Raw genomic sequence first — 57671 nt, forward strand, 5'->3', positions numbered from 1 at the left:
GTCCGCGACGCCTTCCCCTGGGACCCCGCGCGACAGCGGGCCCTGGACGCCCTGCTCCAGGAGACCACCGACGGGGTGATCGAGCCCCTGGCGCCCGACGCCCACGACCGGGACCAGTGGGAGAACTGGGCCCGCGAGTACCTCGGCGCGTCCTGGTTCGACGTCCCGTTCCTGTGGGCCGAGAGCTACTTCTACCGCAAGCTCCTCGCCGCCCTCGGCCACTTCGATCCCGGGCCCTGGCAGGGCGTCGACCCCTTCGCCCCCTTCAAGCGGGCCGAGCTGCGCAGCGCCGCGGTCGACGACGAACTCGCCGCCCTGGACGAGCTCCCGGGCAGGCCCGCGGAGGAGTCGGCTCAGGCGCTCCTGCACGCCTCGCTCTGGGGCAACCGCGCCGACCTGGGCTTCCGTATCTCCGCCGGTACGGCACACACCGCCGCCACCGGCTCGCCGCCCCTCGTCGCCGACGACAGCGCCCTGCTGTGGTCGCTCCTGCCCACGGGCGCGGCGGCCACCGTGCACCTGATCGCGGACAACGCGGGACGGGAACTCATCCCCGACCTGGTCCTGCTCGACCACCTCCTGCACACCGGACGCGCGGCCGAGGCGGTCCTCCACATCAAGCCGTACCCGTACTACGTGTCCGACGCGACCATGCCGGACGTGCTCGACGGCCTGCGTCGGCTGTGCGATGCCCCCGGATACGCGGCCGGCGTCGGCGGGCGCCTCTGGTCGGCGATGACCGCCGGCAGGCTCGCGGTCCGCGTCCACGGCTTCTTCTGCGCGCCGCTGCCGTACAGCGCGATGCCGGACGACCTGCGCCAGGATCTGGCCGGCGCCACCGTGACGCTGGTGAAGGGCGACCTGAACTACCGGCGCCTGGTGGGGGACCGGCTGTGGCCGGCGACGACCCCGTTCGCCGACCGCACGCGCGACTTCCCGAGCCCCGTGGCCGCCCTGCGCACCCTGAAGTCGGACGTGATCGTCGGCCTCGACCCGTCCACCCTGACCGCCCTCCAGGCCGGCGAGGACGGCTGGCGGACCAACGGCACGCACGCCCTGATCCAGGTCAGGCCCTGAGACCTGCCCTACCCGACTGCCACGGCCGCCCTCGTCGGCCTCGGCCTCGACCGAGGACGCTCGCGGTCACGACGTCCCGACCGCCGCCACGAACCGCCGCCAGGCAGCACCCGATACCGCGACGACGGGCCCCGCATCCAGCTTGGAGTCCCGCACCAGCAGGTCGTCGTCGACACGCGCGCACTCGACGCACTCGGTGGTATTGGCACCGCTGTACGACGACTTGAACCAGCGGGTGGTCGGAAGGGGGACGGAACGGGCTTCGCTCATCGCCTGCATCCCTTCGGGCGGTCCGGTCACTCAGGGGGCTCGTCGAGGCCCCGCTCCATGAACCCATGGATCTTGTCCAAGCGCCGAGGGAAGTTCGCGGGAGAACCGATACTTGAGCAACACTTGAACTTATTGCTCCTTCGATCCGACAACTCGTCCAAGAGGACTCCCTGAACGGGCAGATGATCGAAGAATCCCGTCACGCCAAAAGCGCTCGGTCGTAGAGTGGACGCCACGTGAGGGGCAACCCTCAACTGTTTTCTAGGACTTCAGTTCTAGGGGAGAGAAGGGCAACCACACATGGCCAGGCGAGTTCACGTTCCCCCGGAGGCCGTGGGAAACCTCATCCGTCAGGCGTACGAAGCAGGCGGTCGATATCAGTGGGCCCGAGAAGCGTGGCGGAACTCCGAGGAGAGTGGCGCTTCCGTCATCGAGTTCGGCATCGAGGAGCAGGCCGCTCGCACCCAAGGTGTCCTGCGCCGAACGATCATGGACAACGGTTCGGGGATGGCTCCGGACGATCTGCTTGTCTTCCTGTCGTCCTTCGGTGGTGGTGGTAAGCCGATCGGCGTGGACGGGAACTTCGGGCAGGGCTTCAAGTCCTCGGTGCTCCCGTGGAACCCGTACGGCGTGGTTGTCATCAGCTACACCGAGGAGGAGCCCGACGGGTACATGGTCTGGATCCATCGCGAAGGAGACAGCTACACGTTCCGCGAGTGGGATGTGTACGACGAGGAGGACGAGACCTACCTGGGGCGGCAGGATGTGATTCCTCCCTACCTGGACGAGGAGCACGGCTGCGACTGGCGGCGGGTACGCCCCGACTGGATGAAGACGGGGACCGTCATGGTTCTTCTCGGAGCGTCGGCTGCCAGCGACACGTGGAAGGGGGATCCTGACCCCGCTCGGAGCGAGAGCGTGGACGGGCTGGTCCGCTACCTCAACGGGCGGTTGATGGACGTCCCCGAGCGGGACGGGAGTCGGGTCCGGACAACAGTGGTGGACCTCTACCGCAAGGGTCGCAGCGAACGTCGTGACAACAAGGACCGGACCGTGGAGTTGCCGGACGGCAGTTCCATGGTGTGGCGCCCGAGGCGGGTGTACGGCATGCGGCACTACATCCCATCCACACCTTTGCGAGGCGAAGTCGTCGTGGACGAGCACGGGACCGTCGCCGAGTGGTTCTACGTTGCCGAACCGGACGCCCCGGTCGGTGGCGGCGTCGACTACATCGACCAACATCCCGTGGTGGTCGTGGACTACCAGGGCGAGGCGTACCACGCCGACCACACCAAGAGTCGCTACAGGCAGTTCGGCATAACGGACGAGATCAAAGGTCGCACGTGGTTGATCGTTCGCCCCCCGGTCTTCAGCGACAGCAGGCCGACCGAGTGGGGCGTTCTGACCCAGGCGTCCAGGCATATCCTCATGGCCAAGGGCGGTGCCGAACTTCCCTGGGACGAGTGGGGGGACGCGTTCTTCGAAGCCTTTCCCGAGCCGCTGAAGAAGGCGTTGGACTCGGCGCGTGCTTCGAGCGGTTCACGTGCGGACGGCACCATGGGAAAGAACCTGACCCGCATTCTTGATCGGCTGAACCCACGTTTCAAGGCGTCCCGGACGACGGCTTCCTCCGGGGGCCGGGTTCCAGGAATCCTTGCCGGTGCGGCTGTGGCCGGCACCCGCTCCCGTAACAGCGCGGACGCGAAGGAGAAGCCGGCCCTGGGACGCAGGAGCGGCCCTGAAAGCCGCATCCTGGTGCCGACTCGTGGCGGCGGCGCCCAAGGTGCTGCTGCCAGGATGCGAGGCGGATATCCGGCCTTCCGCTGGGAAACGTTCGACGCCAAGGAAGCGAAGTTCCTGGCCAGGTATGCGCAGAACGAAACGATGGACGTAGAAGGGTTCGAGCACCGGGGAGTCGTCCATCTCAACTCTGCGCATCCTGTGTTCCAGCAGGAGTTCAACCACTGGACCCGAAACGTGTGGCCCAAGGCGACCTCCGACAACGTGCAGCAGCTGGTGCAGCGCGTCTACGGAGAAGAGGCCGTGGCACATGTGGTGCACGCCCAGAGCCTCAACGGCACCCTCGTCGCGAGGACGGAGGACGGCGAGGCAGTGGCGATCGGCCGGGAGGACGTCAGCGAGCTTCTCACGCCACAGGCCCTGTCCGCAGCGTTGCTGGGCCTGATCAACGTCGAGCAGCGCATCCTGACCCAGGGCGGCGGCTTGTTCGGCAGCAGGTCGAACGCCTGATCGGGCATGTGTTCGCTCCGCGTCGACAGCGGCGCGGAGCGACACGCCTGTCCCGACGCTCAGACCGAGGCCAGATGTTGATGGATGTGCCTGGCCAACGCCTCTGAGAGACCGACCGGAACGGCATTTCCGATCTGGCGGGCGATTTGAATCTTCGAGCCGCACCATCGGAATTCCTCGGGAAAGCCCTGGATCAACGCCGCTTCGTAGTGGGTGATAGGGCGGTTTGCCGTGGGGTGGAGATAGCGTCCCTTTTCCGGCTTGAAGAATTCGGTGCGAATGGTCACAGCGGGAGAGTCGATCCGGAGGCGTCCCATCACATCCCCGGAGCCGCTGTCATGTCGGTCCCAACTGGCGGTCGAGAGCTCCACGACCTTGCCATCGATCACCGCGGTCCGTCCCCGGAGGGCATTCCTGTTCTGGCCGGGTCCGATTGCTCGGTACCTTGCCCGTGAGAGGGGAGTGGGGTTTCTGCCGATATGAAGATCTCTGGTGGTATATATTCCTGGCATGCTTGCACCCAGGATCTCGACTCTTGCGTCGGGAAGTTCTGTAGTGGCGGGCTCCACCGGAGTCTTCTTGAAGATATACTCGACCGTCTCCCACGGATGGCGTCCAGATGGGTCGAACAGTCCCTCCGGGGATTTCTTCTTCTCATGGGTAGGGCTCGGATGCTTCAGGGCGGGAAGATCCTTGTGGGTTGCGATTACGATCGCCCTGCGCCTCGCTTGGGGCACTCCGTAGTCGGCCGCATTGAGGACCTTCTGCTCCGTCAGAGTGTAATTTCGGAGGAGGCCCTTCATGTTCGAACCGAGTAGTGCCCTGTACTCGGCAGACTTGTAGAATCTGTCGACGTTCTCGATCACGAAAATCTTGGGTTCGAGGGCGGCGACAACCTTGACGTACTCCCGCCACAACTTGTTCCGTGGATCCAGGGGGTTCTCCGCGCCCAGCCCCGAGAATCCCTGGCAGGGAGGTCCGCCGAGGATGACATCGACCTTGCCCTTGTAGGGGGTCGGGTCCCACTCCTTGATATCGCCCGCAAAAACGTCGCAGCCGGTTTCTGCGTCGCCACCGAAGTTCGCCGCATAGGTCGCAGCCGCTGCTTGGTCGAATTCGACGGCAGCGATGGAGCGAAACGGTGAGCTTTGACCGGGTTCCGGCTTGTATGCGTGGAACCCTTGAGTGAAGCCGCCACAGCCGGCGAAGAGGTCTACGACGTTGATCGTGGCGTTGGTGCGGGCGGTCATGGGCGACAGACTACAGACATGTGAGCCGTACCCCGGGACCGGTTGCCGACCAACCTGCCTCCTTACCGGCCGTCTTGGCGCCTGTGCGGTTCATCACGTTCATCCGGCGGTCGAGGCGGCATGCAGGGCTGCGGCGATGGAGGTGCCGACCGTGCGGGCGACGGGAGGGGGGAAGGCGTTGCCGATCTGCTTGTAGCGTGCGGTCTTACCACCTGCGAACTGCCAATCGGGGGGAAATCCCTGTATCAGGGCGGCTTGGTGAGCCGTGAGCCTCGGGTAGCCGGTTCGCCCACCTCGTCCGACGCCGTGTTGCAGAACGAAGTCGGGGTCGGGAACGTCATCGCTCAGTGAGTTGCCGTTGACGGCGAGTTTCGCCCAGCTGTTCTTTGCCCGGTCCGGGCCCAGATCTCCACCGCCATGCTTCATCGATCCCCCGACGAGAGTCGGTGCGATGTCGTTCGCGAGCCGGGCCCATTCCTTCGCGCCCGTCCACCCTTTTGATCCCATGGAGTCTTCGAGTACCTCTCCTACCGTCGGAGGGAGCTCCCAATTCCCGAGCGGCAGGTTGAAGTGCTGGAAAGCATCCGGGCGCATTGCGACCACCACGGCTCGAACTCTCCGTTGGGGAACGCCGAAATTCTGGGCGTCAACAAGGTCCATGCGTACTGAATATCCCAAGTCCTGGAGGTCGGCGCTCAATTTCTCGCGGGTGTACTTGAATTTAGAGCTCTTGACGAGTTCGGAGACGTTTTCCAGCATTATCGCGCGAGGGTGAAGAGTCCGGGCCAGTCGTAGAGCTTCGGGCAGAAGATCCCGCTCGTCCGTGGAGCCGAGTTGTTTGCCGGCTATGGAGTAGGGCGTACAAGGGATGCCGCCGGATAGGAGATCTATCTGGCGTTGACCGATATGAGGGCCCGGCAGGAAGTCGCGGACATCGCCTTCGATGACCTTCCAACCGGGGCGATTCAGTCGGAGTGTGGCGCATGCATGAGGGTTCTGCTCCACCAGCCCGACGTGCTCGAAGCCGGCCTGTTCGAGTCCGATTGCCTGCCCCCCGCCGCCGGCGCAGATCTCCAACGTCGTGAGCCCATGGCCATCGAGCATGACTATCCCCCCACCTTGAGAATGCCTTGGGGGATTCTAGGTGATTGGCCCGTGGTTCCGATGGGTATTTGCGTCGGCCGAGGATCGCACGCGTGGCGGTCTGGCCCGTCTCTCGGCCTCCACCGCGTCGGCGACGGCCTGTGGGTCCTCGTGCTCCCAGTACCGGAGTACCAGCCATCCCGCGCTTTCGAGATGTGCAGTGGTCTCCCGGTCCCGCGCCATGTTCTTGTCGAGTTTGGTTCCCCACCATGCCGCATTGGACTTCGGTCGAGTGGCATGCTGCGGGCAGCCGTGCCAGAAGCACCCGTCCAGGAAGACGGCGATCTTCGCTCCGGGGAAGGCGACGTCGATCGTTCGTCGAGGCATGCCGGGAACGCGCACGTGGAGTCGGTAGCGGAGCCCCGCCGCGTGCAGCAGCTTCCGGACGGCCAACTCCGGGTTCGTGTTCCTTGCGGTCTGGCGACTCATACGGGCGGACACCGCAGGGGAGGAAGGCTCGACAGGATTCATGAGTGCTCCCTCCTCCCCGCCGTGGTGACCTACCGACCGACGGGTCGATCGATGATCGCCGACTCCTTCTGCCTCGAATCGATCGTACGGAAGCGTGCGAGGCCCTGGTGCCGGTCGGTGGCCGATGCCGGGGCCACCATCGCGAACGCCATGACGACCTTGCTCGGGTCCGCTATGCCGCCCGTGATCGGCTGGGTGCCGGATTCGATCACGGGGTACAGGACGAGGACACCGCGTCGCTCCCGTACCAGCGATTCGAGGAACGGGTCATCGGACGGTGGCCGAGCTCCCGCGATCCGCAAGGCGGCAGGACGATGCTTGGGCTCGCTGATGGCACCGAACAGTGGGCCTCGTCGCCGCGCGCGTGTCGCAAAGGTGAGCGGCCGCGAGCCCAGCAGCGAAGCCTCGACGCGGTCGGTGGCCGTCTGCTGTGGAACCACCACGAGCCAGTCGTCGATCTGCCCGGGAGTCCGTCCGAGCGAGTCGAGGTACTCCATATGCGGCGCGAAGTGGTCCGGTACCGACCAGCGAAGGCCTCGCAGGACCCCGAGAAGCTGCCCGTGGGACACCTCGGTCAGGAGAGCTTCGTACCTGCCATGGGGGCCCACCCCGGTGGAGGGGTATGTAAGTGTGGCCGGGGGGCCGCTCAGCGTGGACAGCAGGGGTTCCCAGAGCTCCACGTTGCGGCGGAGCTCCGGACCGGTCTCCGGATAGGCCGGCGGTTCCACCCATTCACCGGGAGTGCGGAGCTCCACCAGCTCCGCGTTGAACATCTTGTTCCTGGCCGACGGCTTGATCCAGGGCAGGTGCTGGGAGACGAGCGGCGGGACCTGGGCCGGGGTGAGCTGAGGGCGGCCGTCGACCAGTTCGGCGTACTGGGCGAGCTGCTCGCGGAACAGCTCCTCGTCGCGGCAGATGGCCTCGAACGCCTCGTACAGGTCCACCGTCTTCGTCTTCGTCAGCTGTTCCTCGCGGCCGATGAAGAGGCGCACCAGATCGCGGTAGCCCGGGCGGAAGCCGAACCAGCGGCCCATCTGCATGAGGGTGTCCGCCTGCTGCGTCGTGCGCCGGTAGTACGTGACCGTCAGGCCCTCCACCGTGAACCCGCGGGACAGTTTGGTGCCGCCGACCAGGATCTTCCAGACGTGCGGGGTGCGGTCGAAGTCCAGGTCGATCTGTTCGAAGTAGCGGTCCGTGTCACCGTTGACCACGACGACCGGGCTTCCGCCGGAGTTGATGAGCCGGCGGGCCTCGAAGACGTACGGCTTCAGTTCGGCGTACGAGGCCGGCATGGGCAGGTCCTCGGCGGCGTACCGCTGGAAGTCGCGCGTGAGCAGGTGCTCCAGACGGGCGTGGCCGTCGTGGCCCGTGTAGGCCGCGTTGTGCCACATGGTGTTGATGCGCAGGGCGAGGCCCGCGTGGTCGTCCATCCGGACGGACTCGTGGACGAGCATCGTGTGGTGGCGGAACGGGCCCTCGGGCACCCCGTGGCCGGCCCGGTAGAGCTTCAGGGCACCCGTGAGGAGGAAGGAGTCCATCGCCTCCTGGAGGCGGTCACCGGTGTCGTCGTAGATTCCCCGTACGTGGGTCTCCTCCGCCCTTCCGGTCGGGTCGTCGAGGTCGTGGAAGTCCTGAACCCCCATGTAGCCGGTCGGCCGGGGCAGGGAGATGAGGAAGTCCCGGGGGAAGATGTCCTCGCCGTCACCCGGATCGACGAAGACGTTGGCGAACGGGGTCGCCGTATAGCCGACGTACTGGGCGCGGGGGAGCAGTGACAGCAGCTCCGATATGAGTGCGTTGATGGCCGTGCGCGAGACCTTGCCGGCCTCCCACTTCTTCGGGTCCGTCGTGTTGACCGAAGCCTGGTCCGACTCGTCGTCGATGATCAGGGCCGGGATCTCGCCGAGCAGCGGGCCGATCCTCTTGAGGTCCTTGACGAGCTTCGTCAGTACGGCCTTGTTCTTCTTGACGACCATCACACGGGCCGCCGCGCGGTGCAGGTTCTCCGGGGCGTAGAGCGGAAGGGCGTGGGACTGCTTGTCGATCTCCAGCGCCCGGATGCCGCTGAGCAGTGACTTGTAGTCGTCGTCACGGGTCGTGAGGCGTTCGATGTCGAAGGCGCCCAGCGAGGAGGGGCGGCCGCCGTGGGAGACGAACTTCGCCGGCCAGTCCTCGTCGTCCTGATAGTCCACGTCGACCAGGGCGTCGAGGTCCTGCGGGTCGGCGCCGCGCAGGATGTTCTCCTGGCCCGTCAGCTCCATGTCGATACGGCGCTGCGTCTGGCCGCGAAGGAGGTTGAGCGTGCCGCCGAGGACGATCACCAGGCGGTACCCGGCGTCGATGGCCTTCGCCGTGACACCCGTGAAGTTGGCGGTCTTGCCCGACTGCACGTACCCGACGACCAGGCCGCGGGCGCTGTACGCCTCGGCGCGCGTGGGGTCCGCGAGGCGTTCCACGACCGCGTGCGACGCCTCGTCCAGCGAGGAGACGGCCGCGTCGCTCCAGCCCTTGCGACGCAGCAGCTTCTCGTACGACGGCCAGTAGAAGGAGCGGTTGGCGGCCGATTCGCGGGTGTACCACGGGTGGAAGTCGCGGCTGATGACGACGGCACCGGGCTCCTTGAAGACCGGGACCGCGGCGTCCAGTGCCTTGCGCAGGTCGGCGCCGAAGCCGAGGCGGTTGTACGTGTCGGTGCGCCGTTCGTCCGTACGCGGCCGGGCGTCGGACCAGGTGGCGTGCTCGTCGAGGTCCCAGGCGGTCAGCGAGCGGTGCCACAGTGCGGTGAGCTCGTCACCGGCGCCGGCGGTCATCAGACGGTCGCGGAAGTGCGTCAGGGCGGTGTCCGCCGGTTCCTCGGCCTCGGAGAGCGTGAAGGCCAGCTTCGCGAACGGCTTCGGCCCGCGCCGCATCGCGGCCAGCACGTCGCCGTGGAGGTTGAGCAGGTGATCGGTCATTGCGCGTTCCTTCAGCGGCCGGTTTCGAAGCGGGCGATCTCACACTGGGCGGCCGACAGCAGGACGCTGTTCCACAGGGCCATCTCGTCGTCGCGCTGGGCACTGGAGCGGCCCATGCGGAAGTTCTTCTCCAGCATCAGGTAGAGCAGGCCCTTGAGTACGGGGGCGTCGTTCGAACCGGCGCGCCGGTCACCGTTGAACGCCTGCCGGAACTCCCTGTTGAGGCGGACGACGTGCTCCTCACGGTCGATGTCGAAGAAGGTGCCGTCCGGCAGGGCTTCCCAGCGGAAGGTGATGGGGTCCTCGCCCTCCAGTTCCGGCAGCTCGTCGCGGAGCACCCGCTTCAGTTTCGGGTCGATGCCCTTGCCCGGCGGGACGACCTCCTTGCGGTGGACCTCGGTGGAGCGCCGTGCGGCCTCGCGGTAGGTCGTCTCCGATTCGGCCAGGTACGCGGCGAAGGTGTGGCCGTCGGTGTCGGTGGCCTTCTCCAGGCCCCTGGCGAAGGCGGGCGTGACGTTCACACCGTCCTTCTTGACGGTCAGGGAGAAGACCTCGTTCGGCTGCGCGGGCAGGTCGATGGCGACGCGGGCCAGATTGTGGTGCGTCTCGCCGCTGCGCGTGCCGTTCCAGCCGCCGGCCTGGACGAGCCGGTCGTTGCGGTAGATGTAGAAACCCTGGCGGTCGGCCAGCGCACCGATGCCGCGGAAGGCGACGAGCGGGGACTTCGGGGGCCAGATATGGGCGCTCATCCGTACGTCGCCGACGCCCTCGACCGGTGCGGTGTACGTGCGTGGGTAGCCGGGGCGGCCCGGGACGCGGTAGCCGAAGGGGTCTATCGCCTCGATGCCGCGGTGGTCCAGCTCGTCGCGGGTGCGTACGTCCTCGACCACGATGTCGATGTGGAAGCCCTCGCGGCTCAGGAACCGGTGCAGATAGAGGCCGAGATGGGTCTCCAGGCGCTCGATGGTCTCGTTGAGGAAGCGGTCGGTCTGCCCCTCAATGATGGTCTCGAACGAGCGGACCCCGTCCCACCGGACGATGGTGCCGTGCCAGCCGATGACGCCGTCGTAACGGTCGATCAGGTTCTGGCAGTACTTGGCGTCGACGATGTCGCAGCTGAAGTCGGCCTGTGCCCGGGCGGTCAGCCAGCGGCGCCCGGTGGCAGGGCTTCGCTTGGTGCGGCTGACGACGGTCAGAGCGTTCGCGTGCGAGAGGGACGCCGCCTTCAGACCGGCGCCGAAGTGGCCGAGGGCCGAGTCGGCGTAGCCCTCCCGGCCGCCGACGGTCATGGCGACGTCCAGTTCGTCGTCGTTCATGCCCTTGCCGTCGTCGATCACGAGCAGGGAGACGAGCCGGTCCTCGTCGCGGAGGAAGCTGACCACGACGTTCTGCGCACCGGCGTCGATGGAATTGTCGATGAGGTCGGCGATGGCGGCCTCGAACCCGTACCCCTGGTGCGTCAGGGACTCCATGTAGCGGGCCGCGGGCGGGAGCCGCTTGCTGCCGCTGGTCGGTACGTCGTACTGCCACGCGGCACTGGGCTCGTAAGGCATGAATGTTCCTCGCACACACAGGTGACTGGGCCTGAGTGGGGGGAGGAGACACCAGTCGAACGGCAATTGTTAAGTGTGAAAATACTGCACGTAAGTGTGGAGAGACACAGAGTCCCCCGAAGTGACGAAAGAGTGCGGATTCCGGCCCGTGGTGCCGCACCGGCCCGGGGCCGGAGCCCCGGGGCCGGGCCCGTCGGGGTGTCAGCCGTTGTCGCAGCCCACGCCGTCGTTGTCGCGGTCCAGGTGGGGGGCGTAGCCCGGTTCGCCGCGGTGGACCGGGGCCGCTCCGGCCGCGCGGGCCGCCGCGCAGTTGCTGTAGTAGACGCTCCCGCCCCCGCTGTCGCTGTCGTCGGCCGGGACGTCGTCGTTGCCGGAGCTGTTGTCGACGGCGGCCCGACGGGTGGCGGTGACGGTGGCCGTCGCCGTGACGGTCGCGGTCGCGGTGACCGTCGGTGCGGGGGCCGGTGCGGCCGTGGGCGTCGCGGTCACCGTGGCGGTGGCCGTCACCGTGGTGGCCGGTGCGGGCCCGGCCGCCGGCTTCGTGCCGTCCCCGGAGCCCAGGGCCCCGCAGCCGGTGCCGATCAGCAGCAGGAGCAGTCCACCGCCCCAGACGCGCTTCATGCGGTGCGGCGGGCGCTGCGGCGCAGGGTGGTGGGCCGGTGCGGCGGCGGCGCCCGGGGTGAAGGGCTGCTGCTGGTACGGGTTGGTCATGGCGCGGTTCTCCCTCGCTCACACAGGGACTGGGACTGCGTGGGGGGAGTGTGGCCAGTCGACGGCCGTGGTGGTTGAGCGTGAAACTACTGGAGGCGTGGCAGGAAGAACAGGCGAAGGCCGGAAGTCGCCCCTGTGGACGTTTGTTCGGGTCTGCTGCCGCGCAGGACGCTGCCGCGCCCCCGCTCGTGAGCGGGGGCGCGGCGGGCGCCAGGTGCGGGCCGGGTCAGGAGAAGACGACCGAGCGCACCAGCAGACGGTCCGAGGCGCCGCCTCCCGGGCGCAGGGTGTAGAAGGTGTCGCCCGCGCAGCCGGCGGCCAGGAAGACCGTGGCCGACGCGTCGGTGAGGTTCTTCGGCGCGTACGCGGGCGGCAGGTCGTCGGAGCCGGCGCCCGGGAGGTTCACGCACTGGCCGCTCGGCGGGTCGAAGAAGAAGCCGACCGCCTCGTAGCCCTCGTCCGTCACGTACGTGTAGCGGAACTGGCCCGAGGCGGCCGAGGCCGGTCCGGGTACGGCGACGAGCAGCGTGAGGGCGCCGAGCGCGGCGGCCAGGGACGTACGAAGGCGGGGGCGGAGCCGGGAACGGAGACCGGGGCGAAGGCGCATGAGGACAACCCTTTGTTCCGGGGGTGGTTGGCTCCTCAGCGCTACCCGGCCGCCGCCCCGGAAAGAGGCGCGTCACCCGGACGCACTACGTCGTAACGTTTCCGCCTCACCCGATCGAGGAGGTCGCGGGGTCACGCCCGGGGCCGGCCGGTCGCGGCGGCCCCGGGGGCGGGGGCGCCCCGTCAGTGGTGCGCGGTGCCGTGGCACTCGCCGTACGGCGTGCCCGAGCCGCACCAGCAGGGAGCCGTCTTCGAGGGCGGCCACGGGGTCGCGAGACCGCGCGCCGCCAGGGTCGTGGCGTACTGCGGCAGCAGCGCCGCCGTCGAGGGCGACGCCGCCTCGGAGGCCGCGAACGCCTCGTACGACGGGACGGTGCCCTGCACGACGCCCAGGTTCGGGGTGCCCGCGGCGGCCAGTTCCCGCAGGGACGCCTCGATGTCGGTGAGGTGCGCGGCGTGCGTCGGGTACTCGGACTCCAGCTCCGGGTACGCCTCCAGCAGCTCGGCCAGCTCCTCGGCGGGCCACAGCAGCACCGCGACCGGGAACGGCCGCGACAGGGCCGTCCGGTACGAGCCGAGCTCGCTGCGCAGCCGGGTGATCTCCGCCCGCAGCTCCGCGGGGTCGGACGACCCCAGCGACCATAGGCGCTTGGGGTCGTGCAGCTCGTCCAGCGGCACCGCCCCCGTGTGGAGCCGGTCGGCCAGGACGTCCCAGTCGTCGTGCCGCGTCCCGAGCAGGCGGCGGACCCGGTGGCGGCCCATGAGGAGGGACTGCGACGCGTACGGGACCTCGTCGTCGATGGACGGGACCAGCAGGGTCGCCGCGGCCGTGAACGTCGCCTCCGACGCCTCCAGCTCGTCGTGCGCCTCCAGGGTCTCGGCGACGATCGCCCAGGCGGCCGCGTCGGCCGGGGCCGCCGCGCGGATGCCCTCGATGATGGCGCGGGCCTCGGCCTCGTGGCCGTACTCCCACAGGTTGGCGGCCTTCAGGGCCTTGATCAGGTGCGGGTCTTCCGGTTCGGTCGCGAGGAGGCTGTCGTACAGCGTGGTGGCACGGGTGCGGTCGCCGGCGAGTTCCAGATGGGCCGCGGCGCGCAGCAGCAGCGGCTCGTGGTCCGCCGGGTACTGGGCCGCGGTGCGCAGCAGACGCTCGGCTTCGGCGATGTGGGCGGCAGGCGTGTCGGGGCGCATGGTGGCTACCGTACTGCTGTGCGGGGCGCGGGGCGGAGACGTTCCGGCTCCCGCTCCCGTGAGTTGCCGGGCGAGCGGTTTCCGGGACCGGGCACGCGACCGGCCACCGGTCGCGGGGCCCGTCGGCGGGGCCGCCGCGGGACCCGGTCGACGGGTCACGGCCCGGTCGCGGACGGCCGCGCGCACCGGCCCGTCGCGGGGGAGAGAACCGGGGACGACCGGGAGAAGCCGGGCGGGAGCAGGGGGAAGGCCGGCGGGGAACGCCTCCGCGTTAGGGTCCCTGAGTGATCAGACGCAGGCCCCATTTGTTGTGGTTGCTCGTTCCGTTCGTCCTGTTCGCCGGGGCGCTGCCGCTGGTGAACAGGGTCGAGCCGGTTCTTCTCGGGCTGCCGTTCCTCTTCGTGTGGCTGCTCGCCGCGACCCTGGTGACGCCGGTCGCGGTCTGGCTCGCCTGGCGGGGGGACCACCGGTGAACGCCGCCGTCGCCACCTCGGTCTTCGGGGTCTTCATGGTCGCGACCGTCGCCCTCGGCCTGCTCGCGGTACGGGGACGGGGCGGCGGTGCGGGCGGCCTCGCCGAGTGGTCCGTCGGCGGGCGCAGCCTCGGCACCGTCTTCATCTGGGTGCTGATGGCGGGGGAGGGGTACACCAGCTTCAGCTATCTGGGCGCCGCGGGATGGGGCTACGACTACGGCGCACCGGTGCTCTACGTCGTCGCGTACATGTCGTGCGGATACGCGCTCGGGTACGTCGTGGGGCCGATGCTCTGGGGCTACGCGCGCAAGCACGGGCTCGTCGGCATCACCGACATGGTCGCCCACCGGTACGGCAGGCCATGGCTGGGGGCGGCGGTCGCCGTCCTCGCCACCGTCTTCCTGCTGCCGTACATCCAGCTCCAGATCACCGGTATGGGCGTGGTCCTGTCCGTCATCTCCTACGGGACGGTCGGGCTCGGCACCGCGTACTTCGTCGCCTTCGCCGTCACCACCGGCTTCGTCGTGGTCAGCGGTCTGCGCGGCAGCGCCTGGGTGTCCGTCCTCAAGGACGCGACGGTGATCGGGACGCTCGCCTTCCTCGCGGTCTACGTGCCCACGCACTACTTCGGCGGGTACGGGGACTTCCTCCACCGGGTCGTCACCGAGAAGCGCGAGTGGCTGACCCTCCCCGGCCACGGGGGAGGCGGCTTCGGCGTCGCCTGGTTCGCGACCACGACCCTGCTGAACGCCCTGACCGTCGTCATCTTCCCCACCACCGTCGCCGGCTACCTCGGCGCCCGCGACGCCGACGTGCTGCGCCGCAACGCCATCTGGCTGCCCGCCTACAACGTCCTCCTCTTCGTACCGATGCTGCTGGGGCTGGCGGCCGCGTTCGTGGTGCCCGGCCTGACCGGCGCCGATTCGAACCTGGCGCTGTTCCGGCTGGTCGTCGACTCGCTGCCCGCCTGGGCGGTCGGGCTGATCGGGGTCGCGGCGGCGCTGTCCTCGATCGTCCCCATGGCCGTCTTCATGCTGGTCATCGGCACCATGTGGGGCCGCAGCGTGCTGTCCCTCGTGCCGAGGTGGCACGGCCGGGAGAAGGGCGCCTCACAGGTCGTCGTGGTGGCGGCGGGCGCACTGGCGCTCGTGCTGACGTACGCCGCGCCCAACACCCTGGTGCGGCTCTCGCTGATCTCGTACGAGGGGATGGCGCAGCTGCTGCCGATGCTGCTGCTCGGGCTGGTCTGGCGCAGGCTCACCCTCGCCGGGGCGGTGAGCGGTCTGGCCACCGGGGTCGCCGTGGTCTGCGCCCTCGTCTTCACCGGGAACGACCCGGTCGGCGGGGTCAACGCCGGGGTCGTGGCGCTGGCGGCCAACCTCGCGGTCGCGCTCGCGGTCACGTACGCGGGGCCGCGTGACCGGGACGAGCGGCCGGACGAGGACGTGCTGGCCTACGAGAGGCTCACGGGCGCGGAGCCGCGCGCCGAGAAGACCGGGGCGACGCGGGAACCTGTCTGACCGTACGGTCGTCCTTCAGGTGTACGAGAGGATGCGCGCCTGAGGGCACGAGGGTGCGCCCGGGAGGGGAGGGACAGTGACGGGTCTGCTGCGCTCCGTCGGTCTGCTGCTCTTCCTGCTCACCGAGGTGCTGCTCATCGAAGGCGGCGGACTCTCCGCCGCCGTCGCCCTCGCCGCCACGGCCGCCGCGGGTTCCGCGCTCGTCGTGTGCGCCCTCATCAGCGCGCGCACGGTTCCTGCCGTACCGCCGACCCGGGTGCGCACCGCCATCCGCGACCGTGAGCAGCGCACGGCCTTCCTGCCGCAGCGCGACCCCGACGCGTCGGGGCGCAGGCGGCCCCGGGCGCCCGGACGTCTCCTTCCGACGACCGCGTAGGGCGCCTTCCCCCAACGGCCCGCCCTGTCCCGGACCTGGTCCGGACCTCCGGCCCGGTGACGGCCCAAGCCGGACCAGGCCCCGGGCCAGAGGCCCCCGTGACCCGGACTCCCGTGAACCGGACTCCCGGGATTCCGGGCTCCGCACGGGGCCCGGGCTCCCGGGCTCCCGGGCTTCCGGGCTTCTTCGAGGGGGCTCTGGCTCCCGGGCTCCGCACGGGGCCCGGGAGCCGTGTCCCGCTACGGCCCGCCCTCGCGGTTCGTCATGCCGACCCGTATGTCTTCCCGGCACGACGAGACCCCTCGGAGGGCTCCCCCATGTCCGTTTTCGCCTCGCTGGTCGAGCAGCTCGCCGACCTGCTCCAGCCCCTCTTCGGCGCGTCGGCCACCGCCGCCGCCATCGTCGCCTTCACCGTGCTCGTACGTCTGGCGATCCATCCGCTCTCCCGGGCCGCCGCGCGCGGCCAGAAGGCCAGGACCCGGCTCGCCCCGCAGGTCGCCGCCCTGCGCGAGAAGCACGGCAAGAACCCCGAGCGCCTCCAGAAGGCCATCCTCGAACTGCACGCCAAGGAGAAGGTGTCGCCGCTCGCCGGCTGCCTGCCGAGCCTGCTCCAGCTGCCCGCGTTCTTCCTGATGTACCACCTCTTCTCCGGCGGCAGGATGGCCGGCCACACGCTCCTCGCCGCGCCCCTCGACGGCCACTGGGCCGACGCGCTCGCGCACGGCGGGCCGTTCGGCGGGGCCGGGCTGGTCTACCTGGTGCTCTTCGCGCTCGTCGCCGCGGTCGCCACCTGGACGTACCGGCGCACCAAGCGGCAGATGGCCGCCTCGCCGGTGCCGCAGCAGGACATGCCCGGCATGGCGGCCGTCGGGGCCATGACCAAGGTGATGCCGCTGCTGTCCTTCGCCACCCTCATCACGGTCGCCGTCGTCCCGCTCGCCGCCGCGCTGTACGTCGTCACCAGCACCACGTGGACCGCCGTCGAGCGGGCGTTCCTGTACCGGGACGGGCCGGCGGCGGGGCCGGCCGCCATGGCGTAAGGGTCCAGTGGGTGAACGGGGTCTTGCGGGGTGCGCCGCCGTCTTGGAGGATCGACCGATCCACCGATGGCCGCACCCCATCGGCCGGGGCCTACCTCGACCAAGGGATCAAGACCATGAAGCTGCTGCGCGTGGGCACGGCGGGCGCCGAGCGGCCCGCCCTGCTCGACCAGGACGGCACCCTGCGGGATCTGACCGCGGTGGTGTCGGACATCGACGGGAACCTGCTCTCCGACGCGTCCGCGCTCGACCGGATCAGGGCGGCCGTCGGCGCCGGCGTGCTGCCCGCCCTCGACCCCGCCGGACTGCGCGTCGGCCCGCCGGTGGCCCGGATCGGCAAGGTCGTGTGCATCGGGCTGAACTACCACGACCACGCGGCCGAGACCGGTGCCGAGCCGCCCGCCGAGCCCGTCGTCTTCTTCAAGGCGGCGGACACGGTCGTGGGGCCGCACGACACCGTGCTCGTACCGCGCGGGAGCCGCAAGACCGACTGGGAGGTCGAGCTCGCGGTGGTCATCGGGCGTACGGTCCGCTATGCGGAGTCGGCCCAGAGCGCGCTCGCGCACGTGGCGGGGTACGCGGTGGCGCACGACGTCTCGGAGCGCGAGTTCCAGCTGGAGCGCGGCGGCACCTGGGACAAGGGCAAGAACTGCGAGACGTTCAACCCGCTGGGCCCGTGGCTGGTGACGGCGGACGAGGTGCCGGACCCGCAGGCCCTGTCGCTGAGGCTCTGGGTGAACGGCGAGCTGAAGCAGGACGGCAGCACCGCCGACCAGATCTTCCCCGTGGGGGAGGTGGTCCGCTACGTCAGCCGGTTCATGACCCTCTACCCGGGCGACGTCATCAACACCGGTACGCCCGCGGGCGTGGCGATGGGCCGGCCCGAGCCGAAGCCGTACCTGCGGGCGGGTGACGTGGTGGAGCTGGAGATCGACGGCCTCGGCCGCCAGCGGCAGGAGCTCAAGGACGCGTGAGCGCGGCCGGAAGGCCGCCCCGTCGGGGGGCCGGCCCCACGGCTGGGAGAGGGGCCGCTCCCGCCGGGGGCGGCCCCTTCGGTGTCACACCGCCGTGAACCGTTCCAGCGCCTCGACCACCAGCGCGTGGTCCTCCACCTGCGGCAGTCCCGAGACTGTCACGGAGCCGATCACGCCCGCGCCCTCGACCGTGAGCGGGAACGAACCGCCGTGGGCGGCGTAGACGTCGGGGTCCAGCCGGGAGTCCGCCTCGAAGGTCTTTCCCTTGGCCCGGAAGCGGGCGCCGACCAGCAGCGAGCTCTCGCCGTACCGTTCGACGACCCGGCGCTTGCGGTCGATCCAGGCGTCGTTGTCCGCGCTCGACCCGGGCAGCGCGCAGTGGAACAGCTGCTGGGCACCACGCCGGATGTCGACGGCCACCGGCGCCCGGCGGTCGCGGGCGAGCTCGACGAGCAGCGTCCCGAGCGTCCAGGCGTCCTCGTGGGTGAAGCGGGTCAGCGTCAGCCGGGCCTCCTGGGCCTCCAGCTCGGGGATGGCGGGAGCCTCGCTCACAGCGTCACCGCCACGCCGTCGCGGGCCGAGCGGCGCGCGGCCTCCAGGACGTCCAGCGCGGCCGCGGCCTCGTGGGCGGTGACCGGCGGGGCCGTGCCGTCGCGCAGCGCGGTGGCGATCGCCGCGTAGAAGGCCGGGTAGTCGCCCGGCAGCGTCGGCACCGGCTCGCCGCCACCGGTGAGCGGGGACTCCCCCTCACCCAGGCGGCCCCGGAGCGACTCGTCCTCGACGCCCCACGTGCCGTCCGCCGAGGGGCGCCTGCCCTCGCGCAGGTCGGCCTCCTGCGGGTCCAGGCCGTACTTCACCCAACCGGCCCGCGAGCCCAGCACCCGGAAGCGCGGGCCGAGCTGGGCGGTGGTGGCGCTGACGTGCAGGTGCGAACGCACTCCGCCGGCGTGGGTGATCGCGATGAACGTGTCGTCGTCGGCCTGGGCGCCCGGCCGGCGTACGTCCGACTCGGCGTAGACCCGCACGGCCGGACCGAAGAGCACCAGCGCCTGGTCGACGACATGGCTGCCCAGGTCGTACAGCAGGCCGCCGATCTCCTCCGGCGCCCCCGACTCCCGCCAGCCGCCCTTCAACCGCGGCCGCCAGCGCTCGAAGTTCGACTCGAAGCGCTGCACGTCGCCGAGAGCGCCCCGCTCGACGAGGGAGCGCAGGGTCAGGAAGTCGTTGTCCCAGCGGCGGTTCTGGAAGACGGAGAGCAGCAGCCCCCGCTCCTCGGCGAGCGAGGCCAGCGCCCGCGCCTCGGCGGCCGTGCCCGCGATCGGCTTGTCGACGACGACCGGGAGGCCCGCCTCCAGGGCGGCGGTCGCGACCGGGACATGGGTCTTGTTGGGGGAGGCGATGACGATGAGGTCGAGTGCGTCCGCGCGCTCCCACAGCTCGTCCGGCGAGGCCGCGAAGCGGACGTCCGGGAACTCCTCGCGGGCCTGCTCCCGCCGTTCCGGATTCGACGTGACGATCGTGTCCAGGGCCAGGCCCTCGGTGGCGGCGATCAGCGGGGCGTGGAACACGGAGCCCGCCAGGCCGTAGCCGACGAGTCCGACGCGCAGGGGGGTGCCGGTGCCAGTCATGCCACCCACTTAAGCAACGCTGTTGCCAAAGTGCAAGCGCACGCGACAATGGGGGCGTGAACAGCAATACGGGTGTCAACCTGCCGGCCCTGCGCAGCCACAATGCCGCGCTCGTGCTCGACCTGCTGCGCACGGCGGGCGACGGCGGCATCAGCAGGCTGGAGCTCGCCGAGCGCACCGGGCTCACCCCCCAGGCCGTCAGCAAGATCACCGCGCGGCTGCGGGCGGAGGGCCTGGCCGCCGAGGCGGGCCGCCGCGCCTCCACGGGCGGCAAGCCGCGCACGGTGCTGGCCCTGGTGCCGGGGGCCGCCCACGCCGTGGGCCTGCACCTGGACCGGGACGAGCTCACCGCCGTCCTGGTCGATCTGGCGGGTGCCCCGGTCGCCGCGCGCACCGCCCCGCTGGACCTGGGCGCCGGCGCGGAGGCGGTCCTGGAGGCCGTCGCCGCGCAGGTGGACGCCCTGACGGCACCGGGACGCGAGGTCCTCGGCGTCGGGGTCGCCATGCCCGGGCCGCTCGACCACCTCACGGGCGTCCCGCACCGCGTGACCGGCTTCCCCGAGTGGGACGGCTTCCCCCTGCGGGACACCCTGGCGGCGCGGCTCGGCCTGCCCGTGGTCCTGGACAAGGACACCAACGCGGCGGCGCTCGGCCTCGCCCTGCGCGGGGCCGCGCCGGCCCGGACGCGCGAGGGGGTGCCCGCCGCGCGCGCGGACGAGGGCTTCCCGGGCGCCGCGGCCGGCGGCGGGGGCGGGCCGAGGCGGGGCGGCGACTCGTTCGCGTACCTCCACCTCGGTACGGGGCTGGGCGCCGGGCTCGTCCTCGGCGGGGCGCTGCACCGGGGCGCGCGGACGGCGGCGGGCGAGTTCGGCCACCAGACCGTCCAGCTCGACGGGATCGCCTGCGGTTGCGGCGGCCGGGGCTGCCTGGAGGCCCTGTGCCTGGCGGCCGTCGCGCGCGGGGAGCTGTCCGAGGCGGCCAGGGTGCTGGGCGAGGGAGCGGCCAACCTGGCAGGGCTCCTCGACATCGACCGCGTCCTGCTCGGCGGCCGGGTCGTCGCCGGGGCCCCGGAGACGTTCGTACGGGGGGTCGGCGCCGTCCTGGAGGAGCGGGCGCGACGCGGTGGGGGCGGGCAGCCGGCGGTTCCCGTCACCCTCGCCGAAGGGGCGGCCCACCCGGTCGCCGAGGGCGCGGCCCAGCTGGTCCTGGCTCCGGTGTTCGGGCTCTGACGACCGCCGTACGGGGTGGGGCGGGGGCCCCGCGAGGGTGCCGGGAGCCGGGCGTGACCGACTGCGGGAGGGAGGCGGCGGACCCGCCCCGGGCGGTCCGCGCGCTGCGCCGACCGGGTGGAGCGGCAGGTCCGTCCGGCGGGGGCCGGGCGGAGGAGCGTGGCCCGGACGCGTGCGCGTGGGAGGTTCTCCGGGACGACTGCCCGCGCGCCGACGTCCCCGCCCCCACCCCCGCTCACGAGCAGCAAAGGCCCCCCATGCGACCGAGCAACGTCCTGGCCGCCGGCGTCGCGGCCGCCGTACTCGCACCCCTGCCCTTCACCGCGCCCGCCGCCGCCCTGACGCGGCCCGGGAGCGACGGGGCGGTCGCCGTCCCCGAGCGGCAGCCGGTCTGCGGCGACGCCTCCGCCGCCGGCTTCCCCCTCACCACCCGCATCCGCGGCGGCCCGGAGACGTACCGCCCCGGCGGCGGACCCGGGTCCTGGTACGTCGAGCTCACCAACACCACCACCGAGGCGTGCCGGAACATCCACCCCGTGCTGGTCCTCACCGACCGGGACCGGACGCTCGCGCCGGCCCAGCTCCTCCTGGAGTTCCAGCAGAAGGAGGGGGACGGTGTCCTGCGGCCGGTGACCGTGGAGAAGACCGACCGCAACGAGCTGGTCGCCGTCCTGGACGACGGCCTCCCGGGGTTCACCGTCCTGCCCGGCCGCACCGTCACCGTGCCCGTCCGGCTGGCCTTCACCGCCGACGCCCGGTCGAACGAGGTGACGGCCAGGGCCGCCGTCGTCCAGCGCCAGGGCGACGACGGGGACTGGGTCGGGGAGTCCGACGACTACCGCTTCGCCCTCGCCGGCGGGAAGTCGCCCGACGGCCCGTCCACCGGTACCGGTCCCTCCGATGGTCCCTCCGGCGGCCCGTCCACCGGTCCGTCCGCCGGCGCTTCCCCGGAGGCGTCCGGGCCGGCGTCGCCGAACCCCTCCGGGGACGTCCGGGCGTCCGCCGCCCCGTCGGCGGGGCGGTCGGCGGAGCCCTCCGCCGAGGAGCTGCCGAAGACCGGCCGCCACTCCCTGTTCATGGCCGGTGTCTCGGCCCTGGCTCTCGTCCTGGGCGCCGGGACGCTGCTGCTGGCCGGACGTCTGCGACGCGGGAGGGGCGGCCGGGGCTGAAGCGTGCCCGTGCTCCGCGCCGTTCGCCCCCCCACCGTTCACCTCCGCGTCCACCCGCGTGTTCATATACGTATGCGACCATCCAGCCCGTGGACTACCCGAACGGCCAGACACCTGGCGCTCCCGTCCGCTCCGGCATCCCGGAGCACGGCCGCATCCCCAAGTACTACGCGGTCAAGGCCCATGTAGCGGCGCTCATCGAGGAGTTGGGCGAGGGCGGGACGCTGCCCACCGAACGCGACCTGGCCGTGCGCTACGAGGTCTCCCGCGAGACCGTGCGCCAGGCCCTCCGCGAGCTCCTGCTGGAGGGCAGGCTGCGCCGCCAGGGGCGCGGCACGGTCGTCGCCGGGCCCAAGCTGGCCCAGCCGCTCTCGCTCGCCAGCTACACCGAGGGCGTGCGCCGCCAGGGCCGTACGCCCGGCCGCAACCTCGTCTCCCTGGAGCGCTTCCCGTGCCCCGAGGCCCTCGCCGCCGAGCTCGGCATCGCGGCCGGCGAGCCCGCCTGGCACATGGAACGGGTACTGCTCGCCGACGACGAGCGGGTCGGCCTGGAGAGCACCTACGTCTCGGAGGCCCGCGTCCCGGACCTCGGCACGGATTTCGAACCGGACTCGTCCTTCTACTCGTACCTGCGCGAGCGGCTGGGCATCGGTTTCGGCGACGCGGACGAACGCATCGAGACCGTGCTGGCCACGCCGCGCGAGGCCCTGCTCATCGGCACCCCTCCCGCCCTGCCCATGCTGCTGATCCACCGCGTCTCCCGGGACACCGCCGGACGGCCGCTGGAGCGGGTGCGCACGCTCTACCGGGGCGACCGCTTCAGCTTCACGGCCCACCTCGACGGCTGAACGGAGCCACGCGCGGGAGGCCCGGCCGCCTCCCGCGGCTCCCCTCTCACGCCTCCCCCCTGGATCGTCAGATCACGAGAAGATAACGGGTCTGGTCCAATTTTGGGGGCCCGTTCATCCTCCCGTTGCCGCTGCGACCCGTCCCCGCCACCCGCCCGCACGACCGTTTGCGGCGTGAGAATCATCGTCGTAGGAGCCGGCGTGGTGGGCACCATGCACGCCTGGCACGCAGTGGAACGCGGCCATCAGGTCGTACACATCGAGCGCGAGAGCGAGGCCAGGGGCGCGTCCCTGCGCAACTTCGGCCAGATCTGGGTCAGCGGCCGGGCGGGCGGCGAGGAGCTGGAGACGGCGCTTCGCGCCCGGGCGCTGTGGGAGGGGATCGGCGCCCGCGTCCCGGAACTCGGGTTCCGCGCCATCGGCTCCCTCACCCCCGTACGGACGGAGCTGGAGCTGGCCGTCGCCGAGGCCGCGGCCGCCCGCCCCGACGCCGCCGCCCGCGGCTACCGGGTGGTGACCGCGGACGAGGCCCGCGCCATCAACCCCGCCCTGCGCGGCGACTTCGCGGCCGCCCTGTGGTGCGAGCGGGACGCGGCCGTCGAGCCGCGCACCGCCCAGCTCGCCCTCCGGCGCGCCCTGCTGGCGACCGGGCGGTACACCTTCCTCCCCGGCCGGGAGGTCCGCGAGGTCGTCGGGGAGAACGCGGTCCGCGACGACCACGGCGACCTGCACACCGGTGACGCGGTCGTGCTGTGCACGGGCGCGTGGCTCGGCGGTCTCGTCCGCGAGGTCGCCGGAGAGGTCCCCGTACGCCGGGTACGCCTCCAGATGATGCAGACCGATCCGCTCGGCGAGGCGCTCACCACCTCCGTCGCCGACGCCGACAGCTTCCGCTACTACCCGGCCTACGACTCGGCCGCCCTGGAGGCCGGCCAGCCGCAGGAGCCGGTCGCCGCCGCGCACCGGATGCAGCTGCTGATGGTGCAGCGTCTCGACGGCGGGCTGACCATCGGCGACACCCACGAGTACGAGCACCCCTTCGCCTTCGACACGCTCGAAGACCCCTACGAGCACCTGACCCGGGTCGTCGAGTCCTTCCTCGGCCGCCCGCTCCCGAGGATCCGCCGCCGCTGGGCCGGGGTGTACGCCCAGTGCACCGACACCGCCCGCGTCGTCCACCGCCAGCAGGTGCGCGAAGGCGTCTGGCTGGTGACCGGGCCCGGCGGGCGCGGCATGACGTGCTCGCCCGCCATCGCCGAGACCACCGCGAACGAACTGAACTGGTGACCCCCATGAGCAGCCGAACCGATCTCGTCGTCCTGGACATGGCCGGCACCACCGTCGCCGACGGAGGGCTCGTCGAGGAGGCCTTCGCCGCCGCGGCCCGCCACCTCGGTGCCGACCCGGCGACGATGCTCGACCATGTACGCGCCACCATGGGCGAGTCCAAGATCTCCGTCTTCCGCCACCTCTTCGGCGACGAGGACAAGGCGCGGGCGGCGAACACCGCCTTCGAGGAGGCGTACGGAGGACTGGTCGCCGAAGGCAGGGTCTCCCCCCTCCCCGGAGCCGCCGAGGCCATCGCCGAACTCCGCTCGCAGGGCCGCACGGTGGTGCTGACCACCGGGTTCGCGCGCGTCACCCAGGACGCGATCCTGGCGGCGCTCGGCTGGGGGGACCTCGTCGACCTCACCCTCGGCCCCGCCGACGCGGGCGGTCGCGGGCGTCCGTACCCGGACATGGTGCTCACCGCGTTCCTGCGTACCGGCGCGGTGGCCGCCGTCCAGGACATCGCGGTCGCCGGGGACACCTCGTACGACATGCTCAGCGGCGTCCGCTCCGGCGCCCGGGTCGTCGCGGGCGTCCTGACCGGCGCCCACGACCGGAAGCGGCTGGAGGACCACGGCGCCACGCACGTCCTCGGCTCGGTCGCCGAGCTGCCCGCGCTGCTCGCCCGCGTGGAGCGCGCATGAGCGGCGGCATCCGCTTCGACCGGGTCTCCGTCGCCTACGGCGGCACCACCGTCCTCGACTCCCTCGACCTGACCGTCGGACCCGGCGAGGTGATGGCCCTGCTCGGCCCTTCCGGGTCCGGCAAGACCACCGCGCTGCGGGCGGTCGCCGGGTTCGTACGGCCGCTGTCCGGGCGGGTGTTCCTCGGCGACCGCGATGTGACGGACCTGCCGCCCCACCGGCGCGGCATCGGCATGGTGGTCCAGCAGTACGCCCTCTTCCCGCACCTGCGCGTCGACCAGAACGTCGCCTTCGGACTGAAGGCACGGAAGGCGCCGAAGCGCGAGATCCCCGGACGGGTCGCCGAGGCGCTGGAGATGACCGGCATGGCCGCCTACGCCAGGCGCTACCCGCGCGAACTGTCCGGCGGCCAGCAGCAGCGCGTCGCCATCGCCCGCGCGCTCGCCATCCGGCCCGGCGTACTGCTCCTCGACGAGCCGCTCTCCGCGCTCGACGCCCGGCTCAGGTCCGGCATGCTGACCGAACTGGCCCGGCTCCACCGCGAGCTGCCCGACGTCTCCATCCTGTACGTCACCCACGACCAGGTCGAGGCGCTCACCCTGGCCGACCGCATCGCCGTCATGGACCGGGCCCGGCTGCGCGACTGCGGCACCCCGCGCGAGCTGTACCGCAACCCCCGTACGGAGTTCACGGCGTCGTTCGTCGGCGACGCCAACCTGCTTCCGGTGACCGTCGGATCGGGCACGGTCAGCCTCGGCGGCCGGGACCTCAAGGTCGCCACCGGCCGGGACACGGCCCCCGGCAGCACCGCCACCCTGTGCGTGCGCCCGCACCTCGTGGGCCTCGGCGAGGGACCCAACACCCTGCGCGGCACGCTCGCCGAGGTCCAGTGGCGCGGCTCGGCGCACCGGCTGTACGTCGACGTGACGGGCCACCGGGTCAAGGCGGACGTCCGCGAGCTGCGCGACCCGCCCGCGCCCGGCGCCGAGGTCACCCTCCACTTCGCCCCCGAGGACGCGGTCCTGCTCGCCGCGGGGGTGACCGATGACTGACGCCGCACCGGCAGCGGCTCCGGCACCCGCGCGAGAGGCCGCCCCCGGGAGGGCCCTGCCCCGCTGGGTGTGGACGGTGCCTCCCGTCGTCGTCCTCGGGGTCCTGTTCCTCTACCCGCTCGCGCTCGTCGTACGGGAGTCCCTCGCCCCCGGCGCGTACGGCGACGTCCTCGGCTCACCGGCCTTCCGGGACGCCCTGGTCACCACCGTGTGGCTGGCCCCCGCGGCGACCGCCGGGTGCCTGGTCCTCGGGTTCGTCCTCGCGCTGATCATCGCGTTCGTCCCCTTCCCCGGCGGGAAGGCGGTCGCCAAGTTCATCGACGTCTTCCTCTCCTTCCCCTCCTTCCTCATCACGCTCGCCCTCCTCTTCATCTACGGCACGGTCGGCATGGCCAACGGGGTGTGGACCGGTCTCACCGGCGCGGCCGGCGGCCCGTTCCACTTCCTGACCACGCCCTGGGGCGTACTCCTCGCGGAGATCACGTACTTCACGCCCTTCGTGATGCGTCCGCTGCTCGCCGCGTTCGCCCAGCTGGACACCGGGCAGCTGGAGGCGGCGTCCTCGCTCGGCGCCCGGCCCGCCCGGATCGTGCGCCAGGTGATCCTGCCCGAGGCGCTGCCCGCGCTCGCGGCGGGCGGAAGCCTCGTCCTCGTCCTGTGCCTCAACGAGTTCGGCATCGTCCTGTTCACCGGCGCCAAGGGCGTGACGACCCTGCCGATGCTCGTCTACAGCAAGGCGATCCTCGAATCGGACTACCCGGCCGCCTGCGTCGTCGCCGTCGTCAACATCGCGCTCTCCGTGGGCCTTTACGCGCTGTACCGGGGGGTGAGCCGGCGTGCTGGTGCACACCGCTAGGGGCAGGTGGATCCTGCGGGGCGTCTTCCTCGTCCTGTTCCTGCCGCTCTTCGCCCTGCCGCTCCTCGTCGTCGTCGCGGCCTCGTTCTCGACGAACTGGTCCGGCGCCTTCCCCTCCGGCCCCACCACCGGGCACTACACGGCGGCCCTGCGCGGCGAAGCCCTCCAGGCGCTCACCACCAGCGTGGTCACGGCCGTCACCGCGAGCCTCCTCGCCCTGGTGACCGGCGCCTGGGCCGCCCTCGCCGCCGCGGCCCTCGGCCGGCGCGGGCGCCGCCTGCTGGACGCCCTGTTCATGCTGCCGGTCGCCGTGCCGTCCGTGGTCGTCGGCCTCGCCGTCCTGGTCGCCTTCTCCCAGTCGCCGTTCCTCCTCAACGGCACGCGCTGGATCGTGATCGTCGCGCACACCGTCCTCGTCACCGCCTTCGCGTACCAGTCGGTCTCGGCGGCCCTCCTGCGGCTGGACCCGGTGTACGAACAGGCCGCCGCCGGACTCGGCGCCCGGCCCGCGCGCGTGCTGTGGCGGGTGAGACTGCCGCTGCTGCTGCCGTCCCTGAGCGCGGCGGCCGGACTCTGCTTCGCCCTGTCCATGGGAGAGCTCAGCGCCACGATGATGCTCTACCCGCCGGACTGGACCCCGCTGCCCGTGCTGATCTTCACGGCCACCGACCGGGGATCGCTGTTCACCGGCTCCGCCATCGCCGTGGTCCTCATGGCGACGACGCTGCTCGTCCTGCTCGCCGTCTCCCGCCTCCGTACCAGAGCCACCTTCCGCTAGTCAGGAGAAGCCCACGCCATGCACGCCCACCTCAAGCCGCTCACCGCCACGGCCACCGGTCTCGCCCTCGCCGTCACCCTGACCGGCTGCGGCGGCACCTCCACCGCCTCCGACGAGAAGGTCGTCACCGTCTACAGCGCCGACGGCCTCAAGGGGGAGAAGGGCGACGGCTGGTACGACCGGGTCTTCCAGGACTTCGAGAAGGAGACCGGGATCAAGGTGAAGTACGTGGAGGGCGGTTCGGGCGAGATGGTGCAGCGCGCCGCCCGCGAGAAGAGCAACACCCAGGCCGACGTCCTCGTCACCCTCCCGCCGTTCATCCAGCAGGCCGACTCCAAGGGGCTGCTCCAGTCGTACCGGCCCCGGGGCGCCGACCGGGTCGACGGGGCCGACAAGTCCGGCGACGGCAAGTGGACCTCCGTCGTCAACAACTACTTCGGCTTCGTCCACAACAGGAAGGAGCTCAAGACCCCGCCCACGACCTGGGAGGAGCTCCTCGACCCGAAGTACCGCGACAAGGTCCAGTACTCCACGCCGGGGGTCGCCGGCGACGGAACCGCCGTCGTCATCAAGGCGATGCACGACTTCGGCGGCCGGGAGCCGGCCATGGAGTACCTGAAGAAGCTCCAGGCCAACAACGTCGGTCCGTCGTCCTCCACCTCCAAGCTCGCGCCCAAGGTCGACAAGGGCGAGATCCTCGTCGCCAACGGCGACGTCCAGATGAACTTCGCGCAGGCCAAGTCCATGCCGAACCTGGCCATCTGGTTCCCCGCCAGGCAGGGCGGCAGGCCCACCACCTTCGCCCTCCCGTACGCCGCCGGCCTCGTCGAGGGCGCCCCGCACACCGCCAACGGCAGGAAGCTCCTCGACTTCATGCTCGCCGAGCGGGCCCAGCGGCAGGTCAGCGAGATCGGCGGCGGCTTCCCCGCCCGTAACGACGTCCGTGCCACCGACGCCAACGCCGTCGCGCTGGCCCGGCTGATGGAGGGCGTCGACGTCTTCGAACCCGACTGGGCCGACATCGACAAGAACCTCAAGACGTACATCGACGCCTGGAAGGCGGCCACCGGGAGCTAGGCCGTGTCCGGCGGGGACGTCGCGGCGTCGGGCCCGCCCTCGCACGGCCGCTCCGGGGGCCGGGCCGCCGCCCGCGCTCCCGCCGCACCGGGGCGGACCGGCGGTACCCGGTGATCGCCGGGGTCGGTATCCGGACGCTCTGACTAGGCTGGGGGCGTCGCCACAACGCTGTCGCGGCGTCCCCAGCACACCGCACGACTTGTACGGCAGGAGTCCCGCCCCATGGCAGAGCGCAAGCCGATCGAATCCTGGCTCACCGACATGGACGGCGTCCTCATCCACGAGGGCGTACCGATCCCCGGCGCCGAAGCCTTCATCAAGAAGCTGCGGGACACGGAGAAGCCCTTCCTGGTCCTGACCAACAACTCCATCTACACCGCCCGCGACCTGCACGCCCGGCTCGCCCGCATGGGCCTGCACGTGCCCGTGGAGAACATCTGGACCTCCGCCCTGGCCACCGCCCGGTTCCTCGACGACCAGCGGCCGGGCGGCACCGCCTACGTCATCGGCGAGGCCGGCCTGACCACCGCGCTGCACGACATCGGGTACATCCTCACCGACCAGGACCCCGACTACGTGGTGCTCGGCGAGACCCGCACGTACAGCTTCGAGGCGCTCACCAAGGCCATCCGGCTGATCAACGCCGGGGCCCGGTTCATCTGCACCAACCCCGACGAGACCGGTCCCTCGCCGGAAGGCCCGCTGCCGGCCACCGGCTCGGTCGCCGCGCTGATCACCAAGGCCACCGGCAAGGACCCGTACTTCGCCGGCAAGCCCAACCCGCTGATGATGCGCACCGGCCTGAACGCCATCGGCGCGCACTCCGAGACCAGTGCCATGATCGGCGACCGGATGGACACCGACGTGCTGGCCGGGCTGGAGGCGGGCATGGAGACCTTCCTGGTGCTCACCGGCCTGACGACCCCGGCGGACGTGGACCGCTTCCCGTTCCGTCCCTCCACCGTCGTGGACTCGATCGCCGATCTCGTCGATCGCATCTGACCAGGTCAGCGGGGTCCGGCCGCTGATGGCCGGCTCCTGCGGATGCGGAATCGCGCGACAGGCCTGAACCTGCGGTCAGGAGGTTCACGATGCGTTCAGGTCTGTTTGCTCTCCGTGCCGCGGGTGCGGCCGCCGTCCTGGTGCTGGTGGCGACCGCCGGCCCGGCGTACGCGGGGGACGGCGAGGAGCCCGGCGGCAAGGAAACCGCCAAGGTCAAAGCCACGGTCGTGCCGTCCACCGTCCGCCCCGGCTCCGACGTGGACGTCCGCGTCACCGGCTGCAAGGGCAGGAGCGGCTCGGCCCGTTCCAAGGCGTTCGCCCGCGACGCCGCGCTCTCCGGTCACCCGGACCGGAGCAAACCCCTGCTCGGCGACACCACCGTCCGGTCCGGCGCCTCCTCCGGTACGTACCAGGTCACCGTCCACTGCGACGGCCGCGACCACCACGACGTCGGCACCCTGCGCGTCGTGCACCGCCCGCCCGCCACCCCGGTGGCCCCGGTCAGGGCGGGCGGCGGAGGCACCGCCACCCTGGCCGCCGACGCCGAGGGCGCCGACGAGCAGGGCCCCGGCACCCCGCACACCGTGATCGGCCTGCTGCTCGCCGGCGTGGCCGCGGTCGCCGTGGCGTTCCGCAGCGTCCGCCGTCGCCGTTCCGGCGCGGACTAGCGTGTCGACCGCGGAACGCCCGGACGGCGGCGGCCGGCTGCTCACCGGCGTGGCCTGGGCCCTGCTCCTCCTGGGCCTGTGGCTGTGGGGCAAGGACGTCAGCGGTGGACCCGGCGGGCTGTCCGCTCCCACGACCGGCGACGTGGCGGCGGTCGGCCGGCCGCTCGGCGTACCGCTGCCGCCGGCCCACGAGCCGGTCGAGGGAGTCGAGCCCCGGCGTCTGGAGGTGCCGTCCATAGGGGTCGCCGCCCCGGTGGTGGCGCGCGGACTGGACGCGTCCGGCGCCATAGACCCGCCGCCGTACGAGATGCCGCACACCATCGGCTGGTTCGGTTCCGGATCCCGGCCCGGCAGCGACGGCGCCGCCCTCTTCGTGGGCCATGTCGACACCGAGACGAAGCCGGCCGTGCTCTACGGACTGAGCGCCGTACGCCCCGGCGAACGGATCAAGGTGACCGGTGACGACGGTTCGGTCGCCGAATTCACCATCGACGACGTGCAGGTCCTGGGCCGGCACGAGTTCGACCCGGGGCAGGCGTACGGACAGCGGCACCCCGGCCGCCCCGAGCTGCGCCTGATCACCTGCGGCGGCACCTTCGACCGCACGCTGGGCGCCTACACCGCGAACGTGGTGGTCTCCGCCTATCTGACGGACACCGGCTGACGGCCTGCTCCGGCCGGACAGCGGCACCCGGCCGGCCGGGCGGACCGGGTGCGGCGCACCGCCCCCCGGCCGCCCCGGCGCCGGCCGGGTGCCTGCGTCAGGCCGCCGCCCCCATCGCCAGTACGGACGTCTGGCTCCCGAAGGCGAACGACAGGGACACCGCGAGATCGAACGAGGTGTCCCGGGCGCCCTCCGCCACGTGGTCGTGGTCGCACTCCGGGTCGGGGGTCGTCAGATTGATGGTCGGGGCGAGCCGCTGGTGGTGCAGCATCAGCGCGGTGGACGCCGCGTTGATGATCCCGGCGAGGCCGAAGGTGTGCCCGTAGATCGGCTTGTTGGAGCTGATCGGGGGAAGCGCCCCGGCGCGACGGCCGGGATACAGGGCGCGCAGGGCCCGGCTCTCGGCGATGTCGTTGTAGCGGGTGGCGGTCCCGTGGGCGCAGAAGTAGCCCACGTCGTCCGGGCGGCGCCCGGCCTCCTCCAGGGCCTCCACCACCAGACCGGCGGTGACCTTGCCGGTCAGGTCCATGGTGGTGGGGTGGTCGGCCTCGTTCATCGAGGCGTGGCTGAGGATCCGGGCGTACACCCGGGCCCCGCGCCGCAGGGCGGTCGACTCCCGCTCCAGGCACAGCACCACGGAGCCCTCCCCGAGGGCGAACCCCTCGCGGTCGGCGCTGTAGGGGCGCACCGCGCGGGCCGGGTCCTCGGACTCCGTGGAGAGCACCCCGTTGCCCAGCGCCCGGTAGCAGTGGGCCACCTCGGGCAGGATGGGGAACTCGTGGCCGCCGACCAGGACGGCGTCGCTGCTGCCCGCCCGCAGCTCCCGCAGGGCCAGGCCGATCGCCTGGTGGCCGCCGACGCAGGCGTTGCTGACGGTCGTGACGAGGCCCTGCGCCCCGGTGTGGATGGCGGCCAGGCTGGCCGGGGTGCCGGGCAGCCCGCGGAACATGGCGCCCTTGTCGTCGTACGCCGTCGGGTCCTCGCCGCGCAGCACCGGCTGCCACCAGGAGAGCGGGCCGCGGGACGAGGAGAAGACCACGCTGAGCCGCCGGGGATCCACGTCCCCCTGACCCAGGCCCGCGTCCTCGCGGGCCTGGACGAGCGCGGACATCGCGATCAGGATCTCCCGGCTGTACTTGCGGGCATGGGAGGGATCGAGGCCGGGAAGGCGGGCGGTGTGGTCGAACCCGCGTATCTCGGCCGCCGCGTGCACGGGCAGCCCCTCGGCGGGACCGTCGAACCGGGTGAGGGCCCCGATCTGGGACCTCCCGCCCGAGACGTGCTGCCAGAATTCCGCGGCGGATCCGGTACCGGGGAGCAGGGTGCCTATCCCGGTGATGACGACGGGGTCGTCGGCAGGTCGGTCAGTCATCGTCGGAAACTCCTTGCCGCGCGGGATCACTGCGTGCCTCCCGCGCCGGACCGGTGGGGGTGGGACGTCCGTAGGTGACGGCCGCGACGGCGACGGCGACGGCCGCGAGGACGAAGGCGGGCACAGCGGTCGATCCGGGGCCCCAGGTGTTGACGAGGAGGCCGCCGACCGCGCCGCCGATGGCGATGCCGAGGTAGAGGGCGGAGCTGTTGAGCGCCACGGTGAAGGGGCCGCTCGCCTCGCTGAGCGAGAGCAGCCGGTGCTGCTGGGGCACGAGGTACATCCACCCCGTGGCACCCCAGACGAACAGCGCGATACCCGCCCCGATCAGGGAGCCGGACCACAGCGGCAGCAGGGCCAGGTCCACCGCCATGCCGCCGACGGCGAGCAGGAGCACCGCCCGGTTGCCCAGACGGTCGGTGGCGATCCCGGCGATGGCGTTGCCGGCGACGGCGCCGACACCGAAGACGAACAGCAGCACCGACAGCGCCCGCCCGCCATGGGTGGCGTCCTCCAGCACCGGCCCGATGTACGTGTAGACCACGTGCTCGGCGGTGACGGCGAGCAGGGTGACCGACAGGGTGATCAGGACGGCCGGGTTGCGCAGGCCCGAGAGCCGTTCGGCCAGCGGGTGCCTGCCCGCGGGCGCCAGCCTCGGCAGCATCAGGACCCCGAGCAGCGCGACCGCGCCCAGCGCGGCGACCGCCCACAGCGTGGCCCGCCAGCCCGCCAGGCCGCCGATCCAGGTGCCGATGGGAACACCCAGGGCGGTTGCCACGGTCAGGCCGCCGATGACGATGCCCAGCGCCCGGCCCCTGCGCTCCTCGGGGACCAGGGACGCGGCGGCGGCGGAGGCCTGGGGCGTGTACGAGGCGGCGCCGAGGGCGGCCACGAACCGGCCCACCGCGACCCATCCGTAGGAGTCGCCCAGCGCGGAGATCACATTGCCGGCGATGAACACCCCCAGCCCGCAGGCCAGTACGGTCCGGCGGGACAGCGAGCCGGTGATCGTGGCGCTGACCGGGGCGAACAGCGCGTAGGTCAGCGAGAACACGGTGATCAGCTGACCGGCGGCACCGGAGGACACACGGAGATCGTCCGCGATCTCCGGCAGCACACCGGCGATCACGAACGCGTCCGTGCCGATGGCGAAGGCGCCCACCGCGAGCAGCCAGAGCACGGGCGGGGTGGCGTTTTTCACGGGAATCCTTGAAATCTTGGGTGTGCGGGGTCGGCCGGGGTCCCGGCACGAGCACCGTTCCCGGAACTCGTGCCGGGCAGACGGCCGTCGGCCGGTGCGGTCAGCGGCTGCGGGGAAGACCGGCCGCCGTCCACACGGAGTCGAGCGCCTCGACGAACTCCCGCACATCCCCGGCCGTGTGGCGGGAGGTGGGCGTGACGCGCAGCCGCTCGGTGCCCTCGGGCACGGTCGGCGCGTTCACGGGCTGGACGTAGATGCCGTGGTCGCCCAGGAGCAGCGCGCTGACCTCCTTGTTGCGGTGCGGGTCGCCGACGAGCACCGGGACCACGTGGCTGTCCCGGGAGATGACGGGGATGCCCCGCGCGGCCAGCCCCTCCTTCAGCTCCGACGCGCGCGCCCGCAGCAGGTCGCGCTGGGTGGAGTCGTGGCGGACCAGACGCAGCGCGGACAGCGCGCCGGCCACCAGCGGCGCCGGGGCGGACGTGCTGAAGACGAACGGCGCCGCGAAGGTCCGCACGCTGTCGATGACCGAGGCCGGCCCGGCGATGTAACCGCCGGCCCCGCCGAGGCCCTTTCCGAAGCCGCCCTGGAAGACGGTGATCCGGTCGCGGACACCCTGCTCCTCCGCGTACCCGGAGCCCTCCTCGCCGTAGATGCCGACCGAGTGGATCTCGTCCAGGTAGGTCAGGGCGCCGAACTCCTCGGCGATGTCCACGATCTCCCGGATCGGGGAGAAATCGCCCTCCATGGAGTACAGGGACTCGAAGGCGACCAGCTTGGGCGCGTCCGGGTCCGTCTCCTCCAGCAGCTTGCGCAGGTGGCCCGTGTCGTTGTGACGGAAGATCCGCTTCTGCGCGCCGCTGTTGCGGACGCCCTGGATGATCGAGGCGTGGTTCAGCTCGTCGGAGAAGACGACCAGCCCGGGTATGCGCCGGCCCAGCACGGACAGCGTGGCGTCGTTGGCGGCGAAGCCGGTGCTGAACAGCAGCGCCCGCTCCTTGCGGTAGAGCGAGGCGAGCTCGGCCTCCAGGTCCTCGTGGAAGGTGCTGGTGCCCGAGATGCTGCGCGCGCCGCCGGTGCCCAGGCCCACGTTCCGTACCGCGTCGGCGACCGAGTCGATGACGGTCGGGTGGTGGCTCAGCGAGAGGTAGTCGTTGGAGCACCAGACGGTGATGTCGCGCGGGCCCTCGGCGGCGTGGAGCACGGCTCGCGGGGCCGTATCGGCGCGGCGCTCCAGGTTCAGATACGTCCGGTAGCGCCCCTGCGCCTTCGCCGACGCGACGTCCTGGGCGAGGTGTGACAGTGCCTGCATGGGTGGTGTGTCCCTTTCTTGCGTGGGGGTCGGGCCGCGAGTTCTTGCGTGGGGGTCAGGCCGCGAGGCGGCCGGTGCGCAGCGCGCCGCGGCGCAGGGCGGGGGAGGGGCGGTAGTGCCCGTCCCGGTGTTCGTCGTCGAGGTTCTCCAGCAGGGCGAGTACCGCGGGCAGCCCGATCCGCTCGCCCCAGGCGACCGGCCCCAGCGGGTAGTTGGTGCCCAGGCGCATGGCGGTGTCGACGTCGGGGGCGCTCGCCAGGCCGTCGGCCACCGCGTCCAGCGCGATGTTGACGAGCATGGCGACGGTGCGGAACACCAGCAGTCCGGGGACGTCGTCCACGGTGCTGACGTCCTTGCCCAGCAGCTGGAACAGACCCACCGCGGCGTCACGTGAGGCGTCCGGGGCCCCGCCGCTCACCGCCAGGGCCGTCCGGGAGGACGTCGCGAAGTCCAGGCTCAGGTCGAACAGCACGACGGGACGTTCCGTATGCCGGGCGTGCCGGTCGGCCGTGCGCCCGTCGGTCAGCCGCAGCAGCGTCCCGTCGGGGAGCTCGAACATCCCGTCCAGCGCGCTGCCGGCGGCGGCCGCCACCCGTTCGACCGGGATCCCGGCCGCGACGAGCACGTCCACGAGTCCCTCGGCGGGCCCGGCGTCGCCGTGCAGGCGCACCAGGCGGGGCCGCGGGACGGACACCGGGGCGTGGGTGTCGGGAACGGGCCGGCCGGCACCGGGGCCGTGGTCGTAGAACCCCCTGCCCGCCTTGCGGCCCAGGTACCCGGCCTCCACGAGTTTGCGCTGGACGAGGGAGGGGGCGAAGCGCGCGTCGTGGTGGAAGGCGCTCCACACACCGCGGGTGACCGCTTCGTTGACGTCGTGCCCGATCAGGTCCATCAGCGCGCAGGGGCCCATGGCGAAGCCCCCGGAGCCCGTGAGGACCGCGTCGATGGTGGCCGGTGACGCCGCCCGCTGCTCCCGGGTGCGCAGCGCCTCCCCGTAGAAGGGGCGCGCCACCCGGTTGACAATGAAGCCGGGCAGGTCGGCGGAGAGTACCGGGGTCTTTCCCCAGCGTTCCGCCGTCCTGTGCAGAAATCGGGTGGTGCGCTCGGCCGTGGACGGCGCGGAGACGACTTCGACCAGCGCCATCAGAGGGGCCGGATTGAAGAAGTGCAGTCCGGCGAACCGGGCCGGGTTTTCCAGGCCGGCGGCGAGTGCGGTGACGGATAGCGAAGAGGTGTTGGTGGCGATAACGGCGTCCTCGCCCACCTGCTTCTCGATCTCCGCGAGAAGCGCGGACTTGGCCGCCATATCCTCGTGCACGGACTCTATGACGAGTCCGGCCGCCGCTGCTTCCGGCAATTCCTCGGAGGTGGTCAGCCGATCCAGGGCCGCGAGCGCTTCCTCTTTGGCGAGACGCCCCTTGTCGACCAGCCGGAGGATACGGCTTTCGATTTCCTCCCGGCCCCGGCGGGAGCTCTCCGTACGGCGGCTCAGCAGAAGCACCCGGTGACCGGCGAGGAGCGCGACCTGGGATATCCCGGTTCCCATGGCGCCGGCTCCGACAACGGCAACAAGGTCGTCCGATTGGTTGTGTAACTTCACAGGATTCCTCGGGGAATAGGATTTGCGCTGTGGCGTCCGACCCTCTGTGACAGCACCTTCAGTCAACGTAATGCACCTGCTCGGCCACGGCCGAGATGTGCAACATGCCGTTCATGGAAGGTTCATCGGGTGCTGTGAGTGGGGGTGTCCATGAGGCAATGTCACATTCCTTACGCCGGGGTGGGGATCGCCCATCGGTCGGCCGCAGAGGCTGATGTCATAGGAAGTTATGCGATGCCACGGGCGGGACGCAAGGATGATCTCCGCAGGCAGTGCGCCTGCGGAGGAAATGCAATGCGGAACGGCGTCGCCGACAGAAAAACCGGTTAGCGGGCCGGTATTTCGTATGGCGTGTTCTTATCGGTGGAATGACGGCGGGGCGGTCCTCGGGGAAAGCTCTCTTCCCGGGCGATCCCCTGGGCCGGGCGGAGGGCCGTGCACTGCCCGTGGCCTGTTTTCGACCCTCCGCATGGCCCGTCCGGACGCCCGGGAAACCGCCCGGAGTGTTCTGCGGCACATCGGGCCCGCGGAGTCACGGGGTTCCGCCCGGCGTGTCGCCGCCGGGGCTCCCGGGCGGGCGCGGTCCCGCGGAACGGGGTGGAGGACGGCCGGTCCACCCGGCCCGGCCGCCGGCCCTTCCTTCCCTCCCGGCCGTGCTCCGGGCGCCTTCCTCCGGGCGCCTTCCTGTGGGCCGCACGGAAGGGCCCGGAGCCGTTCTCACCCCGTGACACCGTCCGGTCGCCCTGTGTGGCGGCGCTCAAGCCGGCCTCGTGGCTTTCCGTACGCGTGTGTCAGGATGGATTCGACCGGGCTTGTCCCGGGAGGGCGCCTGGGGGGTGGCCTCATCACACAGTGCACCCAAGGGGGAGTGGATGTACGGCAGTTGCACCGGGCGTGCCCGTACGGGCGCGGCCGCGGCGGGCGCGGTGACGGCGCTGCTGCTCGCCGGCTGCGGATCCTCCGACGAAGGCGCCCGGGAGACCCCGAAGCGTCCGGTCGCGAGCCAGCAGCCCAAGGCCATCGACCCGTTCTGGGTCAACCCCGACGGCAGCGCGGCCAAGCAGGTCGCCGACCACCTCAAGGACGGCAGCACCGCCGACGCCGAGCTGATCAAGAAGATCGCGGCCCAGCCGGTCGGCGAGTGGATCAGCCCGGGAACGCCCGAGGAGGACGCGCGGGGCTACACGGAGGCCGCCAGAACGGCCGACCGCGACGCGCTGCTGGTCCTCTACAACATCCCGCACCGCGACTGCGGCCAGCACTCCGCGGGCGGCGCCGCCGACGGCGACTCCTACCGCGCCTGGGTGGACAAGGTCGCCAAGGGCATCGGCGACCGCCGGGCGACGGTGATCCTGGAGCCGGACGCCGTGATGCACATGGTGGACAGCTGCACCGAGGAGCAGTACCACGAGGAGCGGTACGACCTGCTCAAGGGCGCCGTCACCCGGCTGAAGCAGCTGCCCAACACCAAGGTGTACCTGGACGCGGGCAACGCGGGCTGGGGCAAGCCGGACGAGATATTCGAGCCGCTGAAGTGGGCGGGCGTCGAGGCCGCCGACGGCTTCGCGGTGAACGTGTCCAACTTCCAGACCACCAAGGCCAGCACCGAGTACGGCAAGAGGGTCTCGGCGAAGGTCGGCGGCAAACCGTTCGTCATCGACACCAGCCGCAACGGCAACGGGCCGTACACCGCCGGCGACCCCGCCGAGAACTGGTGCAACCCGCCCGGCCGCGCGCTCGGCGAGACGCCCACGACCAAGACGGCCGACCCGCTGGTCGACGCCTATCTGTGGATCAAGCGCCCCGGGGAGTCGGACGGCGACTGCAAGGGCGGTCCGAAGGCGGGCGACTGGTTCCCGGAGTACGCGCTCGACCTGGTCCGCAACACCAAGTAGGACCGGCACCGGCCGGCACCCGGCACCGCTGGGGACCGGTCACCCGGCGGTATCGGGCCGGACGCACGAGAAGGGCCCCGGCAGCCATCGGCCGCCGGGGCCCTTCCCCGTCCACCGGTCTACGGGACCTCGACCCAGAAGCCCTCCGACGGCGTGCCCTTGTCGTCCGTGACGAAGAGCATGTACCAGCCGGACGGGACCAGGGCGCGGTTCTTCGGCACGGTGACCTCGATGCCGTCCGCGGTCTTCTTCATGTCCAGCGCGACGGAGCGCTGGTCGACATCGGTGACGTGCGTGACGGCGCTCGGCCGCATCAGCTTCGCCGTCGCTATCCCCGCCGCCTGCGGGGTCTTGAAGACGGCGCTGTCGCCCCGCTCGACGCGCTTGGGCCCGGAGGTGATCTCGGGCTTCGCGTCGCGGAAGAGGTAGGGCGGGGTGTAGATCTCGATGCGCTGCTCGAAGACGCCCGGCTTGGTGTTGGCCTTGTCCGCGTAGAGCGAGTCCGACCCGAAGATCATGACGCGGCCGTCGGGCAGCAGCACCGACCCGGAGTGGTAGTTGCGGCCCACCCTGGGGTCGGCCAGCCGCTTGTACGTCCCGCTCTTCGGGTCGTACGTACGGGCCTCCAGCACGTTCGAGGCGCCACGGCCCCGGTAGTCCTGCGAGCCGCCGGTGACCAGGACGGTGTCGTCCGGCATCAGCGAGGCGCTCGGATAACGGGTGCCCTTGTCGAGCGAGGCGCCGTCCTTGAAGCGGGGCTCGGGCTCCTTCAGGTCGACGAGCCGGGACTTCTCACTGGAGTCCTCGGACTCGCCGACGCCGCCGCCGCCGATGACCATGAACTTCTGGTCCTGGGCGGGCGGCAGCATGACCGTCGCGGAGGTCTCCATGCGGTCCGCGTCGCTCAGGCCCGGGATCTTGTCGAACTTGTTCTTCTCCAGGTCCCAGATACCGGGCTCACGGCCGACGTCAGCGGGACCGTAACCGGCGTTGGAGCCGGAGTAGAAGAGCTTCCCGTTGTCCATCAGGAAGATGGCCGGGTAGGTCGGGAAGCGGCGCTCGACCCCGGTGTACTCCCACGTCCTGGTCTTCGGGTCGTAGATCTCGTCCTTGCCCGGGACGATCTGCCCGATCTCGTCGAGCCCGGACAGGGCGAGGACCTTGCCGTCCTTGAGCGTGGTCAGCGTCGGGTACCAGCGCGCCTCGTTCATCGGGTCGACGGTGATGTACTTCTCCGCCACCGGATCGAACTCGAAGGCCTCCTTGATGCCCTGGAAGTCCTTCTTGTCGAGGGCGAGCTTCTGGGCCATGCCGTAGATGTTGCGGGCGTCGGTGCCGGTCAGGCCCTCCACCTTGTAGTTGTCCTCGGTGCCGGTCTCGTGCTCCTTGCCGGACTCCTCGGCCTCGACGTAGATGCGTCCCAGACCCGGCTCGGTGCGCAGGAAGCGCCCGGTCTTCTTGTCGAAGACCTTGGTCGCCTTCTCCACCAGGACCGGGTCCTTGGAGACGAAGACCTTGTCGTTCTTCTTGCCGGTGAACGTGGTCCCGGCGGGCAGCGTGATCGGCTTGTCCGGGTCCTCGTTGTGGACGATCATCAGGCCGCCGGCCTTGGTGACGTCACCCTGCAGCTTCTCGTACCGCTTGGTGCCCCCGGCGACCAGCAGCTTCCCGTCGGGCAACTGGGTGTGCCCGGCGCAGAACATGTCCTTGGGCGTGGGGATCTTCTTGAAGGTGTTGGTTTTGGGATCCCACAGGACCGACTCGAACTTCTGGGCGTCGAAGTTCTTCTGGTTGTTGCCGGAGCCCGCGATCAGCAGCACCTTGCCGGTGTGCAGCAGCGCCGCGTGGATCGTGTTGATCCGGAACTCGGAGGGGACGTCCAGGAAGTCCCAGTGGCCGTTGGCGGCCTTGTACTCCGGCTTGTTGATCGTGTAGTCGTGGTACTTCGCCGAGCCGTACCGGTACAGGGCCGGCCCGTTGAACCCGGCGACCACCGCGACCACCGCCGTGCCGATCAGGATGCGACGGGCGCGGTTCTTGCGGTGGTTCGGCCGGACGGGCAGGCTGCTCATTTCTTAGGTCCCCCAAGGGCGATCTGCATGGTGTCGTTCTGCTCGGCCCAGCTCGGCTTGGCCTGCGGGTGCGGAGCGGGCTCCGGGGCCCGGGGCGCCGGGGGCTCCGGCGGCGTGCCGCCGGCGTGGCGGCGGCGGCCCTTCTTCTCCTGGCGCAGCATGTACCGCCAGACGAAGATCGGCGTCGCCGTGATCAGCGTCGCGAACGTCGCCCAGATGATCATCGCGGGGTGCGAGTGCCCGAAGACGAAGCCGGCGGTGACGGAGGCGCCGAAGATCCCGATGAAGTACCAGTGGTACCGGAAGGTTCCGAACCACCGGTCCGGACTCGCGGAGTCGCCCTTGGGGGTGACCACGAACTTGCTCTTGCGGCGCAGGGCGGAGTCGATCAGCGCCTTGGCGTACAACGGCGCGGACAGCGCGGACATCAGCATGCCGGCCACACCGCCGGACCCTTCCGGCTCGTGCGGGGAGACGTTGTGCCGGCGGTTCCAGACGTAGAGGCCGATCTGGAGCGCGGAGGCGTTGCCGTAGAGCATCAGCCACACGGTCGGGTCGATGTTCACACCCGAGGCACCCAGGCCCAGGAACAGCGCGCAGCTGAGGGCCGCGAGAATCCAGTTCAGGGCGGACATCGGATAGAAGATGATCATCATCGTGTAGTTGAAGAGCTTGCTCGGCGGCAGCGAGTACCAGCCCTTCCAGTACTGCGTGAGGATCGTCTCGTAGGTACCGCGCGACCAGCGCATCTGCTGGGTGAAGAAGTCCGTCCAGGCACTGGGGCCCTCACCGACCGCGAGCACGTCGGGGGTGTAGACCGAGCGCCACTTGTTGCCCGTCGCCGGGTTCTTGTGGCGGTGGATCTCGAAGCCGGTCGCCATGTCCTCGGTGATCGAGTCGTACAGGCCGCCGATCTGCTTGAGTGCCGTGATGCGCACGGCGTTGGACGTGCCGACGAACATGGGGGAGCCGTAGCGGTTGCCGGCGCGCTGGATCAGCGCGTGGAACAGGAACTGCTGCGACTCGGCCGCCTTGGTGACGAAGTTGTCGTAGTTGCCGTAGACCTGGGGGCCGATGACGAAGCCGATGTCCGGGTCCCGGAAGAAGCCCAGCATGCGCTCCAGGTAGTTGGGCAGCGGCACGTGGTCGGTGTCGACGGAGGCGAAGAAGTCGTAGTTGTCGCCGTGCGCGTCCAGCCAGGCGTTGTAGTTGCCGTGCTTGGTCTTGGCGCGGTGGGCACCGGTCGGCTGGTTCCACTTCGCTATGCCCTTGCGGGAGAAGTGGCGCACGCCGAGGCGCTCGCAGACCGCCTTGACGTCGGCGTCGTCGCCCTCGTCGAGGAGCCAGACGTGCACCAGGCCGCGGTGCCGGATCCTGACGGCGGCCTCCAGCGTCTTGGTCACCATCTCCAGGGGCTCTTTGCCCGGCACGAAGGACGTGAGGAAGGCGACCCGGGTGCCGGACTCCGGCACGACCGGGACGGGGTCGCGGGCGACGAGCGTCGCGTGCGCGTTCGACACCACGTTCATGCAGCGGAAGAGCTCGATCAGGCCGATCGAGACCAGCATCACGATGTCGAGCGCGGGCAGCCAGTCGAAGGCCGGGTAGTCCCGCTCGGTCCAGTGCTCGGGCTGGAGCAGCCAGAACAGCAGCACCAGCGAGAGCACCGGGGCGGCGGCCAGCATCAGCGCGACCCGGATGCGGTGCGGCTCCTGCGAGAGCAGGGAGCGGTACTGCACCTTGTAGGGCTTGTTCGGGTCGGGCTGCGTCAGGGGCCCGGCGAGCCTGCTGTAGTGCTCGTAGTCGTACCGCGGCAGCGCCTTCTTGGGGCGCGGCCGGGACCCACCGGCCCGGAGCTGCGGGGGAACCCGAAGCTGGGCGGTCCGGGATGGGTCGTTGTCCTGCCGGGCGCCGGTCGGCGTCGACGTCATGAGTCATCCCCCCGCACGCATGCTGGCTGCGTGATTGGTCGTGTCCTGGCGTCCGGAGCGCGCGGTCCCCGACCGGCGTGTCCAGGCGTGTCAGTGGCTGGGCACCGTTTCCACAGACATGAAACGGCGACCTTCCGGTTGCATGATGCCTGTCACGGCATCGCTGCGTTGACGGGGCCCCCACCCCACGGTTCCCGCCATCGGGGCATCCCCTGAAACCGCCCCCAACTGCGACAACCTCATGCCCCATTGGGGGGCATTGGCTCCAGGATAGGGTCTACGACCCCCGTCTTGATCGCAAGGGTGAAACGGGCTGTTTACCGGGCATACGCACGATTTGGGTAATTCCTGCGGTGGTGTGTGCATGCCGCATGGAGGCACCCTCCGGGCGCCTTCCAGGTGCGTGGCCGGAGTGCGGCCGGACGCCGTGGAGCGCGCCGGGACGGGCCCCCGGGCGGGCGGCGCCGGTGCGGGCACCGGCACGACCGAGGCCCCCTCACCCATGGTGAGGGGGCCTCGGCTACGCGTGCGCCGCCAGGGACTCGAACCCCGGACCCGCTGATTAAGAGTCAGCTGCTCTAACCAACTGAGCTAGCGGCGCCTGCTGACCTGCACAACTCTACCCGACGTCCGAGGCTGTCCCGACCATTGACCGCCCACTCCGGCCTGTCGGATGGTCAGGTCTTCCCTTTTGACCGTCAAAATGCGACTTGTCAGTACAGTTGAGACACTGGCGCCCGTGCAGCCGTACCGAAAGATCTTGAGGAGCCTGGAGGGGAATCGCATGGCCGTACCGGTCTTCGAGGAGTACGAGCCCGCCGCCGACTGCCCCTGCGCGGGCTGCGCCCGGCAGCGGCGCGAACTGGTGCTCGGGCTCGCCGTGCGGGCGGGCGGCCACCCCGCCGCCCACGGCGCCCGCCGCGCCCTGGTCCTGTTCACCGCGGCGGGGGTGGTCCTCGGCGGCGGCGCGGGGGTCGCCACCGCCACCGGCCTCCCGGCCGGGCCCCTGCGGCCCGCCGGCCCCGCGGGCCCGTCCGGGGGCAGCGACGGCCCGGACTCCGCCACCCCGCAGGGCGGCAAGGAGCCGCTCCACGGGCGCCCGCACGCCGGGCCGACACCCGGCAAGGTCACCCCGGGGACCCTGCGGCAGTCGACCCGCGCCGACATCATCAACCGGGCCAAGCTCTGGCTGTCCGCGAAGGTCCCGTACTCGATGGAGAAGTACTGGACGGACGGCTACCGGCAGGACTGCTCGGGTTACGTCTCCATGGCCTGGAACCTTGCGGGGAACGAATGGACGGGCAGCCTCGCCGAATTCGGCACCAGGATCAGCCGGACGGAGCTCCAGCCCGGTGACATCCTGCTCTTCCACAACCCGGACGACCCCACCAAGGGGTCGCACGTCACGATCTTCGGCGGCTGGACCGACTACACCCACACCCACTACATCGCGTACGAGCAGGCCAACCCGCACACCCGCAAGCAGTCGACGCCGATGGCCTACTGGAACAACTCCGCCCAGTACCTCCCGTACCGCTACAAAGGGCTGATCGGCGGCACCCCGGGCAGCCCGGCGGCCAAGAGCGCGTACCCGGGGAGGAAGTCCTTCGGGCCCGGGGCGAACAACTCCCATGTGTCGCGGCTCGGGCGGATGCTCGTCGAGCGGGGCGGCGGCCGGTTCTACCGGGCGGGGCCCGGTCCGCGCTGGGGCGAGGCGGACCGCCGGGCCACCCAGGCGTTCCAGCGGGCGCAGGGGTGGAGCGGACGGGACGCGGACGGGCTGCCCGGGGCGAGGACCTGGCGGCTGCTGCTCGACAAGGACGGCCGGGGCATCCCGGGCGTGTCGGCCCCCAAGGCCCCCAAGGTGTCGGGCCCCAAGACCCCCAAGGCGTCGGCCGCGAAGGCGTCGGGCCCCAAGGCGTCGGCCGCGAAGGCTGCTGCGGCGAAGGTGACGACGGCCGGTGCGGAGGCGCGCCCCTATCCCGGCCCCGTCCACTTCCGGCCCGGCCGGTCGAGCGAGCACGTCGAGCGGCTCGGCCGCCGGCTGGTCGAGCTCGGCTTCGGCGCGCACTACCGGATCGGGCCCGAGCGGACCTGGACGGAGGCGGACCGGCGCAACGTCGAGGCGTTCCAGCGGGCGCAGGGGTGGCGCGGCGGAGCGGCCAACGGCTATCCGGGTCCCGAGACGTGGCGGCGGCTGTTCCGGTGACCGGGACCCCTACGGCGGGCGGCCCGGCCGGCCCGCCCGCCGACGACACCCCGCAGTCCGGGGGCCAGACCGGTGTCCCCGTCCCGGGCGGCCCGGCGGCCGGCAGGCCCACGGGCGGGACGGCCCCGATGACAAGGGCGCCGATGGCCAGGACGCCGATGACCGAGCAGGAACGTACGGAGCATGAGCGTCCGGAGGACGGCCATGAGGTGGCAACGATGAGCACGGCGACGCCGGAGGGCGGCACGGCGGGACGGCGCGTCCCGCTGATCGGCACGGAGACGACCGGGCCGATCCCCGTCCACCTGCTGTTCCGGGACAACGGCGACGGTGACGGCGGGGCCGTGGCCGTCACGGGCACCGGGGTGCTCGGCGCCATGGGCGGCGGGCCGGTGACGGCGGTACGGGAGAGGGCGGCCGTCCGCGCCTCCCCGCCCGTCACCGCCGCCGCGCCGAGGCCCGCGCCCTCCGCCGACCCCGAGCTGGTCGAGCGGCCGGGGGCCGCGCTGCCCGGCTGGGCCGGGGCGGCGGCCGGGGCCGTGGCGCTGGTCGCCTGCCTGGCCCTGCTGTGGTGGGTGGGGGCGGTGCCGGACGCGGTCACCCGGATGCTGCGACTGCCCTCCCATCCGTACAACGGCATCGCGATCGGCCCGTGGGCGCTGCTCGCGCTCGGGGTCCTCGGGGTGCTGTTCGCCTTCGGGGGGCTGGGGCGCGGGCGGGTCGGCCACGCCTGGGTGCTGACGCTCTTCGGGGACTACCGCGGCACCGTGCGGCGTACCGGGCTCGTGTGGGTGAGCCCGCTGATGCTGCGGCGCCGGGTCGACGTACGGCTGCGGCACTGGCGCAGCGAGCCGCTGCCGGCGGTGGACGCGAACGGCACGGCGCTACGGGTCGTGGTGCTGGTGGTGTGGCGCATCCGGGACACGGTCCGGGCGGCCCTCGGTGTCGCCGACCACGAGGAGTACCTGCGCGAGCAGGTGGAGGCGGCGATGGCGCGGGTGCTGTCGCAGCTCCCGGCCGACGCCTTCCACGAGGACGCCCCCACGCTGCGGGACGCCGAGCTCGTCGGGGAGGCGCTGACCCGGATGCTGTCCGCCGAGTGCGCCCCGGTCGGGATCGAGGTCTTCTCGGCGCAGCCGACGCGGATCGAGTACGCACCGGAGATCGCGGCCGCGATGCAGCGGCGCCGGATCGCGGCGATCGACGCCAAGCACCGGGACACGGTGCTGACGTCCGTGGTCGACGCGGTCGACGACATGGTCCACCGGCTGACCACGCGTGGTCTGGTCGAGCTCGACGACTACGACCGCAAGGCGCTGGTGAAAGACCTGACCGTGGCGTTCTACACGGGTCGTGTCGGGCCCTCAGAAGGCCCGTGATTGGTCTGGACATGTTCAAGCTCCGTCCATACATTGGAACTTGGTCTAGACCGGAACGGGTGCAACCGCACCTCACAGAACCAAAGCCTCACCCATGCGCGCGTGCACCACGAGTCATGAACTCCCCCACGTTCTTCTGGAGCGGACAGCATGCGAAACAAGATAGGCGCGACGGTGGTCGCTCTCGGCGTCGCCGGAGCCTCCCTCCTCGCCACCAGCAGTGCCAGCAGCCACGGTTACACGGACTCCCCGATCAGCCGGCAGAAACTCTGTGCCAACGGCACGGTGACCGGCTGCGGCAACATCCAGTGGGAGCCGCAGTCGGTCGAGGGGCCCAAGGGCTTCCCGTCCGGCGGCCCCGCGGACGGCAAGATCTGCGCGGGCGGCAACGGGCCGTTCGCACAGCTCGACGACCCGCGCGGCGGGAACTGGCCCGCCACCAAGGTGTCGGCCGGTCAGAGCTACAACTTCCGCTGGCAGTTCACCGCCCGCCACCGCACGACCGACTTCAAGTACTACGTCACCAAGAACGGCTGGGACTCCACCAAGCCGCTCACCCGTGCGGCCCTGGACCCCCAGCCGTTCCTGACGGTGCCGTACAACAGCCAGCAGCCGCCGGCCACGCTCTCGCACTCGGGAACCATGCCGAGCGGCAAGACCGGCAAGCACGTCGTCCTGGCCGTCTGGACCGTCGCGGACACGACGAACGCCTTCTACGCCTGCTCCGACGTCCAGTTCTGACGCTCGTCCGGTAGCCGGCGGCGCGCCATGGGACGCCCGGGGAACCCTCCGGGTCGCATGGCCGCCACGGAGACGACCACCGTGCGGGGGCCGAGGGGCGGGCAACCCCTCCTCGGCCGCCACCGGGTCGCGGCGGGCGCCGCTCGCGCCGCGCTCCTCGTGGACCCGCTGCCGCCGACGTGCCGAGCCACACGTCGGCATCCCGCCGGACGCACCTTCCGGAGTCCCCGCTCCGGCCGGGCGCGGCGGCCCCGGCGGGGGCCGCCGCCAACGGGGTCCGGTCCACCCGGCGCGGCGCGAGCCCCCTGGGACCCGGGCATCCGGAGGCCTTCCCCGCCCCACCGCCTCCGGTCGCCCGTCCCCCCGCCCGGCCGCTCGGTGCCGCGCCCGTTCCCCCGCCCGGACCGCCTGTCCGGTCGCCCGGTCCTTCGCTCGCCCGCCTTCGGCCACCTCCCCGGGCCGACCGCGCCGCGAGTGGGGATCCCCAGCCGGGCTCTTTGCGGGTGGTCCTGGCCGAGGGCGGCGTGCCGCCGCGCGAGGGGCCGGCCGGCCTGCCCCCCCGCCTTCGGCCCCGAGGTCGTCGCGGCGGGGGACACGAAAAGGCCCCCCGCTTCCGCGAGGGGCCTCTTCCGTCTGTGCGCCGCCAGGGACTCGAACCCCGGACCCGCTGATTAAGAGTCAGCTGCTCTAACCAACTGAGCTAGCGGCGCCTGCTGACAGGATTAATACTACCCGGTCCTCGGGGGTGCTCCTGACCACGCTCCCGGCGGCCCGCCGCGAGCGTCCCCCCGGCCCGTCCGGCCGGATCCCGTCAGATCGCCAGGGACAGCACCACCGGGGCGGCCTTGCGGTTCAGCGCGTCGGCCGCCGAGCGCAGCCGGTGGGCGTGCTCGATCGGGAGCGAGAGCGCGAGGCAGCCGACCGCGGCCCCCGCCGTCAGCGGCACCGCCGCGCAGACCGTGCCCACGGCGTACTCCTGGAGGTCGAGCACCGGGACGGTCGGCGGCTGGCTGTCCAGCTTGGAGAAGAGGACCTTCTCGCTGGTGATCGTCCGCGAGGTGAGTCTGGCGATCTTGTGGCGGGAGAGGTGGTCGCGGCGGCCGTTCTGGTCGAGCTGGGTCAGCAGGCACTTGCCGACCGCGCTGGCGTGCGCGGCGGAGCGGAAGTCGACCCACTCGTTGACCTTGGGGGTGTGCGGTCCGTCGGCGATCTGGGTGATCTTGACCTCGCCGTCGATGTACCGGCTGATGTAGACGGCGGCGCCGACCGTGTCGCGGAGCTCGGTGAGGGTCTCCTGCAGCTTGCTCTGCAGGGCCTCGCGCCGGGTGACGCCGGAACCGAGCAGCACCAGGGAGTCGCCCACCACATAGGCGCCGTCGGCGATCTGCTCCACGTACCCCTCGCGGCGCAGCATGAGGAGCATCGGGGTCAGATGGCCGGTCGGCAGCCCGGTCTCGCGCGCGATCTGCACATCGGTGACTCCACCGCCGTGCCGGGAGATCGTTTCGAGAACGCGCAGGGCGTATTGCACCGAGTGGAACGGCGCGGTCGGCTCGGGCTTCAGCGCCACGGTTTCCCCCTACCAGGTTGTGACCGCAAGCTTCCGTACCACGATAGCCGCCAAGAGCCGTTTCGTGGGCGCCTGTTGACAAGATGGGTGTCGCAACCCAGCGGTGTACGCAGGGGTGCGACACCCTGGCATATGCCAGAGGCAAACTTCCGAGACGGAAGGTGAGGTCAGAGCACCGCGCCGAGGAACTCGCGGGTGCGTTCGTGTGCGGGCACGGTGAAGATTTCCTCCGGTGGGCCGGACTCGATCACCGTGCCCGAGTCGAACATCAGCACCTCGTCCGGGACGTCCCGGGCGAGGTTCATCTCGTGCGTGACGCACACCATGGTGATGCCGGTGGTCCTGGCGATGTCCCGCAGCAGGTTTAGCACGCCCGCCACCGGCTCCGGGCCGAGCGCCGACGTCACCTCGCCGAGCAGCAGGACCCGCGGCCGCATCGCCGGCGCCCGGGCGATGGCCACCCGCTGCTGCCGGCCGCCCGAGAGCCGGGAGGCGGAACAGGCGACGCGCCCTACGGACGGCGCAGCCCGGCGGCCCCCGACTCGTACAGCGCGTGCGCCGCCCGCAGCACCAGGTCGTCCCGATGGCGCGCGGCCACCAGCTGCAGGCCGATCGGCAGCCCGCCCCCGTCCACACCGCACGGCACGGTCGCGGCCGGCTGCTGGGTGAGGTTGAAGGGGTACGTGAACGGCGTCCACCCCGTCCAGCGGTGCGTGCCGGGCGGCGCCTCGACACCCGCCTCGAACGCGGTGAGCGGGAGCGTCGGGGTGACCAGCAGGTCGTAGGAGGTGTGGAAGCGGCCCATCCGGCGGCCCAGCGCCATCCGGGTGTCCACCGCCGCCAGATAGTCCAGCGCGCTGTGGCGCGCACCGCGGTCGATGATCTCCCGCAGCCCCGGGTCCAGCGCCTGCCGCTGCTCGCGTCCCAGCCGCTGGGTCAGCCGGGCGGCGCTGCTGAACCACAGCGTGTGGAACGCGTCGACCGGGTCGGCGACGTCCGGATCGGCCTCCTCCACGTACGCGCCGAGGTCCGCCAGGCGCCCCACGGCCGCCCGGACCGCCGAGGCGACCGCCGGGTCCACCGCCACCTGCCCGCCGAACGACGCCGAGTAGGCGACCCGCAGACCCTTGACCCCCTCCGCGAGGCAGTCGCCGACGGGCCGCGCTGGCCCCAGGTGCGACCAGTCGCGCCAGTCCTCACCGCTGATCACGTCCAGCAGCAGCGCCGCGTCCGCCGCGTCCCGGGCCATCGGCCCGGTGTGCGACAGCGTGCCGAACGGGCTCGCCGGATAGATCGGCACCCGCCCGTAGGTCGGCTTCAGCCCGAAGATCCCGCAGAACGACGCCGGGATGCGGACCGAACCGCCGCCGTCGGTGCCCAGGGACAACGGGCCCGCGCCCAGCGCCACGGCCGCGGCGCTGCCGCCGCTGGAGCCGCCCGAGGTGCGCGACGGGTCGTACGGGTTGCGGGTGATGCCCGTCAGGGGCGAATCGGTGACGCCCTTCCAGCCGAACTCCGGTGTCGTCGTCTTGCCCAGGAACACCGCCCCGTGCGCCCGCAGCCGGGCCACCGGCGGCGCGTCCTCGTCCCAGGGGCCCGCCGTCCCGACGGTCGTCGAACCGCGCAGGGTCGGGCCGCCCGCCTGGAGCAGGAGGTCCTTGACCGTCACCGGCACGCCGTCGAGCAGCCCCTGCGGCCGCCCGCGCCGCCACCGCTCGGTCGAGGCGGCCGCCCGCGCCAGCGCGTCCTCGGAGTCGACCCGCACGAACGCGTTGACCAGGGGCTGCACCACTTCGATCCGGTCCAGGGCCGCGCGCGTGACGTCCAGGGGCGAGAAGTCGCCCCGCGCGTACCCGCCGAGGAGTTGACGTGCTGTCAGGTCGGTGAGGAACGTCGGCTCAGTCATGCCCGGGGACGTACCCACGTTTCTTGTCGACCACGTTCGGAAGCGGCTTCCCGGCCATCCACAGCTCGAACATCTCCACGAACTGTTCCCCCAGCCGGTCCCGCCAGCCGACCGTGTCACCGCTCATGTGCGGCGAGACGATCAGACCGGGCACGTCCCACAGCGGGCTGTCGGCGGCGAGCGGTTCCTCGTCGAAGACATCGAGCGCCGCGCCCGCGATCCAGCGCTTGGCCACCGCCGCCACGAGGTCCTCCTGGACGACGAGCCCGCCGCGGCCCACGTTGATGAACCGCGCCGACGGCTGCATCAGCCCGAAGCGCCGCGCGTCGAACATGCCCCGCGTGTCGTCCGTCAGCGGCGCCGCTCCCACCACCCAGTCCGCCATGGTCAGCAGCCGGTCGAGCTCGTCGGCCCCGTGGACACCGGGACGCGCGGTACGTCCCGCCAGCGCGGTCCGCACCCCGAGCGCGCGCAGGGTGGAGGCCACGGTCCGGCCGATCGGTCCCGTCCCGACGACCACCGCCCGGCTGCCCGCGACCCGCAGGCTCTCGCGGTGGCGCCAGCGCCGCTGCCGTTGCAGCTCCAGCGTGCCGGGCAGGTCCTTCGCCATGGCCAGGACCAGCCCCGCCACGTACTCGGCGATCGGCTCCTCGAAGATGCCCCGGGCGTTGGTCACCACCGTCTCCGAAGCGACCAGTTCAGGACAGATCAGCCGGTCGACCCCGGCGCTGGGCGTGTGCACCCAGCGCGGCCGCGGCCCCTCGCCGGGCCAGGCCGTCCGTACCGCGTCGGAGGTGAAGTCCCACACCAGCAGCGCGTCGGCCCCGGGCAGCTCGGAGGCAAGGGCGCGCTCGTCGGCGTACCGGACACGGACGCGTCCGGTGAGCTGCCCGAGGCGGGGCGGAGGGTCGGCCTCCAGGACCAGGAGTGTCGGCAACGGCATCGGCAGGAACCCCGTTTCGAGGCGTCCGAGATATGCGGATTGACCACGCTCGCACCCGAACCTGCCTTCGTCAACAAGAGGCTGGGGGCCCGACGGTGGACATCTCCTTCCTGGGCGGGCCGCGCCCGCAGCGCGGCGTCGGGGTCGTCGCGCCGTTCGACTTCGCGCCCGACCGCGAGCTGTGGCGGTGGGTGCCCGACGACATTCCGCTCCATCCGACCCGGACGCCCTACGTGCCGGTGGAGGTCTCGCTCGACCTGGCCCGGCCGGTCAGCGAGCACGAGACCCTGGGCGACGCCACGCGGGCGCTGTCGGCCTCCGGGCCCGAGGTCGTCGCCTACGCCTGCGCCTCCGGCAGCCTCGTCGGCGGAGTGGCGGGCGAACGGGCGATGTGCGAGGCCATCACCCGGGCCGGCGCCGTGCCCTCGGTCACCACGTCGGGGGCGCTCCTCGAAGCGCCGCCGGAACGGGGCGTCACCGGGATCGCCCTGGTCACCCCCTGCACCGAATCGGTGACGCACGCGCTGGAGGAGTATCCGGAGGAAGCCGGGGCAACCGTCACGGGGCGGGCCTTCCCCGGCCTGCGACCAGGCACATCTGGAAGGTGCCGACCGCTCCGTGGCGGGCATGGCACGGCAGGCGGTGGGGGGCGCGTCGGACGCGCTCTTCATCAGTCGCACCAATCCGCCGACGTACGACGTGATCCCGCGACTGGAGGCCGAACCGCGCATGCCGGTCCTCTCCGCGAACCAGGTCACGATGGGGGCGGCGCTGCGCCGGATCGGCGCACACGCCGCCGGCCCGTACCAGGCGCTGCTGCTCCACGCCACGGCGACGACCGAGCCGGAAGGACAGGAGGGTGTGACATGACGACGGTGGGACTGCTGTATCCCGGGCACTCCGCCGAGGACGACTACCCCCGCATCGAGACGCTGCTGAACGGCATCCGGGTACCCGTCGTCCACACCGACATCGGCGAGGACGCCCACCGGGCCGACGCCCTGCTGGAGATGGGGTCGGCGGAGCGCCTCGCCGTCGGGATGGAGGAGCTGCGGCTCTCCGGCGCCGAAGCGGTGGTCTGGGCGTGCACCAGCGGGTCCTTCGTCCGCGGCTGGGACGGCGCGCACGAGCAGATCCGCGCCCTGGCGGTGGCGGCCGGGCTCCCGGCCTCCAGCACGTCGTTCGCGTTCGTTCACGCGGCGCGGGCGGTGGGCGCGGCCCGGGTCGCGGTCGCGGCCACCTACCCGCCGGACGTGACCGCTCTGTTCGTCCGTTTCCTGGAGGCCGCCGGCCTCCAGGTGGTGGACGCCCGGGCGGGCGGGATCGTCACCGCCGCCGAGGTCGGGACCTGGGGCCGCGAGCAGGTGCTGGAGCTGGTCCGGGCCGCCGACCGGCCGGAGGCGCAGGCCGTCCTCGTACCGGACACGGCCCTGCACACGGTGGCGCACCTGCCGGAGCTGGAGGAGGCGGTCGGCAAGCCGGTCCTCACCGCGAACCAGGTGACGGTCTGGGAGGGGCTCCGGCTGGCGGAGCGCCGCGACGCCTGGTCCAAGGAGCTGGGCACGCTCTTCGCCCGCAAGGAGTGACGTGCGCGCCGCGGTCCCGGCCCTGCCCCCGTGGGTCCTGCCCCCCGTCCTGTGCGGGGGCCCGGCGCACCCCGATCCGCGGCCTCGGCGGGGCGCGGGTGAGGGGCCGGGGGAATAAGCGGAGACGCCCTCCTGTTGACTGGTCCTGACCTACTTCATGTGCAGGAGGGACTTCACCGGTGAGTGACGCGAGCGACGCGATCCGAGGCACGGCGTACGGAACCGCCCCCGTACCCCTGTCGGTACTGGACCTGGCCACCGTCGGCCGAGGCCTGACCGCGACCCAGGCGCTGAACAACAGTGTGGCGCTCGCCCGGCTGGCCGAGCGGCGGGGCTTCCAGCGGCACTGGGTGGCCGAGCACCACTCGATGCCCGGAGTCGCCTCGTCCTCCCCGGCCGTGATCCTCGCGCACCTCGCCGCCCACACCGAGCGCATCCGGCTGGGCTCGGGCGGCGTCATGCTGCCCAACCACGCCCCGCTGGTCATCGCCGAGCAGTTCGGCACGCTGGAGGCCATGGCCCCCGGCCGCGTCGACCTGGGCCTCGGCCGGGCGCCGGGCACGGACGGGGCGACGGCGGCCGCACTGCGCCGCACCGACCGGCTGGGCGAGGGCGCCGACGACTTCCCGCAGCAGCTCGCCGAGCTCATCCGCTTCCTGGACGACGACTTCCCCGACGGCCACCCGTACTCCCGCATCCACGCCGTGCCCGGGCCGGTGCAGGGCCCGACCGGGCGGCCGTCGGTCTGGCTGCTCGGCTCCTCCGGGTTCAGCGCGCGGCTGGCCGGCGCGCTGGGCATGCCGTTCGCCTTCGCCCACCACTTCTCGGCCCGCAACACGCTGCCCGCCCTCGACCTGTACCGCAGCTCCTTCCGGCCCTCGGCCGTGCTGGACGAGCCGTACTCGGTGGTCTGCGTGTCGGCGCTGGCCGCGGACGACGAGCGGGAGGCCCGCCGCCAGGTGATGACCGGCGCACTGTCCATGATCCAGCTGCGCTCCGGCCGCCCCGGCCTCACGCCGACCCCGGAGGACGCGGAGGCGTACGCCTACAGCCCCATGGAGCGCGAGTTCGTCGACAGCTGGGTGTCCGACATCGTCCACGGCACGCCCGACGCGGTCCGCGACGGACTGAACGACCTCCAGAAGCGCACCGCGGCGAGCGAGCTGATGATCATCGTCCACGCGCACAGCGGCGAGGTGCGGCTGCGCAACTACGAGCTGATCGCGGACACCTACGGACTCCCCGACCTCGCCGCCCAGGCGTCGTCCTGACGGCGGTCGCGTGACGGGCGTGTGACGGCGCTCGCCTGCCCACACGCGCCCGCCCTTCCGCCCGCGGCCGTCCTTCCGTGCACGGCGTCCTTCCGTACGCGGCCGTCCTTCCGCCCGCGGCCGTCCGCGCAGAGCCCCGCCCCCGTCCGGAGACCTCCCCGGGCGGGGGCGGCCCATGTCCGCAGCCGTGCCGCCTCTCCCGCCCGGGAAGCCTCACACCGCCGGCCCGGCGACCTCGATCAGCTCCGCGATGCGCTCCGGGGCGACCGCCCGCGAGTAGAGCCAGCCCTGCCCGGTGTCGCAGCCGATCCGCCGCAGCCGCGCCGCCTGCCCCGACGTCTCCACGCACTCCGCCGTGACGGTCAGCCCGAGCCGGTGGGCGAGCTGGACCAGGGCCTCCACGATCACCTCGTCGGCCGGATTGGGGTGCTCCTCGTCCTGGAACCCACGGACGAAGGAGCCGTCCAGCTTCAGTACGGAGACGGGCAGCCGGCTCAGGTACGCCAGGTTCGAGTAACCGGTCCCGAAGTCATCGATCGCGATCCGCACCCCCATGTCGCTCAGCGCCTGCAGCGCCTGCAGCGGCCGGCCCGCCGACCCCATGACCGCGGACTCGGTCAGCTCCAGTTGCAGCAGGTGCGGGGTGAGCCCGGTCTCCGCGAGGATCTCCGCCACGTCCGCGACCAGGTCGGAGTCCCACACCTGCCGTACGGCGACATTGACGCTGACGAAGAGCGGCCGCTCCCGAGGATGGTCCTTCTGCCACTGCCGGGCCTGGCGGCACGCGGTGCGCAGCACCCACCGGCCGAGCTGCACGATCGAGCCGTCCTCCTCGGCGATACCGACGAACCGATTCGGCGCCAGCGTGCCGAACTGCGGGTGGTTCCAGCGCACCAGCGCCTCGACCCCGCGGACCGATCCGTCCTCCATCCCGACCAGGGGCTGGTACTCCAGGGCGAACTCGCCCCGCTCGACGGCCGGACGCAGGGTGGACGAGAGCGCCTGACGGGTCATCCGGTGGGCGTTGCGCTCGGGGTCGAAGAGCGTCCAGCGGGCCTTGCCGTCCGCCTTCGCCCAGTACAGCGTGGTGTCCGCGGCCTGCATCAGCCCGGTCACCGTGGTGCCGATCGCGGCCCGCTCGACGACCCCGATGGACGCCGACACGGACAGCCGCTGTCCGGCCAGGTCGAACGGCTGCTGGACGGCGGCCAGTACGGCCCGGGCGAGATCGGCCAGCTGTTCCGTACCGGTGGAGTCCTCGACCAGGATCGCGAACTCGTCACCGCCGAGCCGGGCCACCAGATGGCCGCCGCTGCGGGTGTAGCCGTCGCTGTCGGCGCACTCGGTGAGCCGGGAGGCGACGGCTGCCAGCAGCCGGTCGCCCACCCGGTGCCCGAGGGTGTCGTTGATGGCCTTGAACCCGTCGAGGTCGAGGTAGAGCAGACCGATCCGCCCTGTTCCGCCATCGTCGTAGGCCGAGTTCTCCAGCGCGGACGTCAACCGTTCGAAGAACAGGGTGCGGTTGGGCAGCCGGGTCACCGGGTCGTGCATCTGGAGGTGACGCAGCCGCGCGTGGAGCTCGCGCCGGTCGCTGATGTCCGCGATGGACAGCAGGACCTTGGTGCTGCGCGGTACGGGGGAGACGGTGACCTCCGCCCACAGTGAGCGCCCGTCGGGGTGCTTGAGCCGGCGGGTGCAGCGGAAGCGGGAGCGGCGGCCGCCCAGAACTTCGCGGTACGCGTGCCAGGTGCGGTTGTCGGAGGCCAGGTCCACGAGGTCGGCGGCGGCCTGCTCGCGCAGGGAGACCGGATCGGTCCCGAGGAGGGAGCCGAGGGCGTCGTTGGCGGTGACGACCAGGCCCTCGGGGTCCACGACGGCCATCGCGAGGTGGGCGGCGTTGAAGGCGGCCCGGAAGTCGCGCGGTTCGGTGGGGGCGTCGGACCGGGCGGGCGCGTCCCCACCGGGACATCCGGCGCGGCCCGGGGCGGGCCCTCCTCCGGCCGCCGGGGCCCGGCCCCGGTCGGTGTCCTGGTCCCGTCTCCGGTCCGTCTCCGGGCGCCGGTCCGTCTGCGGACCCCGGTCGGCGGACGGCGCCCGGTCCGGTCCGTGGCCCGCTCCGCCGCCCGGTTCGTGGCCCGGTCCGCCGTCCGTTTCGTGGTCCGGCGCGGGACCCGCCGGGCCGCGCCGGGCAGCGTCCGCGACACCGCCGGATGCGTGACGCTCCGTGACCGCCGGGCGGGCGACACCGCATGGTGAGACTGCCGCAGGTCCCGGTCCTTCTGAGGTTCCGCTCACCGCTCGCTCCCGCAGGGCAGTTGTGACGCACAGATGTGGTCGGGATGGTCAGCCAAGGAAAGTGTGCCGATCATAGAGGCAGGCGCGCCGGGCGTTCCAGCGCTGTGCACGCGTGAGAGGAGCGTGGACGGTGTGAGGCGCCCCACCTCGCGCCCCGGGCCGATCGTTTCTGCACGGGTGTGGCCCGGGGCGGTCCTGGCGTGATCGGTTGTGACTGTCCGTGAACTACCTGAATGGGCGCGGCGTGTCGGCCCCTCACCCGAGTGGGGCATCGGAACAGGGCGTAATGCGACAAATCTGCACAGGGTGGTGAGACGTTCCCGCATTCCGCACCGGAGGTCGACGTGGAGGGTCAGCAGACACCCGAGGGAGTGGAACGCCTGCGCCTGCGCTCCGCCGCCGCGGGCCTCTTCTCCCTCCTCGCCCTGGCCGCCACGGGGCTCGTGGCGGGCCCCGCCGCGGCCGGCTCCACCGCGGGGCCGTGCGCGCTGCCGCGCACGGGGGCCCATCACTCGCTGGGCCTGGACACCTGGAACGCCGCCTACCCGCAACCGGCCCGCTCCCTCGACGCGGTCATGGTCTTCCTGTCGTTTCCGGACTCCCGGCCGCTGACCACGCCGGAGGAGATCGCCACCGACTACTTCCCGGAGACCAGCCGGTTCTTCCAGCGCGCGTCGTACGGCAAGTTCACCCTGCGGCCGCATCTGCGGCGTGAGTGGATCGAGATGCCGCACTCCTCCACCTCGTACGCCATACAGCGCGACTGGGACGCGCGGAAGCGGGCCGCGTACCTGCGGGACGCCGTCGCGGCGGCCGACCCGGAGGTGGACTTCGCGCGCTACGACATCGTCTATCTGGTCGCCGACCCCGACGCGCCGGGGGTGGACTCCGACGCGACGAAGGTCGTCAACCTGGAGACTCCGCTGCGTGCCGACGGCGCGGACATCAGGCGGGTGGTCACGGTCTTCGAGCGGCACCCGCCGGACCGCAACGTCCTGGCCCACGAGACCGGGCACGTCTTCGACCTCCCGGACCTGTACCACCGGCCGGTGGACGGCAAGGGTGACTGGGACACCCATGTGGGGGACTGGGACGTGATGGGCAGCCAGTTCGCCCTCTCCCCGGAGCTCTTCGGCTGGCACAAGTGGAAGCTGGGCTGGCTGGACCGCCGGCAGGTCCACTGCGTACGGGGCAGGGGCGGGGAGCCGTTCTCGCTGGAGCCCCTCGGGGCTGCGCCGGAGTGGGGCACATCGGTCGGCACCCGGCTGGCGGTGGTCAGGACCGGCGAGAACACCGCCCTGGCGATCGAGGCGCGCGGGGCGACGGGGAACGACCGGGGCACCTGCACCGAGGGGGTGCTCATCTACCGGGTCCGCAACGAGGCGGCCTCGGGGACCGGGCCGATCGAGGTGGTGGACACGCATCCGGCCACCGAGGCGTGCTGGGACCGCTCGGTGTACCCGCCGCTGGCGGACGCGCCGCTGGGGCTGGGGGAGACGTTCACCGTGCCGGGGGAGGGGACGCGGGTGGAGGTGTCGGACCGTACTCCCACGGGTGTGTGGACGGTGAAGGTCACCGCCACGAA

Annotated in this window: 47 protein-coding genes, 2 tRNA genes and 3 pseudogenes (2 of these 52 cut by a window edge); 28 read left to right on the forward strand and 24 right to left on the reverse strand. The window is 71.8% G+C overall.

The window, feature by feature from the left end; genetic code table 11:
• Window positions 1–1077, forward strand: partial view of a damage-control phosphatase ARMT1 family protein gene (locus PUR26_RS07455; RefSeq protein ID WP_329870535.1) — the 3' portion only. The gene continues 99 nt to the left of window position 1, outside the view; only the last 1077 of its 1176 coding nucleotides appear in the window; the start codon falls outside the window, past its left edge; it ends in the stop codon at window positions 1075–1077.
• Between the two features lie 66 nt (window positions 1078–1143).
• On the opposite strand, the gene PUR26_RS07460 is transcribed toward PUR26_RS07455, so the two are convergent.
• Window positions 1144–1347: a DUF397 domain-containing protein gene (locus PUR26_RS07460; RefSeq protein ID WP_329870422.1), complete on the reverse strand. Its 204-nt coding sequence runs from the start codon at window positions 1345–1347 to the stop codon at window positions 1144–1146.
• A gap of 333 nt (window positions 1348–1680) precedes the next feature.
• Here PUR26_RS07460 and PUR26_RS07465 point away from each other — a divergent pair, with 333 nt between their 5' ends.
• Window positions 1681–3597, forward strand: coding sequence for a hypothetical protein (locus PUR26_RS07465; protein ID WP_329870423.1), 1917 nt, complete (start codon window positions 1681–1683; stop codon window positions 3595–3597).
• Between the two features lie 59 nt (window positions 3598–3656).
• Here PUR26_RS07465 and PUR26_RS07470 read toward each other — a convergent pair whose 3' ends face one another.
• From PUR26_RS07470 to PUR26_RS07505, 8 genes are all read right to left on the reverse strand, one after another.
• Window positions 3657–4847, reverse strand: coding sequence for a DNA cytosine methyltransferase (locus PUR26_RS07470; protein WP_329870424.1), 1191 nt, complete (start codon window positions 4845–4847; stop codon window positions 3657–3659).
• Window positions 4848–4946: 99 nt separating this feature from the next.
• A complete protein-coding gene (locus PUR26_RS07475; protein ID WP_329870426.1) occupies window positions 4947–5951 on the reverse strand; it encodes a DNA cytosine methyltransferase in 1005 nt (334 codons plus the stop codon).
• Between the two features lie 36 nt (window positions 5952–5987).
• Window positions 5988–6461, reverse strand: a complete 474-nt coding sequence (locus tag PUR26_RS07480) for a very short patch repair endonuclease (protein WP_329870428.1) — start codon at window positions 6459–6461, stop codon at window positions 5988–5990.
• A gap of 29 nt (window positions 6462–6490) precedes the next feature.
• Entirely contained in the window at window positions 6491–9415 is a 2925-nt protein-coding gene (locus PUR26_RS07485; protein WP_329870430.1) for a Z1 domain-containing protein, read from the reverse strand.
• Between the two features lie 11 nt (window positions 9416–9426).
• Window positions 9427–10968, reverse strand: coding sequence for an ATP-binding protein (locus PUR26_RS07490; RefSeq protein ID WP_329870432.1), 1542 nt, complete (start codon window positions 10966–10968; stop codon window positions 9427–9429).
• 201 nt (window positions 10969–11169) lie between these two features.
• The gene (locus PUR26_RS07495) at window positions 11170–11679 is read right to left on the reverse strand and encodes an excalibur calcium-binding domain-containing protein (RefSeq protein WP_443077000.1); all 510 of its coding nucleotides are present in this window, start codon (window positions 11677–11679) and stop codon (window positions 11170–11172) included.
• Between the two features lie 226 nt (window positions 11680–11905).
• Entirely contained in the window at window positions 11906–12286 is a 381-nt protein-coding gene (locus PUR26_RS07500; protein ID WP_329870434.1) for a hypothetical protein, read from the reverse strand.
• Between the two features lie 182 nt (window positions 12287–12468).
• Complete coding sequence (locus tag PUR26_RS07505; protein ID WP_329870436.1) at window positions 12469–13476, reverse strand: SEC-C domain-containing protein; 1008 nt, start codon at window positions 13474–13476, stop codon at window positions 12469–12471.
• A 284-nt stretch (window positions 13477–13760) separates the two neighbouring features.
• Here PUR26_RS07505 and PUR26_RS07510 point away from each other — a divergent pair, with 284 nt between their 5' ends.
• The 5 genes from PUR26_RS07510 (at window position 13761) to PUR26_RS07530 (ending at window position 17859) form a co-directional block, all read left to right on the forward strand.
• Window positions 13761–13949 carry a DUF3311 domain-containing protein gene (locus tag PUR26_RS07510; RefSeq protein ID WP_329870437.1) on the forward strand — a complete coding sequence of 63 codons (189 nt, stop codon included), beginning with the start codon at window positions 13761–13763 and terminating at the stop codon, window positions 13947–13949.
• Window positions 13946–15469, forward strand: a complete 1524-nt coding sequence (locus PUR26_RS07515) for a sodium:solute symporter family protein (protein WP_329870439.1) — start codon at window positions 13946–13948, stop codon at window positions 15467–15469. The genes PUR26_RS07510 and PUR26_RS07515 overlap by 4 nt, the downstream gene beginning before the upstream one ends.
• Window positions 15470–15545: 76 nt before the next feature.
• Window positions 15546–15845: a DUF6412 domain-containing protein gene (locus PUR26_RS07520; protein WP_329870440.1), complete on the forward strand. Its 300-nt coding sequence runs from the start codon at window positions 15546–15548 to the stop codon at window positions 15843–15845.
• 317 nt (window positions 15846–16162) lie between these two features.
• Complete coding sequence (locus PUR26_RS07525; protein WP_329870442.1) at window positions 16163–16885, forward strand: YidC/Oxa1 family membrane protein insertase; 723 nt, start codon at window positions 16163–16165, stop codon at window positions 16883–16885.
• Between the two features lie 116 nt (window positions 16886–17001).
• Entirely contained in the window at window positions 17002–17859 is an 858-nt protein-coding gene (locus PUR26_RS07530; RefSeq protein ID WP_329870444.1) for a fumarylacetoacetate hydrolase family protein, read from the forward strand.
• An 84-nt stretch (window positions 17860–17943) separates the two neighbouring features.
• Here PUR26_RS07530 and PUR26_RS07535 read toward each other — a convergent pair whose 3' ends face one another.
• The gene (locus tag PUR26_RS07535; RefSeq protein ID WP_329870446.1) at window positions 17944–18411 is read right to left on the reverse strand and encodes a heme-degrading domain-containing protein; all 468 of its coding nucleotides are present in this window, start codon (window positions 18409–18411) and stop codon (window positions 17944–17946) included.
• A complete protein-coding gene (locus PUR26_RS07540; protein WP_329870448.1) occupies window positions 18408–19487 on the reverse strand; it encodes a Gfo/Idh/MocA family oxidoreductase in 1080 nt (359 codons plus the stop codon). The genes PUR26_RS07535 and PUR26_RS07540 overlap by 4 nt, the downstream gene beginning before the upstream one ends.
• Before the next feature lie 56 nt (window positions 19488–19543).
• On the opposite strand from PUR26_RS07540, the gene PUR26_RS07545 reads away from it, so the two are divergent.
• The 12 genes from PUR26_RS07545 to PUR26_RS07600 all read left to right on the forward strand — a co-directional run bounded on the left by PUR26_RS07545 (window position 19544) and on the right by PUR26_RS07600 (window position 30803).
• Window positions 19544–20716, forward strand: coding sequence for an ROK family transcriptional regulator (locus PUR26_RS07545; protein WP_329870450.1), 1173 nt, complete (start codon window positions 19544–19546; stop codon window positions 20714–20716).
• Between the two features lie 257 nt (window positions 20717–20973).
• Window positions 20974–21885, forward strand: a complete 912-nt coding sequence (locus PUR26_RS07550; RefSeq protein ID WP_329870452.1) for a hypothetical protein — start codon at window positions 20974–20976, stop codon at window positions 21883–21885.
• A gap of 89 nt (window positions 21886–21974) precedes the next feature.
• Window positions 21975–22733, forward strand: a complete 759-nt coding sequence (locus tag PUR26_RS07555) for a GntR family transcriptional regulator (RefSeq protein WP_329870453.1) — start codon at window positions 21975–21977, stop codon at window positions 22731–22733.
• Between the two features lie 174 nt (window positions 22734–22907).
• The gene (locus PUR26_RS07560; protein WP_329870455.1) at window positions 22908–24020 is read left to right on the forward strand and encodes a TIGR03364 family FAD-dependent oxidoreductase; all 1113 of its coding nucleotides are present in this window, start codon (window positions 22908–22910) and stop codon (window positions 24018–24020) included.
• A 5-nt stretch (window positions 24021–24025) separates the two neighbouring features.
• Window positions 24026–24706: a phosphonatase-like hydrolase gene (locus tag PUR26_RS07565; protein WP_329870457.1), complete on the forward strand. Its 681-nt coding sequence runs from the start codon at window positions 24026–24028 to the stop codon at window positions 24704–24706.
• Window positions 24703–25758 carry an ABC transporter ATP-binding protein gene (locus PUR26_RS07570; protein ID WP_329870459.1) on the forward strand — a complete coding sequence of 352 codons (1056 nt, stop codon included), beginning with the start codon at window positions 24703–24705 and terminating at the stop codon, window positions 25756–25758. The genes PUR26_RS07565 and PUR26_RS07570 overlap by 4 nt, the downstream gene beginning before the upstream one ends.
• Window positions 25751–26614 carry a 2-aminoethylphosphonate ABC transporter permease subunit gene (locus PUR26_RS07575; RefSeq protein ID WP_329870461.1) on the forward strand — a complete coding sequence of 288 codons (864 nt, stop codon included), beginning with the start codon at window positions 25751–25753 and terminating at the stop codon, window positions 26612–26614. Before PUR26_RS07570 ends, PUR26_RS07575 begins: the two co-directional genes overlap by 8 nt.
• Window positions 26595–27392 (forward strand): ABC transporter permease, encoded by a 798-nt coding sequence (locus tag PUR26_RS07580; protein ID WP_329870462.1) that lies wholly within the window; start codon window positions 26595–26597, stop codon window positions 27390–27392. Before PUR26_RS07575 ends, PUR26_RS07580 begins: the two co-directional genes overlap by 20 nt.
• An 18-nt stretch (window positions 27393–27410) precedes the next feature.
• Complete coding sequence (locus PUR26_RS07585) at window positions 27411–28469, forward strand: 2-aminoethylphosphonate ABC transporter substrate-binding protein (RefSeq protein ID WP_329870464.1); 1059 nt, start codon at window positions 27411–27413, stop codon at window positions 28467–28469.
• A 222-nt stretch (window positions 28470–28691) separates the two neighbouring features.
• On the forward strand, window positions 28692–29471 hold the full coding sequence (locus tag PUR26_RS07590; RefSeq protein WP_329870466.1) for an HAD-IIA family hydrolase: 780 nt from the start codon (window positions 28692–28694) through the stop codon (window positions 29469–29471).
• Window positions 29472–29560: 89 nt separating this feature from the next.
• Window positions 29561–30139, forward strand: a complete 579-nt coding sequence (locus PUR26_RS07595) for a hypothetical protein (RefSeq protein ID WP_329870468.1) — start codon at window positions 29561–29563, stop codon at window positions 30137–30139.
• Between the two features lies 1 nt (window position 30140).
• Window positions 30141–30803: a class F sortase gene (locus PUR26_RS07600; RefSeq protein ID WP_329870470.1), complete on the forward strand. Its 663-nt coding sequence runs from the start codon at window positions 30141–30143 to the stop codon at window positions 30801–30803.
• Window positions 30804–30900: 97 nt separating this feature from the next.
• Here PUR26_RS07600 and PUR26_RS07605 read toward each other — a convergent pair whose 3' ends face one another.
• The 4 genes from PUR26_RS07605 to PUR26_RS07620 all read right to left on the reverse strand — a co-directional run bounded on the left by PUR26_RS07605 (window position 30901) and on the right by PUR26_RS07620 (window position 36288).
• Entirely contained in the window at window positions 30901–32175 is a 1275-nt protein-coding gene (locus PUR26_RS07605) for a beta-ketoacyl-[acyl-carrier-protein] synthase family protein (RefSeq protein WP_329870472.1), read from the reverse strand.
• Window positions 32168–33376: an MFS transporter gene (locus PUR26_RS07610; RefSeq protein ID WP_329870474.1), complete on the reverse strand. Its 1209-nt coding sequence runs from the start codon at window positions 33374–33376 to the stop codon at window positions 32168–32170. The genes PUR26_RS07605 and PUR26_RS07610 overlap by 8 nt, the downstream gene beginning before the upstream one ends.
• Before the next feature lie 100 nt (window positions 33377–33476).
• Window positions 33477–34688: a 5-aminolevulinate synthase gene (gene hemA, locus PUR26_RS07615; protein ID WP_329870476.1), complete on the reverse strand. Its 1212-nt coding sequence runs from the start codon at window positions 34686–34688 to the stop codon at window positions 33477–33479.
• 55 nt (window positions 34689–34743) lie between these two features.
• Window positions 34744–36288 (reverse strand): 3-hydroxyacyl-CoA dehydrogenase, encoded by a 1545-nt coding sequence (locus tag PUR26_RS07620; protein WP_329870478.1) that lies wholly within the window; start codon window positions 36286–36288, stop codon window positions 34744–34746.
• Window positions 36289–37160: 872 nt separating this feature from the next.
• Between PUR26_RS07620 and PUR26_RS07625 the strand changes: the two genes are divergently transcribed.
• Window positions 37161–38183 (forward strand): glycoside hydrolase family 6 protein, encoded by a 1023-nt coding sequence (locus PUR26_RS07625; RefSeq protein ID WP_329870480.1) that lies wholly within the window; start codon window positions 37161–37163, stop codon window positions 38181–38183.
• A 119-nt stretch (window positions 38184–38302) separates the two neighbouring features.
• Here PUR26_RS07625 and PUR26_RS07630 read toward each other — a convergent pair whose 3' ends face one another.
• The 3 genes from PUR26_RS07630 to PUR26_RS07640 form a co-directional block, all read right to left on the reverse strand.
• Window positions 38303–40255, reverse strand: a complete 1953-nt coding sequence (locus tag PUR26_RS07630) for a galactose oxidase-like domain-containing protein (RefSeq protein WP_329870481.1) — start codon at window positions 40253–40255, stop codon at window positions 38303–38305.
• The gene (locus PUR26_RS07635) at window positions 40252–42186 is read right to left on the reverse strand and encodes a glycosyltransferase family 2 protein (RefSeq protein ID WP_329870483.1); all 1935 of its coding nucleotides are present in this window, start codon (window positions 42184–42186) and stop codon (window positions 40252–40254) included. Before PUR26_RS07635 ends, PUR26_RS07630 begins: the two co-directional genes overlap by 4 nt.
• Window positions 42187–42713: 527 nt before the next feature.
• Window positions 42714–42787: transfer RNA gene (locus tag PUR26_RS07640), tRNA-Lys, on the reverse strand.
• 183 nt (window positions 42788–42970) lie between these two features.
• Here PUR26_RS07640 and PUR26_RS07645 point away from each other — a divergent pair.
• The 3 genes and pseudogenes from PUR26_RS07645 (at window position 42971) to PUR26_RS07655 (ending at window position 46515) form a co-directional block, all read left to right on the forward strand.
• Window positions 42971–44395 carry a peptidoglycan-binding protein gene (locus PUR26_RS07645; RefSeq protein ID WP_329870485.1) on the forward strand — a complete coding sequence of 475 codons (1425 nt, stop codon included), beginning with the start codon at window positions 42971–42973 and terminating at the stop codon, window positions 44393–44395.
• A 248-nt stretch (window positions 44396–44643) separates the two neighbouring features.
• Window positions 44644–45774, forward strand: a pseudogene (locus PUR26_RS07650) (SPFH domain-containing protein); the annotation flags it as partial.
• Between the two features lie 150 nt (window positions 45775–45924).
• Complete coding sequence (locus tag PUR26_RS07655; RefSeq protein WP_329870487.1) at window positions 45925–46515, forward strand: lytic polysaccharide monooxygenase auxiliary activity family 9 protein; 591 nt, start codon at window positions 45925–45927, stop codon at window positions 46513–46515.
• A gap of 636 nt (window positions 46516–47151) precedes the next feature.
• On the opposite strand, the gene PUR26_RS07660 is transcribed toward PUR26_RS07655, so the two are convergent.
• The 5 genes and pseudogenes from PUR26_RS07660 to PUR26_RS07680 form a co-directional block, all read right to left on the reverse strand.
• A tRNA-Lys gene (locus tag PUR26_RS07660) sits at window positions 47152–47225 on the reverse strand.
• A 101-nt stretch (window positions 47226–47326) separates the two neighbouring features.
• Window positions 47327–48085 carry an IclR family transcriptional regulator gene (locus PUR26_RS07665; RefSeq protein ID WP_329870489.1) on the reverse strand — a complete coding sequence of 253 codons (759 nt, stop codon included), beginning with the start codon at window positions 48083–48085 and terminating at the stop codon, window positions 47327–47329.
• Window positions 48086–48252: 167 nt separating this feature from the next.
• A pseudogene (locus PUR26_RS07670) lies at window positions 48253–48576 on the reverse strand (ATP-binding cassette domain-containing protein); the annotation flags it as partial.
• A 20-nt stretch (window positions 48577–48596) separates the two neighbouring features.
• The gene (locus tag PUR26_RS07675) at window positions 48597–49991 is read right to left on the reverse strand and encodes an amidase (RefSeq protein ID WP_329870490.1); all 1395 of its coding nucleotides are present in this window, start codon (window positions 49989–49991) and stop codon (window positions 48597–48599) included.
• Window positions 49984–50934 carry a D-2-hydroxyacid dehydrogenase gene (locus PUR26_RS07680; RefSeq protein ID WP_329870491.1) on the reverse strand — a complete coding sequence of 317 codons (951 nt, stop codon included), beginning with the start codon at window positions 50932–50934 and terminating at the stop codon, window positions 49984–49986. Before PUR26_RS07680 ends, PUR26_RS07675 begins: the two co-directional genes overlap by 8 nt.
• 32 nt (window positions 50935–50966) lie before the next feature.
• Here PUR26_RS07680 and PUR26_RS34620 point away from each other — a divergent pair.
• From PUR26_RS34620 to PUR26_RS07695, 4 genes and pseudogenes are all read left to right on the forward strand, one after another.
• Window positions 50967–51437: pseudogene (locus PUR26_RS34620) on the forward strand (decarboxylase); the annotation flags it as partial.
• A gap of 115 nt (window positions 51438–51552) precedes the next feature.
• Window positions 51553–51804, forward strand: coding sequence for a hypothetical protein (locus PUR26_RS34625; RefSeq protein ID WP_443077004.1), 252 nt, complete (start codon window positions 51553–51555; stop codon window positions 51802–51804).
• Window positions 51801–52520 carry a maleate cis-trans isomerase family protein gene (locus tag PUR26_RS07690; protein ID WP_329870493.1) on the forward strand — a complete coding sequence of 240 codons (720 nt, stop codon included), beginning with the start codon at window positions 51801–51803 and terminating at the stop codon, window positions 52518–52520. Before PUR26_RS34625 ends, PUR26_RS07690 begins: the two co-directional genes overlap by 4 nt.
• A 179-nt stretch (window positions 52521–52699) precedes the next feature.
• Window positions 52700–53791 carry an LLM class flavin-dependent oxidoreductase gene (locus PUR26_RS07695; RefSeq protein WP_329870495.1) on the forward strand — a complete coding sequence of 364 codons (1092 nt, stop codon included), beginning with the start codon at window positions 52700–52702 and terminating at the stop codon, window positions 53789–53791.
• Window positions 53792–54004: 213 nt separating this feature from the next.
• Here the strand turns inward: PUR26_RS07695 and PUR26_RS07700 are convergent, their stop codons facing one another.
• Window positions 54005–55672, reverse strand: a complete 1668-nt coding sequence (locus PUR26_RS07700; protein ID WP_443077001.1) for a putative bifunctional diguanylate cyclase/phosphodiesterase — start codon at window positions 55670–55672, stop codon at window positions 54005–54007.
• 758 nt (window positions 55673–56430) lie between these two features.
• Between PUR26_RS07700 and PUR26_RS07705 the strand changes: the two genes are divergently transcribed.
• Window positions 56431–57671 carry the 5' portion of a M6 family metalloprotease domain-containing protein gene (locus tag PUR26_RS07705; RefSeq protein ID WP_329870497.1) on the forward strand. The gene runs 4 nt beyond the window's last position, so 1241 of the gene's 1245 nt are visible here — the first part of the coding sequence; its start codon is at window positions 56431–56433; its stop codon lies off the right edge, out of view.

It is taken from the genome of Streptomyces sp. SP18CS02 (genome assembly GCF_036322365.1).
Lineage (GTDB): Bacteria > Actinomycetota > Actinomycetes > Streptomycetales > Streptomycetaceae > Streptomyces.

Bases quoted from the DNA above. Each gene is read 5' to 3' on its own strand.
- PUR26_RS07565 (WP_329870457.1), top strand. From the start codon at position 24,026: ATGAGCAGCCGAACCGATCTCGTCGTCCTGGACATGGCCGGCACCACC.
- PUR26_RS07645 (WP_329870485.1), top strand. From the start codon at position 42,971: ATGGCCGTACCGGTCTTCGAGGAGTACGAGCCCGCCGCCGACTGCCCC.
- PUR26_RS07605 (WP_329870472.1), bottom strand. From the start codon at position 32,175: ATGACTGACCGACCTGCCGACGACCCCGTCGTCATCACCGGGATAGGC.
- hemA (WP_329870476.1), bottom strand. From the start codon at position 34,688: ATGCAGGCACTGTCACACCTCGCCCAGGACGTCGCGTCGGCGAAGGCG.
- PUR26_RS07590 (WP_329870466.1), top strand. From the start codon at position 28,692: ATGGCAGAGCGCAAGCCGATCGAATCCTGGCTCACCGACATGGACGGC.
- PUR26_RS07505 (WP_329870436.1), bottom strand. From the start codon at position 13,476: ATGCGCCCCGACACGCCTGCCGCCCACATCGCCGAAGCCGAGCGTCTG.
- PUR26_RS07525 (WP_329870442.1), top strand. From the start codon at position 16,163: ATGTCCGTTTTCGCCTCGCTGGTCGAGCAGCTCGCCGACCTGCTCCAG.
- PUR26_RS07630 (WP_329870481.1), bottom strand. From the start codon at position 40,255: ATGAGCAGCCTGCCCGTCCGGCCGAACCACCGCAAGAACCGCGCCCGT.
- PUR26_RS07540 (WP_329870448.1), bottom strand. From the start codon at position 19,487: ATGACTGGCACCGGCACCCCCCTGCGCGTCGGACTCGTCGGCTACGGC.
- PUR26_RS07655 (WP_329870487.1), top strand. From the start codon at position 45,925: ATGCGAAACAAGATAGGCGCGACGGTGGTCGCTCTCGGCGTCGCCGGA.
- PUR26_RS07470 (WP_329870424.1), bottom strand. From the start codon at position 4,847: ATGACCGCCCGCACCAACGCCACGATCAACGTCGTAGACCTCTTCGCC.
- PUR26_RS07675 (WP_329870490.1), bottom strand. From the start codon at position 49,991: ATGACTGAGCCGACGTTCCTCACCGACCTGACAGCACGTCAACTCCTC.
- PUR26_RS07570 (WP_329870459.1), top strand. From the start codon at position 24,703: ATGAGCGGCGGCATCCGCTTCGACCGGGTCTCCGTCGCCTACGGCGGC.
- PUR26_RS07495 (WP_443077000.1), bottom strand. From the start codon at position 11,679: ATGACCAACCCGTACCAGCAGCAGCCCTTCACCCCGGGCGCCGCCGCC.
- PUR26_RS07485 (WP_329870430.1), bottom strand. From the start codon at position 9,415: ATGACCGATCACCTGCTCAACCTCCACGGCGACGTGCTGGCCGCGATG.
- PUR26_RS07700 (WP_443077001.1), bottom strand. From the start codon at position 55,672: ATGGCCGTCGTGGACCCCGAGGGCCTGGTCGTCACCGCCAACGACGCC.
- PUR26_RS07500 (WP_329870434.1), bottom strand. From the start codon at position 12,286: ATGCGCCTTCGCCCCGGTCTCCGTTCCCGGCTCCGCCCCCGCCTTCGT.
- PUR26_RS07585 (WP_329870464.1), top strand. From the start codon at position 27,411: ATGCACGCCCACCTCAAGCCGCTCACCGCCACGGCCACCGGTCTCGCC.
- PUR26_RS07475 (WP_329870426.1), bottom strand. From the start codon at position 5,951: ATGCTCGATGGCCATGGGCTCACGACGTTGGAGATCTGCGCCGGCGGC.
- PUR26_RS07575 (WP_329870461.1), top strand. From the start codon at position 25,751: ATGACTGACGCCGCACCGGCAGCGGCTCCGGCACCCGCGCGAGAGGCC.
- PUR26_RS07680 (WP_329870491.1), bottom strand. From the start codon at position 50,934: ATGCCGTTGCCGACACTCCTGGTCCTGGAGGCCGACCCTCCGCCCCGC.
- PUR26_RS07530 (WP_329870444.1), top strand. From the start codon at position 17,002: ATGAAGCTGCTGCGCGTGGGCACGGCGGGCGCCGAGCGGCCCGCCCTG.
- PUR26_RS07490 (WP_329870432.1), bottom strand. From the start codon at position 10,968: ATGCCTTACGAGCCCAGTGCCGCGTGGCAGTACGACGTACCGACCAGC.
- PUR26_RS07625 (WP_329870480.1), top strand. From the start codon at position 37,161: ATGTACGGCAGTTGCACCGGGCGTGCCCGTACGGGCGCGGCCGCGGCG.
- PUR26_RS07635 (WP_329870483.1), bottom strand. From the start codon at position 42,186: ATGACGTCGACGCCGACCGGCGCCCGGCAGGACAACGACCCATCCCGG.
- PUR26_RS07460 (WP_329870422.1), bottom strand. From the start codon at position 1,347: ATGAGCGAAGCCCGTTCCGTCCCCCTTCCGACCACCCGCTGGTTCAAG.
- PUR26_RS07690 (WP_329870493.1), top strand. From the start codon at position 51,801: ATGACGACGGTGGGACTGCTGTATCCCGGGCACTCCGCCGAGGACGAC.
- PUR26_RS07550 (WP_329870452.1), top strand. From the start codon at position 20,974: ATGCGACCGAGCAACGTCCTGGCCGCCGGCGTCGCGGCCGCCGTACTC.
- PUR26_RS07480 (WP_329870428.1), bottom strand. From the start codon at position 6,461: ATGAATCCTGTCGAGCCTTCCTCCCCTGCGGTGTCCGCCCGTATGAGT.
- PUR26_RS07595 (WP_329870468.1), top strand. From the start codon at position 29,561: ATGCGTTCAGGTCTGTTTGCTCTCCGTGCCGCGGGTGCGGCCGCCGTC.